This is a genomic window from Chroococcidiopsis sp. CCALA 051, from assembly GCF_003015105.1.
GTDB lineage: Bacteria > Cyanobacteriota > Cyanobacteriia > Cyanobacteriales > Chroococcidiopsidaceae > Chroococcidiopsis > Chroococcidiopsis thermalis.
Map to the genome: position 1 here is coordinate 1 of NZ_PYCI01000004.1, position 57671 is coordinate 57671.

Genomic DNA, 57671 nt, shown 5'->3' on the forward strand with positions numbered 1-57671 from the left:
CTCGGGGACCCCACGACCGAAGGGAGTGGGGATTAGGGGGCGAAGGGGGACAAGGGAGCAATTCTAGCCAATAGTCACTAGCCACCAGCCACTACCAACTACCAATTACCCATTACCATTTACCAACTACCAATTACCAATCCAAAATCAAGAGACTTAATCTATGAAGTCTTGGAATCAACACCTGACTGCTAAAGTCGCCAGTTCCTTCTTAGTTCTATCCCTGGTGGCTGTTGGCGTGGTGGGAAGCGTTGCTTTCTTCAGTGCTAGAGAGGCTCTCAAGCAGGCTGCTTTCAATCGCCTCAGCGTTGCTGCTACCCTGAAAGAAGAAGAAATTGGGCGTTGGTTTGAAGACCAGCAACGAGATTTTCTCCTTGTAACTCAGCATCCAGAACTACAAAGGAATATCAAGATATTACTAAGTGGCAAAATCACCGATCCGAATTATCTTGCCGCTGACAAAATTCTCTCCAATTATCTCATCAGTGTCACCCAAACCAAGCCAGCTTTAAGAGAAATTTTCATCCTCGATCGCAGCAATCAGATCGTTCTCTCAACTGACAAGCAGCGCAAAGGTAACTACGAAATTCTAGCTAACGTTACCTATTTTGAACGAGTTGAGCCAGATACCTTTGACCCGATTTTCTACGTTTCACCCGTCACTGGTAAACCGTCAGTTACCTTAGCAACACCTCTACGCGATGCAGCAGGAGTGCGCCAAGGCATTGTTTTAGCTCACCTCAACTTAGACCGCATCGATCGAATCGTCCGAGAACGCACGGGCTTGGGTAATAGTGGCGAGACATACTTAGTCGGCTCTTTGGTATCAAAAAACGCTTTTATCTCCAAAGCAGAGAAAACTGAAGCACAGGAATTTCCAGAAGGAATTAGCAGTCAAGGCATTGATGCAGCGATGAGTGGTGTCAGCGGCTCTGGACTTTATCGCAACTATGCCAAACTGCCAGTTATTGGTGTCTATCGCTGGCTGAACGAGCAAGATCTGGCTTTGTTAGTGGAGATGCAGCAGGAAGAAGCTTTTGCCCCTGCTCGCCAACTGGCAGGAACAATCGTACTCGTAGGACTAGCATCGGTAGGTTGTCTATCAATTGGAGTGTATTGGCTGACGCGACAATTAAAAATCTCTCGCGAGCAGTTGGAGAATTACAGCCATAAGTTGGAACAAAAAGCACAAGAAGCTGAAGCTGCCAACCTTGCCAAAAGCGAATTTTTGGCTAACATGAGCCACGAACTGCGGACTCCACTCAACGCCATTCTTGGTTTCACCCAACTGATGAGCCGCGATCGCTCGCTCAGTGCGGCACAGCTAGAAAATTTAGACACGATTAATCGCAGCGGCGAGCATTTGTTGACCTTAATTAATGATGTCCTGTCAATGGCTAAAATTGAGGCGGGGCGCACAATTCTCAATGAAAATAGCTTCGATCTCTACGAATTACTAGATTCACTTGAAGAGATGTTACGGCTCAAAGCAGAAGCCAAGGGCTTACAGTTGATCTTTGAACGCACCCCTGAAGTTCCCCAATGCGTACGCGCAGACGAGAGTAAATTGCGCCAAGTCTTGATTAATCTTCTGGGAAATGCAATTAAATTCACTCAAGCAGGCGGAGCAATCTTGCGCGTGAGAACGAAGCAGGACAAGCAGGAGGTATCTCAGTCACCACCTACTACCTGTACCCTACACTTTGAAGTTGAAGATACTGGTCCTGGCATTGCAGCATCAGAGTTGGAGAGATTGTTTAAACCCTTTGTCCAAACGGAAGCAGGGCGAAAATCTCATGAAGGGACTGGTCTAGGCTTAACTATTAGCCAACAGTTTGTGCGCCTAATGGGAGGAGAGATCGCGGTTAGCACGACTTTGGGTCATGGCACGATTTTTAGTTTCGAGATTCCAGTTAGCCCCGCAGCAGTGGTGGAAGTGCCGCCTCGACAGCACTATCGGCGAGTCATTGGACTCGCGCCCGACCAACCGAAGTATCGTATCTTGGTAGTTGAAGATAAATGGGAAAACCGCCAACTTCTAGTCAAGATGCTGGAATCAGTCGGCTTCGAGGTGCGCGAAGCCGAAAATGGTGAAGAAGGAGTGGCAATTTGGGAAAGCTGGCAACCACAATTAATCTGGATGGATATGCGAATGCCAGTGATGGATGGCTATGAAGCGACTAGACAGATTAAAGCCCATCTAAAAGGTCATGCGACGATTATCATTGCTCTAACAGCAAGTGCCTTTGACGAAGAACGCGCTGTAGTTTTATCTGCTGGGTGTAATGATTTTGTCCGCAAGCCCTTGCGGGAAGAAGTTATCTGGGAAAAAATGATGCAGTATTTAGGGGTGCGTTATATCTATGAAGACACCCAGCAGGCAGCTATTCCCAGCCAGCTAGAAGAGAAAGAACCCTATGCGCTGACAGCCCAAAGCTTGAGAGTCATGCCTTCTGAGTGGGTGGCGCAACTACACCAAGCAGCACTGCGGACTGATGAGAAGCTGATTTTCGATCTTCTAGAACAAATTCCACAGGATTATGCTCCTATGGCAACTGCTCTAGCCGATTTAGTAAATAACTTTCGTATTGATAAGATTATCGATCTAACGCAACTAGATTCAGCATGAATGACGATCGCGCTCAGGAGCCTAAAGCGAATATTTTAGTAGTTGACGATAAGCCGGATAACTTACGACTTCTATCTGCGATGCTATCTCAGCTGGGGTATGAAGTCCGTAAAGTGATCGACGGAAAAACAGCCTTGATGACCGCGCAAGCTGCCCCGCCCGATCTAATTTTGCTTGACATTATGATGCCAAACATGAATGGCTATGAGGTCTGCCAACACCTGAAAGCTTCGCCAACAACCCGCGATATTCCGGTAATTTTTATCAGCGCCCTAGATGAGGTCATCGATAAAGTTAAAGCTTTTGCAGTCGGGGGAGTTGATTACATCACGAAACCCTTCAGTGAAGAAGAAGTTTTTGCCCGTGTAGAGAATAATCTGACGCTGCGGCGGTTGCAACAGCAGCTGACAGAGCAAAATGCTCGCCTGCAACAAGAAATTTGCGATCGCCAAAAGGCAGAATCAGCACTATGGCTGAGTCAGTTTTATTTAGACAAATCTAGAGATGCAATCTGTATCATTAATGCCGATGCACGGTTTGTCTATGTCAATGAAGCAGCCTGTCGCATCCTTGGATACTCCCGCACCCAACTGCTAGATATGGCTGTTTGCGATGTCAATCCCAATTTCCCAACCACAATCTGGCAGTCACATTGGCAGGAAATTCGGCAGAAAGGCTCCTTCACCTTTGAATCGACCTCACGGACTAAAGATGGTCGGGACATCAGCGTGGAAATAACTGCTAATTATTTAGAGTTTAACGGTCAAGAGTACAACTGTGCGATCGTTCGCGATATCACTGCTCGCAAACAGGCAGAAGCAGCATTGCTTGGCAGCGAAGCGAAGTTTCGCCATTTGTTCGAGTCTGCGCCCGTAGGGATTTTCTCGATACGCCTGCGAGATAGTTGGCTGCTGGAGGCTAATCAGCAGTTTGGGCAAATACTCGGTTATCGTGCCACAAATGCGATCGCGCAAAAATCTGTAACTGACTTTTTGAGCGATCCGACTGCCCAACAGCAGATCTTGGCAGCAAAACAGGTGGCGGGAAAAGTCTGCCAGTGCCAAATCCAGATCCGCAAACAAGACGGAACGATAATTTGGGTGCTATTAGCACTACGAATTGATGCAGCAGAGGATTGCTTGGTAGGCGCGATTGCCGAGATTGGCGATCGCTTTTAGGGACAAACAAAAGTCAACCTGAGATTATCAGAGATTTTAGCTCCTCAAGGTTTCCTTTAGAATTTCAAGTTCCTCAAAACAGCAACCACTTGCAGCTTTTCAACTGCGATCGCCGAGCCGTAAGTATCGGTCGATATCTCTGTTGTCCTAAGATTAGGACTCAAGCAAGTCCAGAGATTTTCTGTAATGACAAATACAATCTATCAAATTACATTAATGAACGAAAGGTATGCAGCAACAGCTTTTAAAAAGGTAAGTTTGCAGTAGATCATCTGCAAGAGTTCTAGCAATAAATATAACTCTTGTTTGAGAGCTGGCGATCGCGCAGCTTGCATTTGTAACACTGCCTGCCTTGACGCTGCCCGTTCTTGACCGTAGCAATTGGAGCTGGAGTTGAGACGTATTCTTTATTCTAGCGAAATCATCATTACCCTTTCAGCAACGCCAGGAGTCACAAATGCAAGTTGTCACATTATCTTTAGAACCAAAATTCGATCCCAGCCAAGGGATCGCGCTCAAAGATCTAGCTCAGATTTGGCAATGGCAGTTGGCATTTGACTATCCTAATAGCAGTGTGGCTACCAAAGAGAGTATTGTCTGCTGGCTACTGGGAAACCGTTCGGAACATTTAGACTCAGAGCAGTTTAAACTCGTACAGCAAGGGATAGCCTACCGCTACCGGATTTTGCAGAATCGTTACTTAGGACAAGCACCAGAACAGGGCTATCGCCGCCTCTTGACCCGCTTGGGTAGTTTAGTCGTGCTACAAAATAAAATCCGCATGATGGTGGCTCTGGGTCGCGATCGCCGTTGTCAAATTAGCGAAGTATTGCAAGAGTTTTTGCAAGATTTACTGCAACGCGATTGTTACCTACAACAGCAAATAACAGCGATCGCTGAATGTACGGATGACCTTCGCTTGCGAAACGCCTTACTATTTACTGCGATCGAAGAATACTGTTTGCGACCAGTTCGCAATCAACCGCTGATTGTCTATCGCTTCATCAACTATATGCGTCGCTATGCACCAGGAGGAGTGACGCAAGTACCGAACAACAGTGAGATTCGGATTGTTTTTGCTCAAATTCCTACTGAAGATAGCGATCGCAGCTTCAACTTGCTAGATGTACAAGCGATCGGGCAATACAAGGAACAAGAAGAAGCCGCAGCGCAACAGAGCGAGCGAGATGAAGTTAAACAGCAGCTATCTCAATATCTAGAACAAAAGTTGGGACATTCAGCTGTTCAATGGTTAAATTTATACCTCCAAGGACAATCGCAGCAAGCGATCGCTTCTCAGTTAAATTTGACCGCTAAAGATGTTTACCGCTTGCGAGAAAAAGTTTGCTATCACGCTACGAGGCTTTTTCAAAAAGGAAACAGGAAATAGGAGACAGAAGATTGGAGAATTCAGAATTAATGTTCGATTTTTGTAGGGACGTACACTTGTGCGCCCCTACGACTCCTCTAGTTTATTACCTGAGATTACCAGAGATTTTAGCAGCAGATATTTTAAACTAAGCGCGATCGCTTCTCAAACTTTTAGTTAGTCAACCTGTATTTTTCTGAGATTTATTTATGAAATTCCAGAGAATTTCTGTAACGACAAATATAAAATTATAAATTAACTTAGTAAGTAGAAGGGTTGCTAAAAACTATAATAATTAATCGACTTGAAAATAATCAGAGGTAATCAAAATGTCTGGCTTTACTATCAGCTTAACTCATTTCAAATTTAATCTATTGCGATCGCCATGCCAATGGCTTGACTCTATTGAAATTCATAACTCCAATCTAGCTCGATGGCTGTGCATGACGATCCCTGCTCGTTGTCCCTTTGAGCGAGAAATCAAACTTTGCGATCGCACTATTTTCCGAATTCCGCCTCTATGCAAATTGAACCCTTTCTACGAACAAATTATTAGTCTGCGCTTCAAGTGCTTGTCCTATTTGGCAGATAAATGCGGTGAAGATGTAGCCGTCTATTGTTAGTAAGTTCGAGCCTAGATGAAATATGCAGAAAGTTCTCTACATATTAATTGAACCGAAAGGATCGGGAAAAACTTATATCGGATGAAGAAATTCTTCAGGCGATCGAATTGTTACAACCTGCTGCCTCAATTTAAATCATCTCATCAAAGTTGTTATGTCGCTTGCGATCGTGGAAACCCTTGCAGATTCCCCTCTCACCCCAGAATCACCGACTGATACCAATCTTCGAGTCTTGGCTTGCTTGGCAGAACGTAATGTGACGTGGCGTTATTCACTGCTGTCGCGCGATCGCCTGCGAGCAATCTGCACTTTTGATGCCCCCGATATAGAATCTGTCCGAGAATCCTATCGCAGAGGTGGCGGCGTATTTAGTCGGATCTGGGCTGGGGAATTGATTCAGCCACAGGACATTCAACCACGGCGCAATCCATCAATGCTCAAGGTGATTGAAAGCACCTATCCCCCGTTCGAGCAGGAGGAGTGGAACAAAATCAGCAGTAGAACCTTAAGCTGTTACGCCCACCGAGGAATTGAGTGGGTGCGATCTTACCTGTCGCTCGATCGCACCCGCGTTATTTGCGAATTGAACGCACCTGATACCCAGTCCATTCGGGAAGCTCAGCACCAAGCTGGAGTTTCTTTCGATCGCGTTTGGTCGGCAACGATCGTCAAACCGTAAGAGCATGTCCTCTGAGAACACTACTCACCCCCACTGGCACTTGTTAACGATTACTGACGGCGACACACCAACAGATACAGAAAGTATGGCGCGCCCACTGCTGCTGTCACTACGCCACTATTGCACGTTACACCCAAAATGAAAAAGACCGTGCGGCACTACGCCGCCACGCCGACATGATTTTGCACGACAGTTGCGAAGCCGTTTCCCGGGAGTTGAATCGAAAAGATATTGAACGGCGATATCATACAGTGATGAAAGTGCTTTAGATCGCAAGTGGCGATCGCCGCAAAATCCTCTCATTGGCAGAAGCAATATTTTGCCAACCAGCTCAGCCTGAAGAAAGAAATGACTTGCAATGCAGGTGATTTGCGCTCTCAGATCTGAGGAAAATGACTTTAACAACACATGTTTAGAATTTTGTTTGCAGTTGCCGAGCCATCAACATCTAATTTTAATCTTGTTTGGTTATCGGCACTATTTGCCCTGATTTTGGCTCTAGTGCATCTGTTTTCCAGTAAACTCCGCTTTCTCGAAAGAACTCCTCGTAGTATTTGGTTGTCTGTAAGTGGCGGTGTTTCAGTTGCCTATGTCTTCGTCCATATCTTGCCCGAATTGAGTCAGGCACAGGAGACAGTTAAAGGTACGGTAGGCAAGGCACTATTATTTCTAGAACATCACGTATATCTTTTAGCACTATTAGGATTAGCCGTGTTTTATGGCTTAGAACGGGTTGCTAAAGTATCGCGCCAGCGCAACCGCAAAGCAGGTAGGGGAGATGTTGCTTCATCGGGTGTTTTCTGGGTGCATATTGCCTCATTTGCTCTCTACAATGCCTTAATTGGCTATCTGCTCTTGCATCGAGAGGAACCAAGAGTTCAAAGTTTATGGTTTTTCTTTATGGCAATGGCTTTGCATTTCATAGTCAATGACAATGGATTGCGCGAACATCACCAGCGTACCTATGAAAAAACTGGTCGCTGGATACTGGCAGCAGCAATTATTTGTGGTTGGGCGATCGGGCTGGGAACTCAACTGTCTGAGGCGGCGATCGCGTTACTCTTTGCTTTTCTCGCCGGAGGAATTGTACTTAATGTTTTGAAAGAAGAACTCCCAGAAGAACGCCAAAGTCGCTTCTGGGCTTTTGCCCTCGGTGCAAGTATATATTCTGCGCTTTTAGTTGCACTGTAATGTCGATAGCCTGGTGTCGATCGCGAGTACGGACACTGAAACGTGTTAGGCTATTGGTGTTTCGATCGCGACGCGCGCTGTTGAATTTTTAAATTCAACTCACACAGGGATTAGGTGATGCAATTTCACCTTAACGTTACAAAGTTAATCATCGAGCTAGAGCGGGTGCAAGAGATGAAAGGCAGCAGAACTGTTTGCACGGCTGTGTCTCCACCTTAATAAGTGAATTTTCAGAAACGAGCGATTAAAAGTCACAACTGGGTCAAACAATCGCCGACGGTATTTAATCTTTAAGTCATCGAGGACTTTTTGAATCTCTGAGTGGGGCAATAGGTTTTGAAACGGCAGTCCCAGACTCTGCTTAAATTTCTGAAGCGAGAATTTCCACACGATTTGTCACAGTAGTAGTCTTATCAGCTTTCAAGTACTATCGATAAGTATTTTATGGGCTTGAAAGCTTTTTCTACCTTGAGAAAAACATTTTGGACAATCCCGGCACTATGACTGCATCTATGAGCTGCACTTGCTTGCCTGCAATACCTTGACTGGTCTCCCAGAGCCGAACCACTCAAAAGGCTACAACGCTTCTCGAACAAGGATTTCACCTTAACTTAGTGCCATTCGGGGTGACAATGGAGCTTGGTATCTCGACTACTCTGACAACGGTTATGGTAGCTGGGATGCGACATACAACGGATATGGCGATACTAATGACGCTCCCGTTCCTGCCGACTATGATGGCGATGCTAAAGCCGAACTCAGTGTTTAGGGTAACAATGGAGCTTGGTATATTGACTACTTTGCACTTTAATCGGCTCTGCAGATAGCTGAATCTAAGGCTTGAGTAGTAGGCGAACAAAAATGTACGTGCTTGTTCGACTTTACCTAAAAAGAATCAAGCAAGGCAGGTGTTGAGCCAACGCTTAAATGCTTCCTTTGTCTACGTTTTGGGCAAGTGCGTACAAGCATCTTTCCATTGCTACTAAAACCCTAACTCAGCCGTTTCAGCAAGGTTTCAGCAAGATTCTATGGTGCGGTTACATGCTATCCATTCTTTATTGCAAGATAGCTTTCCTAATAGCGGTTTTCAATTGGATGCAATGCACGTCTGGTAGGGGCGCACAGAGAAACATTAGTGTCAACTTAAGCAAAAAATGAGGGTAGGCTATAAACTAGGGTAGTCGCCAAAACGGATGAAAAGAGAATGGCGAACAAACGTCCGCGTCGCGCCAGTAATCCAGACTTACGCAGGCAGACCCAAATGCCTGCACCCCCAAATGAAGAAATCGAACGGCAGCTGTTATTACTACTGCAACCGGAGAATTTTACGCCATTGCATCTGTTGCGAGGAAAAGATGAGCAAAAATTACGTTCTCGCATACTGACGCTACCAGTGATGATGGCAGTAGTAGTCAGTATGGTGTATCGCCAGATCGCCGGGATACGAGAATTGAGCCGCATGTTATCAGAAGAAGGATTATTCTGGCTCAGCCCGATGAATGTCAGCCCACAAGCACTGTCGAAACGGCTACGCACTCTCCCAGTGGAATTGTTTAGCCAGATATTTGAACAAGTAATGATGCGTATCCGTCAGCAACAGGGGAAGCGACCAATTCCCGAACAATGGCTGGCAAGCCATCAACGTTTTGCCGTGATTTGGATTGCGGATGGCTCCACCTTAGAACAACTAAGAAAGAAACTTCAAACCCTCAAAGCCCAACCGACGGTGTTGGCAGGCAAAATGATGATGGTGGTAGAGGCATTCACTCATCGTCCGGTGACGACATGGTACAGCCAGAATGCCAAAGCTAACGATAAAATCTTCTGCGACCAACTATTAGGGCGCTTGCCTGTAGGTGGATTGCTCATTTTTGATTTGGGCTTTTTTAAATTTCCCTGGTTTGACGCTTTTAGCCAAGACAAAAAGTTTTTTGTCACCCGTTTGCGGGAAAAAACTACCTACGAACTCCAGCGTTGTTTGTCGCAGGGGCAATACTACCGTGACGAAATTATTCAAATGGGAGAGTATCGCTCGAATCCATGTCAATATCCCACCCGTTTAGTTTCTGTCCTCTGGGGTCAGAGTTGGTACTACTATTTAACGAATGTCTTAGACCCGAATCTGTGATCTGCACAACAGGTTTGTGAATTGTATCGTCGGCGCTGGCAGGTTGAAGATGCTTTTTTACTCACCAAGCGACTATTGGGTTTAGCTTATTTATGGGTCGGTGATAGCAATGGTGTCCAAATTCAGATTTATGCCACTTGGATCTTCTATGCTGTTTTGAATCAATTGTGTTCCGATGTAGCAGTCGCACTCAATCAACCGAAAGATTCGATCTCGATGGAAATGGTATTCCGTAGTTTATACCACTATGGTCGTGCCTTGCTACGTGGTGACAACAGCGAGCTTGTCAGCTATTTGGCAGCCCGTCACCAGCTTTTCGGTTTGGTTAAAGCCAAGCGCGAACGTCATCGTCAAATTGACGCTCGCACTCAACAAATTTGGGCGCTTGCTCCTTAAGTTGACACCAATGACAGAGAAAGCGCCCCTACAAATGTCATCCACACAACCGAGAATTGCTATAAGACTGCAATAGACACTATTGACAAACTTTAGAGACATATCTGCCTGACTTATATCTAAAGAAGTAGCTGATGAAACTACTGTGTTTATAAGGCTGCTTGAGTAAGAGTGTCTTAACTAAGCTACTGACAAAACTCTAAAGTTAAATTCAGGGTACGCTCGTGCAGATTCAGCAAAAATTAGTTAAAAAATATATAGCAGTTCTAAATGATTTGTAAAGTAGGCTTCTAGCCTGCCGTAGGCTAGAAGCCTGCTCCACGTTCATGAATCAAATAGGATTGCTATATATAGCTATCTAAATTAAAGTATTTGCAAACTTCAGAGACATAACTATTTTCGTTACGTCTAGAAAATTTGTCTTAAAACCTTGATTTAATCAATTTAATCCTTCACTATGAAAGCAAGATTAAGCAATCTCTGGCTGAATCTCACTCAAATTTACTTCGAAGTACTTTCTTGAGGAAAAACAAATGGCTAGAATCAAAATATTGGAACTGAGTTTTGAGGATTCTCAACTATCCCAAAACTCCAACAGCTTTCTTAACGACTTAACGGCTGGAGAAATAGAAGCTGTAGTAGGTGGTTCAGTTGCTGCTTCAGTACTAGCAAACATCGAAGATCTTGTTACAGATTTCGATGCTCAAATGGAGCAGTTGTTTGATAGTTGGGGTCAGCAATTTTCTACAAATACAGGATCGAGCTCTTCTACAAACACAACTCCAACCTCCGATAACGGTTCCAGACGTTCTAGGGTTTATGGAACTTACGGTGCATACTCTTAGGGTTAGTGACTCACGCCTAACACATACAACTAAGCTAGCGCTCAACTAAGACATTTGGCGAACAGGATGAATAATGGTTAATTCAAGAGTTTATAAACTCTTGAATTAACCATTATTTTTATCATAGAAAGATAGAATTAACATTCAATCATACATATTAAATTAACACTTAAATATAAAAATAAGTACTATTGCACTTACAGTTGGGATACTCATACTGACATTAATACTATAGCACTTCTATTTCAACGGAATTTCTAATATCTACTCAATGGAACTGATTAGTAGGTATTAGTACCACCTATGGTTGATTTAGTCTATGCAGATTGATATTCTTGGAGTATGAAAGCGTTTAGGTAGGGAAGATATCATCTACCAAGTTATTTCTTGAGTTGTTCTAAGAGCCTCATTCAGAAAATTGGTAGACGCAATTACCTGATTTATGTCTAACAGAGCAATTTAAAAAATACGTAATTTTGAATGCAAACCGCCAAAAATAGACTGACAGAAAGACTCTTTTTAAGTCGCAGAAACCCGTTAACAACCCTTGATTTTCTGAAGTTATTGCTCGATTATTGAAAGTAACGATTAGGCAAGCAAAAGCTGAATCGCACTACTCTAGAAAATGGTGAGGAACACAACAAATGGCTAACATCACAATCTCTGAACTGCGTCCTGCTGGCTTCGATCTATTCCAGGACTCCGAAAGCTTTCTCAACGATCTAACCGATACAGATTCTATGTCTGTGCTGGGTGGTTCAGAGAAAGGTTATAACGATTCGCAATATGCTTATCATGCAATTGTAGACATCGCTGTCATCCACCATCTATCGTTTATCGCAGAGCTAGTAGGAAGCCTTGCAAGTAACGTTGGCGGTAACGGCGGTGGTGGCAACGGCGGCGGTAAATAGAATGGATTCATGAGTTGAGTCCCAATAGTTACTAGCTAGTCACCGACTAAATTCCTGTTATCGGTTCATTCATCCTTCACGCTGAAATCACTATTCTGCATTCCTGTGGGATGGCTAACCGATAACAGTTTTTTTGTCGCTACTCTTAAGCATCGCGTTGGAGTTCAGAAGCGGTAACTTGAAGACTTGCCGGACATAATTACAGGAATTAGGTCTGAAAAAGCAATTGAAAAAATTTGATTTTATGGTGTTCATCCCGAAAAATTGTAATTGAGAGTTTTGGAAAAAACACTAATGGCTAGGATTAAAATTTCCGATCTGCAACCTGCTGAATCTGAAAGTTTCTTCACTGAGCTAACCGATGCAGACTTGGCTATACGAAGTGGTTCAGCTAATGAATTAAATCAGTTACTTTCGGCTGTGCTGATTGTATATGCTATTAGTCAAATCGTGTCCCTAGTGCAGAGTTTTTCTTCTACCAACCAAAATAGCAGCACTCCATTGAATAATATTCTAAGTAATATTCAAGGAAACAATGAATTATGACATTTTTATTAAGTTCTCAAAATGTTTTCGACTATTTGATTAGGCAGGGACTCTGTACTCAAGAAGATCGATCTTCGAGTAAGATTGAGAGAAAAACTGCCAAAAATTTTAATTTGTTACTCACTCTGCCAAGGGGTCGCCAACTTTTAGTTAAGCAAGAACTGCACGACCGAGAAGGGAAAACTGCTAGAGAGTTTCTAAGAGAATGGCGAGTTCAAGAGTTTTTACAACGATTCCCAGAACATAGCTATCTTCGCACTTGGCTTCCAGAGATACTCCATTTTGATGAGAGACATTCAATCATTGTTTTTAATTACCTCACAGACTATCGAGATCTCATAGATTTCTATACTAAAGAGAATATATTCCCAACTACGATCGCAACTTCAATCGGAACCCTTCTGGCTACTATTCATCGCGTGACTTTAGACCGTCAAGACTATCAAGAATTCTTCTCCCAAAAGTCAGAGGATGAATCTATTAATCAGGCTCCTCATCTCATTCGTGTCTTAGACCGGATCGGTCCTGAAGTTTTTGGTCTAGTTCCCGCAGATGGGTTGAGATTCTTTGCACTCTATCAGCGCTACGATAGCTTAGGGCAGGCGATTAAAGAGCTTAGCGCTGCTTTAGAGCCTTGTTGTCTAATACATAACGATCTCAAGCTAAACAATATCCTACTATCCAACAGTTGGGAGCAAGCTATCTCGACATGCTCCCCCCTTAATTCCCTTGAAGTCCGAGCGGCTAGGGAGGATGGCATTATTCGTTTAATTGATTGGGAGCGCTCCACTTGGGGAGATCCTGCTTTCGACTTAGGAATGCTCATCTCTAGCTATCTACTAATCTGGCTATCTAGCTTAGTTACTAGTAAAGCGATCGCGATCGAAGAGTCTTTACGCCTTGCCATGACTCCCCTTGAGGAACTGCAACATTCGATTGCTGCTCTGACTAGCGCTTATTTGAGTCACTTTCCAGAAATTTTAGAGCGTCGTCCTGATTTTTTGCAGCGCGTCGTGCAATTTGCTGGTATGTGCTTGATTAATGCCATTCAGGCAAGACTCCAGCACCAAAAATTCTTTGGCAATCCAGGTATTTGCATACTCCAGGTTGCCAAGTCTTTGCTGTGTCGTCCAGAACAATCAATGCTGACTGTTTTTGGCTTACCAGCGTCGGAATTTCTTCGCTTTAGCTATTCTTCCGTTTGAGTATTTTAGTTGTAGGCAGACTGTTATGCAATTGCTGGATTCGGCGCAAAATCAACTATCGGACTTTGAGACCGATAAACTACTGGCTGCTCTTCATGACATTGTCCGCAAAATTCAAATTGAGTCTACATTCTGTATTCGTCATCTAGATTACCAAGCTTGGCAACTTCCGGCTGATAGATTACCGCGTTTTCAACAACTACCCTTAGAGCTTCAGACTAAGTACTTAAGCCAGCAGCTGTGCGGTTTTCTCTACAGCATCTATTACAACGGTTCTCTCAAATCTGCCTTGGCTCTAGACGCAGATTCAGTTGGTTTAGAACTGCACCAGAATCTAGAGAATAATACGTTTCTGGGAGTGGACTTGGAATTTTATCAGCGATTGCACTCTAGCAACAGCGGTAAAGGCTACTTTGACCCTGGTTGGCAAGTGTTAAGAGAGGAGAGTGATGGCAGCCTAGCAGTGAAAAAGACCGACTTGACCCTGCATATCGAACGCGATCGCCATTTACAACCAGTGGAGCAATCTGCAACCGTTGGAGACTCGGTGGCAATCCTAATGCCTCGCAACCTGGTGCAAAATGGATTCTACATGGCGGTAGGCGATGCAGGTCCGACCAGACTCGGCAATATAGTACGCATCTACTTCAATCTCAGTTCCGAAGGTGCGGTTGTAGTTATGGGCAACCTGACGCGGCAGCTGAATGACATTAATATTCCTTTCAGCTTCAAGGTGCTATACAATCCCCCAGACTACAAGCGCTATGATTCAGGGGTACTCTACTTTGATAAAAGTAACTATGAAGATGTACAACCACTATTGCAGGCTGTTTATGTAGAACACCAATCGCATTTTCTATCAGAAGTGCCATTGTTTACCAAGCTTTTAGCACCCGGACTCGCTCTTGCAGAAGAACCAAACCGCAAATTTTCTGCCCAAGAAAGCTTTGGTCTGAACCGTTGTAAAATCGTTGCCAATGGCTTACTCGAAGCTTGGCAACAACAGGACAGTTCGACCGAAGGTCGGATGGCATCTATCAGCAAACACTTTTCATTGCAAGAAATTGATTTGCAGCGTCCTTACCTTAATCCTAAATCTGAGGACATTTACACTCCATTAGACTGGCGTTACATAGTCATCAAATAATTTTTCTAGATTGAGTTTAGTTCCAAAAATCAAAAGTTTCTCTTCATAAACTAGCTTCTCTTGCTCAGATATTAGCCTGCCACTAAGGGGGCTTTTTCTAGCTTCAAACACTTTGTAATAATAACGAATACGGGCATTTAGAGTAGATTTAGCAATAACGGTAAATCGAGGATTTTTAGAAAGCACTACATAACTTTACCATATGTCTCCTAAATCTAGGGTTCTCGGCTTTTTACCTAATTCAAATATTGGCAGCTAACTTTCCGATCGGCGGAGGGTAATAATGAATACAAAAGTTTGGTTAATTCAACCTCAACTAGGCTTACCAAACATCAATTTAATCGAATTTTCTAAGCAATCCTTTGGTAACGCTTTTCTCAAGGCTGCTCAAGTTTTATGCCAACAGCTCGAACAGATTGAATTAATTCTAGGAACTACTCAAGACTTTACAAAAAAGCTTTTTAACTTGGCTATTTTAGGTTTATTTTCTAAAATGCACCGCATTTATTATTCTTATATTTTACTCAAAATTCACCAAGACGAAATAGGAAGTCAGTTCTTACTTGAACATTTAGTTGAAACTGCTGTTACGCTCACATACCTACTTGAAGGAGCAGGCGAATATGTTGTTTCTGAGTATATTTCTGCTTCGTTGTACCAGGCTCAGTCTTTATTAGTTGACGTGAAAAAGCAATTACAGAAAGTTCCTAATCATCCAGATTTATTAATTTTAAAAGATGAACTTGAGGCTTTCATTGCTCAACAGCAAGAGCATGATGCTGAACCTGAGTTTCCTACTGATTCAGAAGCATACTTGTGGGGACCCCAAGAAGCAGATACTACCTTTAAGCGTGGAGCAATTGTTGGATTGAATTTTCTCACTAATCCAGCTCGACAAATAGCTTTAAAGATTGTACCAGCAAGCTGGCTAGATCTTCAATTCAATTATTTGAATTCCTTTACCACAAGCTCTCGTACTAAAGTCAATCCCGATCCCAACTTCACATGCGTGCGCGATGCTACCCATTTATGCTTGCACGCTACTCAAAGTTTCCTTGAGGAAGCGATCGAGCACCAGAATATCGATTACCCTGGCATAAAACATCAGCAAGAGATCCTTAATCTGCTGTATGAGTGGTTCCACAATGCTCACCATGTCTATCAACTGCACTAGCGGGCAATAATTCAGGAGAAAAACGACTGCGATCCACGTTTTCAATCTCGATCTTCTGTTTATAACTCAGTGAGGCAGCAGAACCAGCCAAGCTTTCTCAGGGTAGAAACAAGAGACTAAAGCTTTGCCTCAGCTTAGTATTAATGCAAGAGCTTGTGATATTTAGTTTATAGCCGATCGCTAATTAAACCATTGGAAACTTGGGACTCGAAATTAGCGGCTAGGTTTTCTGGGTCAAGATACTTAACAATTTCAACTTGCTCGATTTGTTGCTTTAGCCATGTAGTAAATAAATCTGCAAGGATTTTTAAGCGCAGCGTATCATCCAATTGTGGATGCACGATCTCCTCAACCAAGATTAGATGCGTTCCCTTAGAAGTAACAATTGGTTTGAGCATCTGGGGCGGAGTAGCTGCAAAAACCGCAGCAGAAATTTCTGGTTTGAGTTCGCTGCGGCGTAGCATCCCCCGATATCCCCCAGCACGGCGTAGCTCTTTATCCTGGATATACTGACGAGCTACCTCACAGAAACCGATCTCGCCTTCTTGAAGAGCATAAAATAATTCCAGAGCCAAGTCGCGATCGTCCAAGACAACTTCATACATCACCACTCCGCCATAATTTAACTGTTGCTCAAAAAAAACCGATTCGACTTTATCTGCAAACAGATGTCGAGCTAATTTCTCTGAGATGATAGTAGTGTAAATCAATTGCTCAAACTCATTTAGGGACAAACTCTGTTTGTGCAGCCACGACCAGGTATCGTCAGCGCGTATGAGATTGTTGCTTAACCGAAAATTATCTGCTCCCTGCTGCAGTTCTGCCAGTTCCACTGTAATGCCTGCTTCTTTTGCAGCATTAGCAATAATTTGGCGAGACACTATAGCTTCAATAATGGAGGGAATTTGGCACAAAAGTTTGATCTGCTCGATAATATCGTCACGGGAAACAGCGATCGCTTCTAACATGATAAAACTCACTTGAAAATGGGTGAAGGGATGGCGAGAGGCGAGAGGTTTTCATCATTTGCCGATCTAGAGTTCCAAGCCGCCTGCTTGCAACCTCTTAAACGGATCTAAAATGAAGTCAATGACGCGACGCTGCCGGATAACCACCTCTGCTGTCGCTGTCTGACCTGGTTTTATGGCAATACGCTTGTCGGCAGTTTGGATGTAGGGCTGTTGCGGCGCGATTTCCAGCTCAAAGCTTTCTATCCTACCCTGGTTTGTTTCCTGAGTCTTGGAGTCTGGTGAAATCCAACTCACGCGACCTTCCACCACTCCATAGTCTTGGAAGGGATAGGCATCAAATTTGATCTTGACCGGCAACCCCAAACGTAGAAAACCGCTTTCTGGACTAGCCATTTGTGCCCTAACTACAAGAGAAGTCCCTTTTGGCGCAATCTGAGCGATTGTGTCACCAGGTTGTACTACGGCTCCAGCACGTTGGATGGGCAACTGAAAAATTGTGCCGTCAATTGGTGCGCGTAGCACGCGTTGCTGCAACTGAAATAACAGAGACTCAATCTGTTGTCTGGATTGGGCGATTTCCGCTTGCAGGTCTGTGATTTGGGCTTGGACTTCTTTGATACTTCTCTCACTCTCCATGACTGCCAGTTCACCTTCGCGAAGAGTGCTTTCATAGGTACTTTGCTGTTTTTTGAGTTCGTTTTGAGCTTGTTGGATGTCTGACTTAGCTTTTATAAGACGCTGTTGGTTGTCAATCATCGTGCGTTCTGCTTCGTCTAGCTGTAGCCCCGAAATTACACCGCTCTGCCGCAGCTGTCGGAAGCGTTGCACCGTGCTTCGATCCTTTGCTAACAGCTGCTTTGCCGAATCAATCTCTGTTTTATGAAAGTCTATCTGTTGCTGACTTTGGTGAATTTGTGCCTGTTGCCCTGCTGCTTGGGCTTTGCTCTGCTGTCGCTGCGTCAGGGCAGTCATCTTCAGTTGGTTTTTTATCAGTTCCACTTGTGGGAGGCGATCTAGCTGACCTTCTAACTTTGCTCTAGCTTGTTGGAGTTGGGCAAGCATTTCCTCTGATTCCAATGCCAATAATGTTTGACCAGCCTTGACAAATTGACCTTCCTTTACCTCAATCTCAGCAACTGCTCCAGTCACAGGTGCATCAAGCCTTACGGTTTTGCCCTTGGGTTCAAGCCGCCCTCTGGCGCTACCTGTCTCATCAACCTTGGCAAGCATTGACCAGGGTAAAATGATGCCTGCAAAAAACACTAACAGATACAGCAAGCCCCGCGTCCAAACCCGTGGCAAAGTATCGAGCAGCTCTTGGGTGTCGTAAGACCAGTCTCGATCGCTCTGTGTTGTTACCGTTGGCTGAGAAGGTGGCGTTTTACCGTTGTTGATATAGCCCTGTTCGCCTGCGTTCTGGTTGGATAGAATGTGTGAATTAGGTGTATATGACATAGTTGTGAAGAAATTCTTATCAAATAGTGGTTCCAGCTAGTTGTTGCTGGTTCAGGTAGAAGTAGTGACCGCGCTTTGCCATCAATTCTTCGTGGGTACCACTTTCGACCAATACCCCTCGATCGAGCACCAGAATTAGGTCAGCCCTGCGGATGGTGGAGAGGCGATGAGCGATCGTTAGCGTTGTCCGATTTTTGAGAATTGCGTTCAAGTTAGTCTGAATAATCCGCTCTGATTCAGCATCGAGGTGGCTGGTTGCTTCATCTAAAATCAACAAGCGGGGATTACCTAGTAGGGCGCGAGCGATCGCTAGGCGCTGGCGTTGTCCGCCAGAAAGCAATCCTCCAGCCTCACCAATTTGAGTTTCATAACCCATTGGCAGTTGCTGAATAAACTGATCTGCACCAGCTTGCTGCGCCGCCAACCTAATTTCTTCTAAGGTAGCTTCTGGGTGACCAATGCTAATATTTTCCCGAATGGTACTACCAAAAAGAAAGGTATCCTGATCGACAACGCCAATTTGAGAACGGAGCGATCGCAGGGATAGGCTGGTCACATCATAGCCGTCAATCAGAATCTTTCCTTCTGTGGGGGGATAGAGACCCAAAATCAACTTGGCGATTGTTGTTTTCCCAGATCCACTGCGCCCCACAAGTGCTATCATTTGCCCTGGTTGCGCCTCGAAGCTAACGTTTTCTAAGGTGTTAACATCGCTTTCTGGGTGGTAACGGAAAGTGACTTGGTTAAAGCAAATGTGACCCCGAATCGGTGGCAGGGATTGACGATCTTGTTTCTGTAAGTCTTCTTCTGGTTCAGCTTCAAGCACATCATTAATGCGCTCAACTGAAATGATGACTTCCTGTAACTGATTCCAGAGGACAATTAGCCGCTGAAAGGGTCTAATAACATTGCCCAATAGCATATTAAAAGCAACTAACTGCCCAATAGTCAGTTGATTTTGAATGACCTGCCACGCCCCAAACCACAGTAGTGCCGCACTTGCTGTAGCTTCAATGGTTGCACTGAAAATTTGGAGGCTGTTGGCGATAACTTGTCCGGAAAAGTTAGTTTTAATGAACTTACTCAGGAGTCCTTCCCAATGCCAGCGAACCGTATGCTCCAGCGCCATCGATCTAACAGTACGAACCCCTGTGAGCGCTTGGATCAGATAACTACTTTCAGCGGCAATGGCACTAAAAATCTCTCTTGAGATGCGTTGCAAGAAGGGCGTTGCAATCAGCGCTAGTAAAAAAAATGGTGGCACAACTACCAACACTAGCAGCGCCATTTTCCAGCTATACCAAAACATCAGCCCCACGTAGACAAAGACTGTCAGCAAATCGAGAAAGATTGACAGTGCTTCACCCGTTAGGAAGCGCTGAATTTTATGGTTTTCCTGGATGCGAGCAATAATGTCTCCTACATAGCGCGACTCAAAGAAGCTGAGTGGCAGGCGGAAAGTATGTCTAATAAAACCTACAATCAGCGCTAAATCGACTCTATTAGCCGTATGATCCAGCAGGTATTGCCGCAGTCCGGTCATAGCGACTCGAAACAGACTAAAGATGAGCAAACCTAACCCTACAGCATTTAAAGTCAGAGTACTGCGCTGTACGACCACTCGATCCAATAATAACTGGGTGAACAGCGGCATGAGCAGCCCCAAAAGCTGGATCAGAATGGAGGCAATTAACACCTCCAGTAGTATCAGCCAGTGAGGTTTTACTAACTCAAAGAACTGCCAAAAGGGTTGACGGGTCTCTTCAGCGTCTTTAAGTAGAACGGTGGGCTGTAGTAATAACGCATAGCCAGTCCAACTCGCTTTGAATTGTCTATGGCTGAGGCTTCGTTGACCGATAGCAGGGTCGATAATGACGACGCGATCGCGCGTCACTTCGTAGACCACAACGTAGTGCTTTCCTTCCCAATGAACAATAGCAGGCAAGTTTGCTGAAGCAAGTTTGTCGAGGCTAGCTTTTACAGGTCGGGTAGCAAATCCAATACTTTCTGCGGCAGCTGCAATACCTCGTAGCGTTGCCCCATTACGGTCAACATTGGCTATGTCCCGCAAGCGATTTATACTTAAGTGCTTGCCCCAGTAGCGACCAACCATCACCAGACAGGCTGCACCGCAGTCTGATGCACTTTGCTGTGCAATGAATGGATAGCGTTTAGTGACGCGCTGCCACAAATGACCTATTTTTACGGTTGGGTTTGGGAAATAGGCTTTACTGATTATTCTCTTTTGTCGATTTCTTGGCTCAACAGTAAACTCTGGAAATTTTGGCTCCTCCCTTGTTAAGGGAGACTGGGAGGAGCGGATTTGGGATTTTGAATCAGAAATTGAAATTTCTCCCCCGAATTCCCCAGCTTCCTCAGTTCCCTGCTCCCATGATTCCACTACATCGGCTAGTTGTGGCAAATATTGCAGTGCCATCTCCCAACGAGAACGGCTTAAAGTATACAGTTGGGTTGGTTGAGTTACCTGCCAAGCTTGTTGTTGAGGTAACTGGGAAAGTTGATAAATTTTTCCAATACTTAGCTTTCGGTCTGATGAATGTATAATTTCCCCTCGACGCAGTAGCACCAGCCGCCGATCTTTGAGCAGGGAAGTTGGAAGTTTGCCTACTTCCAGATTATGCCGCTCCATGAGTGACAGCGTTTTCATTAGCTCTTCAACAGGTAGAGCGCGAAAGATTTTACTGTTACGACATATCAGCAGTAGATCCCAAAGTACTGCTTGGTGATAGAGATGCTCCAGTATGATGGGATACTTGTAAGCTAAAGCGTGCAACAACTCACTAGGTAGATAGCAAAGCTTTAAATTGACAGAAGCTCTAGCTGAATAAGGGTGAAAGTACTCTGGAAACAAAGTTTGCTCGCCGAACGACACCCCTGCCCCAAAAGAAGTAATTAAGTTATCAGTGCTATCGAGTAATCTGACTTTTCCCGTCAGAACTATGTAGATGCCAGCGGTTGTGTCTGCTGTCTGCCAAAATAGTTTGCCAGCAGTTGGCTCCACAATTTGAATTTGCTCGAAGCATTTCGAGAGTTCCTGCTCTGTAAGAGCCTGACCTAGAGATTGGGCAAGGTATTGACCTAGCTGTTGCTTGGAAAGTGGGAATGACTGTTGAATCATAGCTTCCTAGAAACTCAATGGTATAACTAGCTACCAAATTTGATGAAATTGGATGACCACAGGAAACTAGACGGTGAGGAAGATGGCAGATCGCCAATGTTAATACCGTAATTCTTGCTGCCATGAGTTACTGTTTCTGTGCCCGAGCGTCTAGGTCGAGTAGAAAGCCCCAGTTTTTTTAGCAAACGGTTAATGTGGCGATCGCTCACTGCGATCCCAAATTCTTTCGTTAAATGCTTACTTAACCATCCAGCTGTCCAACAGCGAAATGAATAGCCATATTCACGAGGGCTACTACTCACCAATTCTTTCAGACGATCGAGATATTGCTCGTTCACTGTGGTGGGTCGCCCAATTACATTCTCATTCCAGTTGTCAGCCTTTCCTGCTTGTGTCATAGCAATCCAGTACCGTGCTGTTTCTTTGGAACACCCCAATGCTGCACAAATTTGTGCCTGAGAGTAACCCATATCTGCCAGTAACATAATTTCGATCCGACGGCGGTATTCTGAGCGCAAATCCATTTGCAGGCTTTCTAGCAGATGTTTTCGCTGCACTGTTGTTAAGAACTTGCTTTCTTCTGTATAGAACCTATCTAAGGTGCTATACGTTCTCAAACGATTAGTAGACATATTAGTTAGACCCGAGCTTAATTTCTAGACAAAATTTAGCTTTAGCATTTGTGAGTGCAAATGACTAAACCTAAACGCTGAGGTGTAATTGTTGTTTAAAAACGTTGCTTCCACGAACTCTCCATTGAAACACGTTGATTAAGACTCATCTTAATCAAAGGAGCAGACTAGAAGAATGAATGTAGGGCGTGCCTGCAAACTACAAAATTATTAATTTTGCTCTTGTGAAATATTTATCATTGCCGACCTTCCTTTTACGTAGGATTTCGGTCTCTGTATAATCACTTGACAAAATTAACTTCGCATACAGCCTCTATGGTTGCAGCCAAACCGTTCTCCTACAAAGTATCAGGATTTTTCATCCGCCTGCTTTTAGAGACATTAACGTTGATAATTACATCGTGATTGATAAAAAAAACAAATGATTGATTGATAGTAGCTCGATACACCCTAACTTATCAAAAAAAATGAAAGATTGATAAAAATCCAAGGTTTATAACACCATAGGTTGCTTTTTATAGGTCTGTATAGCAATCCTATTTAATTTACAAATGTAGAACAGCCTTTTAGCCTGTGGCAGGTATGGCATCTACCTTACACATCATTTAGGACTGTTATATCAATTGAAGTTTGTTCCTTTTCTTAATTATGTAACAAATTGTAATCAATCGTCGTCGCCCTACTGTTCAATTAAATTTACTGAACGATAGAGAAGGAAGTCTGTTAACGCAAGTAGATGAAAAGTTGCATGTGGATTTTATCGCCTTATATTAAATTAGTTTGTAATAGTACAATACTGACTATTATTATTAAACCATATCTATCTAAAGTATGAAACTGATTTGTAGTAGATGTGGGTATAAATATAAGTAATTTTAATCTGCAAATACAAGCATTTAGACATCGATCTTAACTTATTAAAGCATCAGGATAGCGCTCGGATTTTTCAAAGATTTGCAGACAAAAATAACTGAGTTTTGTCAAAAAAATAGATAAAAATTTTGTTAAATTTATAGACATAAATAAGTTTATTGCGGCAAAAAAAGATTAAAAAGACATGATTTTTCTATTTTATTTCTACTCAGATTTGGTAAAATAAGTTGCTAGTAAAAGAGTGAGTATCTCTTAATCACTCATATATAGAGAATTTTTAACTAGCTTCAATTTTAAGAGTTCAAAACTTATATTTCATTGCCGATCGCCTAGTACTTGCAGATTGTGTTCTGCTGTATTCAGCGAAATTGAAGCTAGGCAAGTCCTACAAGCGGTCATTTCCTGCCGATCCCAAAAGGATTAACTAGTCATAAGCCAAGGCATAGTTAACAAAAAAGTTTGTAAATAACTCTAATAAAAACATGAACTTATCATCCATGCCACTCAAAAATCAAATAAAAGCATTTGTAGATAGTAAGGGAATAACCCGCTATCAATTTTGCAAAGCTACTGGTCTAAGCCAGAACACTGTATATCGGCTATATAAAGACCCTAATTATATTCCTGGTTCAGAAGCTTTGCTCAAGATCTGCGAGGCTTACAGCATCCAACCTGGAGTTTTGATTAAATATCTTCCTAAGGAGGACGACAGCAACCAAGAAGCTATATGATGGGGGCAGTTCTTTCAGATCGTAATCGTCTCTCAGTTTTGAGTAAATTGTGCTTTGGTCTAGCTAGCAAGCAGTAGCGAACAAAAGATAATGCTGCTGTTAGTTTTATAACTCCTATAATTGGTGAGTTTTTCTTTAGCAGATACTGCATGACCAAATCTCGCATTTAAATAACGATACTTATCTGTTTACTATCTTTTTTAGAAGACTCATATAGAAAATTTTTACCAAGAAAAATTAATTTTTTTTACAAAAGGTAACTCTCCAGCTTGATAGATATTCAAAATTAGCAATGCTTAAAAAACCGAGCTTTCAAACATTGCTCTAAAATATTTATATGCTGGACAGAAGACTTGATAACAAAGACCTTCTCAGGAGTTACTCAATAATTGAGTTGATAGCGAAAATAAATTCATAACTCCCTAACCTACCTCAAACTACTTTCAATAATTTGAACTCTCATAAACATTCTTAAGCTTCGCTTTTAGGTGCTATTAGCGAACAATATAGCTGAGTCAAAATCTCCTATTTTTTTCTGAACAAGTAGTTGAAGCTAAGTTTTCTTGGCTTCAAAACTTACCCAAAAATTTTAGAGCAGTGAGAGTTTTTAACTCAAAACCTTTCTTTCAGGTAAAAATTTACTGCCTAATTTTAGAGACGATAGTGAAGCATTAACTCAATAGTAAGTTAAGCTACTCGATAAGTTTCCTACCCATTAACTTTAAACCATCTTCTTTTTTACACTGAAATAAATTCACATTTGGTAATAATATACCAATCACCCACTTAAGCTATTGGTATTGTTAATCTAGCAGTATTCTCGCTCTATAGCTTTAAGGATTCTTCCCTGCTCTCAATCCTTGGAATCAATTCGAGGAGTCTTTTTGGTACGGAGCGATTGACTTGCGATCGTTATCGTCGATCCCCTCAATAACTCAAATTTTATTAGTAATGAGCAACAATCCTGCTGCCAATAGATAATTCTGCTATAACTTGTTGCCCAAAATTTGATGCAATTGAGCCAGAAGTTTTAACAATTGCCTTTGTTGCTTGGGAGTGCAGATACCTTGGCAATTGCTAGCGAGCGACTCCCGCACCTGCCGGGAAATAGTTTCTATTTGAGTTAATGTATCTATCTGGATGTCAAGTGCTTCTTGGAAGGGAGGCTCCTCGATATCTTGCTGACCTGATTGAGTAGAAATACTATTAGGTGCAAGACTGACTTGCTCGCCAGTGGATTGTTCTAATTGGGTTGCATGAATCAACGGCACGATTTGAACTATGCTTAACTCTGTTTCTAGCCTTAATGGCTCAGCAGCCCCAGTTTCGCTCGCAGGGCTCCAGGTCTGATTTTCAGTTGTATTAGCTTTTGTGTTGCGATCTTCACAGATTGCGCCATATGCCTCTAAGTCAGCCTCAAAATTGGTTTGAAAGCAACCGCTCTGATGATTGAATAAGTTTCTGCCTATTTGGTTTGCTGATTCGAGCTGCTGCAACTGGCGAATTTGGTTCTGAATTTGGCGCACGGATAAGTTTTGTTCCAACACCTGCCGCAGCAGAAGAGAACGTCGTTCGTCATCTTTAAGCCGAGAGAGAGCGAGCGCTTTGGTGTAATTAAGTGCTTGAGTTTGAATCGCCGCTTGCAAATCCAAAGGCAAATTGAGTAAAGGCAAGCGACATGTAACAAATGACTCCCAGCTCATCTTCCCCAGGGAACTAAACACGTCAATCACAATTGCAGTTGTAGTTGAGTCCAAAACGTTTTGGGCTGTTTGTCCTTTAGCCTCCTTTGCCATGCGCACGAGCAGCGAAACTATTGCCTCGCACCCCAGGTGTAAACGGAGAGCTAGCAGGCGCACGATGCCGCGTGTCTCTTCGATGGCATCAAGGTTTTCACGTTGGAGGTTTTCGACTAAGGTTAGAGTAGCTGCTTCGAGATCGCCCAGTTCCCGTATGACTACAGGTACTGCATCCAACCCTGCTAGCATAGCGGCACGAAATCGCCGTTCCCCTGCAACTAGTTCGTATTTTACAGTTGCATTGGAGATCGGTCTGACGAGTAATGGATGCAGAATACCGTGTTGCAGAATTGATGAAGCGAGGTGATTTAAGGCTTCAAACTCAAAGTGATGCCGTGGTTGCTCCAGGTGGCTGAGCTGAATTTGTGCGATCGGCACTAGCTTGAATCGATTGGCTTCACCCTCTGCCATAACTACTTAAACCAACGAGCGAGACACAGGTTAAGTTAGATGAGTCTCAACTACTAGAAACTTGCTAGCTAGATCGCTCAGAAATGCTTTGTTTCTCGGGCGATTACGCATTTCTAGCAGTTCTCCAAACATGACGATTTTTTAGCAGTTTGTTGATAAAAGAATCTTCCTGGATGTTTTTTTGAAGAATCTATCGATGTTAGAAGTATAACCCTAAATTTAGGTTGTTCAAACAACAATCGAATACTGCTGAAGAAAGATTTATCACATCCCACTTCTAGAGGAGCCAACAAACTTAGTATTACTAACAAACTCAGTATTCAACGCGTTTTCTATTTTTAGTTTCAGAACGTCCGCTATAAAGCTTTAGGTAAAGGTTTAGAAGTCTCAGCCAAGCTGTCTGTCTAGTTATAGAGTTACTAATATACAGCCCTAGTGTGAAGCACTGGCACGGCACGAAGCTCGAATTCTCAACCGCGCAGTAATATCGGGCAACGAGGGCTTTTTGTGTAGAAGCCCTCCTCGCATCGAGCTTCACCAAAAGTTGGCTCGAACCCACTCGTTAAAAAACTTGACACGAGTAGGAAAGTAAAATTAATAATTGTTGAGTGCGATTAAAACTGTGAAAGCATCTGATGACGACCAGTGAAGCTGTTTAGGTTAGGTTCCCCAATTAGTAAAGCTCGCTTGCTTAGTTGTAAAGTTTCTTGCACGTATCCCGCACCAACAGTCATCGGCGGTAACTGATGCTGTTCTAGTATTGCTTGGATACGGTGAAAAGCTTCTGGCAAGCGATTGAATGGAATACTTGGAAAAGCATGATGGATGGAATGATAATTCAACCCCCCCATCAGCCATGCAACCAAGGGAATGGTCTGAAGGTTACGGCAGGCGTAAAGTTGGGTCAATTGGTGTCCGCTGGCTTTACCCCACTGTCCGTAGTGTTCTAAATGATCTCTTGCCTGACTCATCATGCCAACGACACGTTCGAGAACCAGCCAAAACAGCACGTATTCCAAAACTTTATTGTGCCAAATCGCAAATATGATACAGGTACTTTGCACTATAAGAATGCCAATGCCATCTAGCAGTAACATCCAAGGTAGAGAAGGCTTGTGCTGCCTCAATCGAAACGCATTCGCGCTCGTTTTGGCAATTAGCCCCACCCCAGCTAATCCGAATAGATCGATAACTAATTGATGGCGTATATACCACTGCATCCAAGGACTTGTTTGCTGGTACTCACTCAATGTCCATTGCACGCGCTCTGGGTCATCTAGATTAATTCCATTCCAAGCATGATGTAGTCGATGTAATTGAGCATAGGTTCCATGAGGCCACATCATAAAATAAGAGATCGAACGCGGTACTAACTCGTCGAACCACGTCCAACCAGTCAGCGTATGATGCACTGCATCATGGGTGCAAATCAGCCAAAAAGTATAAAATATTCCCATCAGCATCGTATAGCCAAAGAACAAGATGTTGTGGTGGGATGACCAAGCAAAGGTAGCAAGGCTTAAGACCACCAACCCCAAGCTGACAAAACGCCATAATCCTAGCCAAGGATTGACTGTTTCAAGATCGGCAATCGTAGGTCGTAAATTTTGAGGAAGATTGTGAGAAAGCGCGTTATTGTTTTTCATATTCCACCTCTACTAATATAGAGATGAATTCAGGCGTTCTTAAAATTCATGCAGCCTGATATTGTTGATACTTTAACGATAGCGCCACCAGAGGCTAGACAGTTTTCTTTTTCAAGATCGGGCGACATAATTTAAAGAATCTCCGATGAGGTAATAATTTCGCCGCAATTAGAAATAGCCCTTCAGACTGTTATCAATCGAGGCGAGTAGCAGGGAGAGTTAAATAAAGTCACCAAATCCGGACAGGAAATCGTTAGTGCAAGTCGCTGGACTCTAATGCGCCATGCCACGCTGATTGTGAAATAAACATTTCCCCAATCAACAGGATCGGTTTACTTGACGATCGCTTGCCACAAGTAGTGTTGAGATTTACAACTCACTCTTAAAGTCTTGCCTAACGTGGGATAAGCTGAAATTGGTCGCAAACGTGCAGCCAGTTACTGTTTTGTTGACTTTGCTGCAGTTGATTTTGATAAATTTTGCGGTAATCAACCGCTATGAGAATCCTACTAGTTGAGGATGATGAACTGGTTGCCAAAGCTTTAGCTCAATTCCTTACCGATCGGCACTATGCTATCGATATCGCTACAGATGGTGAGGTAGGTTGGGAACTATTAGCAGCATATACGTACGACTTAATTCTACTAGATGTCATGTTGCCCAAGCTAGATGGCATTACCCTTTGTCGGCAGTTGCGACGCATTGGCGATCGCACCCCGATTATCTTAGTGACTGCTAAAGACAATGGCACTAGTAAAGTTATTGGTTTGGACGCAGGGGCAGATGATTATGTGACTAAGCCTGTTGACTTAGCAGAATTATCGGCTCGGATACGCGCTCTACTACGACGAGGGGATTTTGCCGTACCTCCCGTATTGGAGTGGGGCGACCTACGCCTCGATCCGAGTATATGTAAAGTCAGCTACAGCAACCAGCCGATCGATTTGACTCCCAAAGAGTATGTACTACTAGAGCTTTTCCTCCGCAATCGCCATCGCGTTTTTAGTTGTGGAGTCATCCTCGATCGCTTATGGTCTTATGATGAAGAAACTCCAGGTGAGGATACGGTGAGATCTCACATCAAGGGGTTAAGGATGAAACTGCGAGCGGCGGGAGTGCTAGACGATCCAATTGAGACAGTCTACGGCATTGGCTACCGCCTCAAATCGGTAGAACAGACAAAAACCAAGGAAAAAGCCAAAGTTGGGAAGAAAGCAGCTCGTCTTTCACCGCAACAAGAACAGCAGACGCTTACAGGAGTGGCAAGAGTTTGGGAACGAGTTAAAGAAAAGTTTATTGGGCGAGTCGTAACAATCGAGCAAGCGATCGCTTTACTGCCACAGCGATCGCTGGACGAGCAATTGCGTTCCTCAGCAGAGCAGGAGGCGCACAAGCTGGCAGGTTCGCTGGGAATGTACGGCTTTGCCTTGGGTTCTCGCCTCGCTCGGCAAATCGAAAACTTGCTGCAAGCTGGGGACTTGGTAACTCCAGAGCGATCGCGGCAACTGTCCGAACTCGTTGCGGCACTGCATCGAGAATTGCAACGCCCAACCGTTCAGAATCCAGAACTGCTATCGCAAGATGAATCTCCTTGGCTATTGATCGTAGAGCCAGACCGCTCATTGTCTGAAGGCTTAGTCATGGAGGCGGCTAGTCGGGGAATGCGCGGCGAAATCGCGACAGACCCAGTTGCCATTGAGGAGCAGCTCAAAGCGCGATCGCGTCCTGATGCGGTGCTGCTGGACTTCTCGGCTGATACGGCTCAAGCAGGCGTAAAATTGCTAACAGAGTTGAATGCTTATACCCCACCTGTGCCAGCACTAATTCTCACAGACCGAGATAGCTTGCTCGATCGCGTTACAGTTGCTCGTTTGGGTGGACGCGGGTTTTTACACAAGTTTCTACCTCCAGCGCGAGTCCTCGATGCCGTGACGCAAATGTTGCAGCGCTGCCGTACTGCCGCAACGAGAATTATTGCTGTGGACGATGACCCGCAGGTATTGCAAGCCCTACACGTTTTACTAGAACCTTGGGGCATCAAAGTCTCGACCGTCAACAATCCCTTGCAGTTCTGGGACACTTTAGAAGCTGTAGCACCGGATCTACTCATTCTTGATGTAGAAATGCCGCAAATTAGTGGGATTGAGCTTTGCCAAGTTGCACGCAACGATCCGCGTTGGAGTGGACTACCAATTCTATTTCTGACCGCGCACGCGGATGCTGAAACGATGCAGCGCGTATTTGCTGCAGGTGCCGACGATTATGTTAGTAAACCAATAGTCGGACCGGAACTGGTCAGCCGCATCCTCAATCGGCTAGAGCGATCGCGCCTATTGCAGAATCTCGCTCAAACCGATGCTCTGACTAAAGTTGCCAATCGCCGCCAGTCAACCCAAGAGTTATCCCAACTGCTGCGCTTAGCCCAGTTGCACGACCGACCGCTATGCTTCGCTATTCTAGATTTAGATCGTCTCAAGCAGATCAACGACCGATACGGTCATGCAGTCGGAGATGAAGTGTTGTCCCGCTTGGGAGAGCAGCTGCGACGCACCTTTCAAAGTGAAGATGTTGTAGGTCGATGGGGTGGGGCAGAGTTCGTTGTCGGGATGTATGGGATGACGGCAAGCGATGGAGTGCGGCGGCTGCTTGAAGTCCTGCTTAACTTGCGTCGGCAGGATTTTACTCCCGATCGCGGACAATTGACCGCGACTTTTAGTGCTGGTGTCGTCCAGTATCCCCAAGACGGTTCCGATTTGCAAGCGTTATATCGAGCTGCGGATATTGTATTACAGCAAGCTAAAGTCGCGGGAGGCGATCGCGTACTCAGCGGTTAGTTAAATATCTAGTTTACCCGTTGGGGCAAGCTAGGGGAGTAGGGGAAGTAAGGGAAGTAGGGGAAGAAACGTTATGAAAGCTCCATTGCCTAAAGATGAAGCAGCTAGACTAGAAGCCCTGCATCAATACCAAATTTTGGACACCGACCCAGAAGTAGCTTTTGACGACCTAACTCGATTAGCAGCACAGATCTGCAACACTCCTATTGCCCTAGTCAGCCTGATCGACGATTGCCGCCAGTGGTTCAAGTCAAAAGTGGGATTGCAGGCAAGAGAAACACTTCGCGATCTGGCGTTTTGTGGTTATGCCATTCTGCAACCCAGCGATGTTCTGATTGTCCCCGATACACTTGAAGACGAACGATTTGCCACTAATCCGCTAGTGACTGCTGTACCTCACATTCGGTTTTATGCTGGCGCTCCGCTCCTGACTCCTAAGGGATATCCACTGGGGATGCTCTGCGTCATCGATCGGCTACCACGGCAGTTAACTGAAGCACAGGTTGAGGCATTACGCATCCTGAGTCGTCAGGTCATGGCTCAGCTGGAGTTGAGGCGGCATTTAGTAGAATCAGCGCGACTCAATACTCAATTGCAAGCTGAAATCAGCGATCGCCAGCGGATCGAAGCGGAACGACAGCCACTTTTGGCTCGCGAACAAGCAGCACGGACAGAGGCAGAAACAGCCCGCAATCGAGTGACAAGCATTCTAGAAAGTATCACCGATGCGTTTTTTGCTTTGGATGGCGAGTGGCGATTTACCTACTTGAACGATCGCGCAGAGCAACTCTTACAGCGATCGCGCGATCGCTTGCTAGGGCAAAGTATTTGGCAAGAGTTTCCTGAAGCCGTCAATTCTAATTTTTACCAAAAGTATTGCCAAGCAAGAGCGCAGCAGGTTAGTGTCGAATTTGAAGAGTTCTATCCGCCGCTTCAGACATGGTTTGCAGTCCATGCCTATCCTACTAAAGAAGGTTTGTCTATTTATTTCAATGACATTACAGCACGCAAATCGGCAGAGCAGAAGCTAAAACAGATTACATTGCTACAGCAGGCAATTTTAGAGAGCGCCAACTATACGATTATTTCTACCACTGTTGACGGTACGATTTGCACCTTCAACTCCACCGCCGAGCGCTGGTTGGGATATACTGCCTCTGAAGTTGTCAACAAAACTACGCCCGCACTCATTCACGACTGGAACGAAATCGTCCAACGGGCGCAGGAATTATCACAGGAGATGGGAGTACCGATTGAGCCTGGATTTGAGGTTTTTGTTGCCAAGGCACGGCGCGGAGAGCCAGACGAGTGCGAATGGTCTTACATCCGCAAGGACGGCAGCCGCTTTCCAGTGCTACTATCAGTGACGCGCTTGGTAGATGCGGCAGGCAACATTACCGGATTTCTTGGCATTGGCAGCGACATCACAGAACGCAAGCGTTCGGAAAGAGAATTACAACGCCAGAATTTGCGCTTGCAACTGTTTGCTGAAGTCTCGCAGAAGATCCGTCAGTCTCTGCATTTAGAAGAAATTCTCCAAACTGCCGTTACAGAAGTGCAAAGAATTCTCCAAGTAGATCGAGTCCTGTGCTATCAGTTGCGCTCGGATGGCTCTGGCACAGTCGTGCAAGAAGCAGTAGTACCTGGCTGTATGCCAATTCTAGAGCGGAACATTGTTGACCATTGCTTTCGAGAAGAGTATGCCCAATTGTACCGTCAGGGACGAATCAGCGCGATCGCTGACATCGAGCAGGCTGACATCCAACCTTGCCACGTCGAATTTTTGCGGCAGTTTAATGTCAAGGCAAACTTGGTAGTACCGATTTTACTACGGGAAGACCTTTGGGGTTTGTTAATTGCACACCATTGTACTGCCCCCCGACAGTGGACTAGTTTTGAACTAGAACTGTTGCAACATCTAGCCAACCAAATCGGCATTGCGATCGCCCAAGCTCAACTTCTAGAACAAGAAGTTCGGCAACGTCAAGAACTACACGCCCTGAGTCGGGCGCTGGAAAGTGCAGTCGAGGGCATCTCGCGGCTAGACACGCAGGGACGTTATATCATGGTCAACCCAGCATACGCCAGCATGGTAGGCTACCAACCAGAAGAATTGATTGGTATGCAGTGGCAGCTCACCGTTCACCCCGAAGACCGAGAAAAAATGCAGGCTGCTTACCAAAAGATGCTACTACAAGGCAAGGTAGAAGTTGAAGCTAGGGCAGTGCGTAAAGATGGCTCAGTCTTCGACAAGCAACTCGTCATGGTCAATGAATACGATCGCCAGCAGCAATTCATCGGTCATTACTGCTTTATGAAAGACATTAGCGATCGCCGAGAAATCGAACGGATCAAAGATGAGTTCGTCTCGGTGGTGAGCCACGAGCTGCGGACACCCCTGACTTCGATTCGCGGCGCTTTAGGTCTTTTAGCCAGTGGCGTACTGCACGTTAACCCTGAAAAGGCGCAACGTATGTTAGATATTGCCGTAAATAATACCGATCGATTAATCCGCCTGATCAATGATATTTTGGATATCGAGCGCATCGAGTCAGGCAAAGTCGCCATGAACAAACAAGCTTGCGATGCTGCTTCCCTGATGAGCCAGGCGATCGAAGTCGTGCGACCCCTGGCAGAGAAGGCAGAAATCAGTTTATCCGTAACTCCAATCTCCGCTCAACTGTGGGGTGACCCCGATCGGATCGTTCAGGTCTTTACCAACTTACTCAGCAATGCGATTAAATTCTCACCCCCAGGATCTACTGTGTGGCTCAGCGCCGAATTAGGGAGTCGGGAATCAGAAGCAGAGGAGCAGAGGAGCAGGGAAGCAGGACAAGGAGACAAGGGGGACAAGGGGGACAAGGGGGACAAGGAGGACAAGGGGACAAGGGGACAAGGAGGACAAGGAAGTAGAGGAGCAGAGGAGCGATCCAAAATCCAAAATTTCCCGACTCCCGACTCCCGAACGCCAGTTTGCTCAACGGGGGACACCCCCGCACGCAACTGGCTCCTCCCGACTCCCTATATCACGTTCCAAGTAAAAGATATAGGACGAGGCATTCCAGAAGATAAGCTCGAAACTATCTTTGGACGCTTTCAGCAGGTGGATGCCTCTGACTCGCGAAAAAAAGGAGGGACTGGCTTGGGTTTAGCCATTTGTCGCAATATTGTGCAGCGTCATGGAGGGCGAATTTGGGTGACTAGCACTCTTGGCACAGGCAGCACTTTTTACTTCATCCTGCCCATCCTCCAGCCTACGCCACCCGCTGAATCAGAAATATCAACCGCTACCTCACTCCTCACCCCTTACTCCTCACCCCTCATTTTAGTCTGCGATGACGATCCCTCTGTCCGCACTGTAGTGCAAGCCATGCTCGAACAGGGAGGATACCGAGCGATAACAGTAGCTTCTGGGCAGGAAGCAGTCGTGGAGGCAGCCCAACAGCATCCTGACGCGATCCTCCTCAACTTAATGATGCCAGGGATGAACGGTTGGGAAACTCTAGCAGCGCTAAAAGCACAAGCGAAGACAAAAGACATTCCAGTTACGATCCTCAGCGGCTTACTGCCAGACGCATCACCTCATCCAGGGGTAAGCGATTGGATTGTTAAACCTCCAGATGAGCGATCGCTGTTCCAGGCTTTAAGTCGAGCCTTATGCGATCGCAACATCAAAGTTTTGATCGTAGAAGATGACACCGATCTCGCGCGAGTGCTGATTGCTATGTTTGAACGCTATGGCATTGAAACTTTTCATGCCCAAACAGGCACAGAAGCGATCCAACTGGGTCAAAAGATTATCCCTGACTTGCTGGTACTCGATCTGATCGTGCCAGAAGGCGATGGGTTTGCCGTAGTAGACTGGCTGCGACAGCATAACCGTCTGTGCCAAGTGTCGCTCGTCGTCTACACTGCAAAAGATATCAGCGTTACCGACCGCGAGCGATTGAAGCTAGGACAAACTTTATTTCTTACTAAAGGACGAGTTAAACCAGAGGAATTTGAGCAACAGGTCATTAGCTTGCTTAACCGCATTATTCATCATCGGGAGAGAAATAGCAATGGTGGCAGCTAAGCGTATCCTGATTATTGATGACGAAGACGATATTCGAGAAGTAGCCCAACTTAGTTTAGAAGCAGTAGGTGGCTGGGAAGTTGCAACCGCCGCTTCGGGTATAGAAGGATTGGAGAAAGCAGCAGCCGAACAGCCTGATGCTATTCTCTTGGATGTGATGATGCCCGACATGGATGGCATTGCTACCTTTAAACAACTGCAAGCCAACCCAACAACTGGGCATATCCCAGTCATTTTACTTACGGCGAAAGTGCAATCTGCCGATCGGCAGCGCTTCGCTCAACTCGGCATGGCAGCAGCAATCGACAAACCTTTCGATCCAATGGAATTAGCCGATCGAGTGACAGAAATCTTAGGCTGGAATTGCTGAAAAAATCTTTTCCCTCTCCACGAGTTCTCCATTTTTTCACTCTAACTTCAAGATAGAGCTAACCGATCCTGACTTTCACTTAAGTTGAGTAGCTCAACCAGGTACAAAGATCGTTTCGCAGCTCTGAGTGACTGAAAATTTCAAACTCTAGTACAGTGCTTGTAGCTAGCTGGAGAGATAGATAACTCAGATGGAGGGATATTTATCGTGTATAACATCGATCGCACAGAAGAATTTGATTCAAGCGTCGCTTTATTAGTTGATATTTTCAAGCTAAAAAACAAGGCACTTGTAGAATCTTGCCGCAAGACTTTTATTGCTCTGTTTGGTTCTGATTGTACAACAGATATGATGACTGCCGCAGTCTTTCAGTTAGCTGCAACTGATTCCGATACTTGTCACTGGGCTTTACACACTTTTTACGAGCTGGATGCTTGTCTTCAATTAATCGAAGGAGCTCTTAAGTTTGCTATCCAAAAATTAATTGGGTTAGGTTTTGTTCTGGGCAAAGACTTTAGTGCCAATGCCAACGGAGAAATTTTACTTAATCGAGCAGCTAAAATATCTTTGCTAAAAAATATTTCAGATGCAGATTGGAACTTTCTTAAAGAGATTTTACAAGTTGTTGAATAGTCGTACAAAATTACTAAAAAGTAGAACTTAAAAATCAAAGCCAGGTAATTAAAACATGAACGCACTGAGTTCAAATCGCTCTCAAATTAGTTTATTTTCACCGCTGCGTCAGTGGATTGAATCGATAAAAATTGTTGATTCTGGAATAGCTCGCTTGGTATGCCGAGTTATTCCTGCTCGTTGTCCATTCGAGCGCAAGATTCAACTTTTCAACCGCACGTTACTTTACATCCCACCCTTGTGCAAGCTTAATCCTCTCTACGAGCAATTAGTTGAACTGCGCTACAAATCCTTATGTTATTTAGTAGATGAATGCGGTGAAGATGTAACTATTTACTACCAAACAATGGGAGACTAATATGTCTCGCGATCGCAATGGTTCGCCATTTGTAAAAATTGTCTATGCCAAGACTATATTGAATGGAAAACTAGAGATAGTTCCTCTAGAATTATATGCCGATGGTTCGTTGAAAAGAGGGGAGGATTAAATGACCGACACTCAAGTAAAAACTCTAGACGAGGCGAGCAAAAAACAGGCGTTCGCGCCTCAGCCGCAGGTAAAGCAAAGTGTTAGTAACTGCTACATGAAGCGCGTAGAAAAGAAAGTTGCTCTCACTCGCGGTGTAGAAGGTTCATTGAACCTATCAACCTCGCTCTCTTTACCAATACCTAGATTTCGCAAGCGCCAGATGGTTCGCTTCATTGGTGGTATAGGCACGATCGAGAATTGTAGAGCCAGTGCTGGCGCATGGCTTTATATGGTAGAAATGGCTCAAGGTCCGGAGCCAGAAATGGGTAGGATTGGTCCCGAAACAACGATCGTGCTGTATGAAGCAGATCTTCAGGCGGTGATAAACTAAGAGCCACAACGGACTTACTATGAATCAGTTGTGCTTTTTGGCTTCCGGCTCGAATCAAGCTGACTCCGGTATTGTAGGACAATCTACTCACCCGACTAATACCACCTAGGCTTGTTGCCTTGCAGTCTGCCTGTAAGATGATTCGTACTTGTTCTTCTCTGACTTGCCGTCGATAGTAAATCGTGTCAAAGGTATAGCGTGAATGTTTGCTGACAATTTGGGCAATAATATCGTTGACAACATGAGCTTGTTAAACCCTTGTTTATGGGTCTTGTCATGGCTACATAGTGGGCAAGGCATGGCTTTGTAGAACCGGAGTAGTTTTTTTACCTATAACATAAGATCGGTTCCACGCTTTCCTGCCACACAACAGGATTTTTGACATCTAATAATTTGAAATCTAACAATGTCACCCCTTATTTCGCTAAGCCTCCTCATCGTTGGCTAGATTGAACTTTAAATCGTCCAAAACGTACTTGGATGAAATTCGGCGATCCTGTTGACGGACAAAAATTTTGTACAGAGCCATTAACGTAGGTAGAAAGTAAGAGCAAGTGGTGATGAGGAATACAACTAAAATCGAGATCGAACTGAAGGTGAAGAAAATCTCTAAGTGTGACATAAGTTTATCCAAATTCTCTCTTTAATGTCTGACTAAATTTCAGAGTAGTTATGCCTCTGCCTACTGCTGGGTTTGTACTTTGATGTCCATAGCGTCTCTGCTGGCGGAAAAAAGAGGAATAACACGAACGACCACAATGAGAACGAACGTGAGAACGAACGACGGGGAAAAGCAGGTTGAGTCAATCGCGATCGCTCTTTGCTACTCCAAACAGTAACTATGCCAGCTAGCAAGGCAATGAATGTCAGTAAAGGGAGCAACATAAAACCTCCTGATAGTAGAAATACTCGATCTCGTCCTGTCATGCATACGTTAGCAACTACAGCAAGTAACGGCAATATTTCTTAACTGTTGCAGAAAATTGTTACAACTCTAAACAAAACTCTTAGTTTGCTTTGGCGATCGCCCGGTGCTAGAAATGTGGCTCGAAGCTAGACAGGAAATAAGCTTGAGCTGTACTACGGTTTCACTAGGAAGTGTCAGAACTATGAGACAGATGTAGAACGCGCGCTCAATTATGATTCTCAAAAATCAACTTGGGGGAAGCTTGGCAAACTCAAGTTGGAGTTTCTATAAAGTCTCAGAAGACACTAGTTTTTAAATTTCAGTTCAATGACTGCGAACATTAGCTGCGTTGCTAGGTAAATATTCTAGTTATTTTTATCACAATGAAACTTGAGATCTATCTCTTTCCTTAGTTAGAGGATTGAGCTTTGAAGAGTAGTTATCTTGTTGATTACCCATAGGAAGAAGCAAGAATAATACGCTCGAACAGCACAAAGTGTTTTGTGTCAGTAACAGCAAAACCTCAATTTTTTGAATTGCTATTTACTTAGCAATTCAAACTTTTTATGCTTGAATAAGCAAATATAGCAAAGATAAATAGAAATATTAAAAATAATTTTTATTGTTTTCTTTTTTAACCAATTTATCTCTAAAATGTTGTTATCTATCTGGTGTAAAACACCATGACGCTATTTCATGTTGCCCTTGAGTTGAATAATAAAAAAGCGTAGATTTACAGTAAAGTATTGCGATCGCGCTTCAACTCAAATCGGCAGTTAGAGAAAATGTGAGTAAAATTCATGGCAACAAAATTTCCTAAGTTTAGCCAGGATCTCGCCCAAGACCCGACAACTCGTCGGCTTTGGTACGGGATTGCTCAAGCTCACGACTTTGAAAGCCACGATGGGATGACCGAAGAGAACCTTTATCAAAAGATCTTCGGGACTCATTTTGCTCAAGTGGCAATCATCTTTTTGTGGACATCTAGCTTGTTATTCCACGTTGCTTGGCAGGGCAATTTCGAGCAATGGATTAAAGATCCGCTGCACGTCCGTCCCATTGCTCACGCAATTTGGGACCCACAATTTGGTAAAGCCGCAGTCGATGCTTTTACCCAAGGTGGGGTAAACTATCCCGTTAACATTGCCTACTCTGGGGTTTATCACTGGTGGTACACCATCGGGATGCGGACAAATGGCGACCTCTATATGGGCGCTGTATTCCTGCTACTGCTAGCGTCTCTATTCCTATACGCTGGCTGGCTGCACTTACAACCTAAATTTCGTCCCAGTCTTTCGTGGTTCAAGAGTGCCGAGCCTCGCCTCAACCACCACCTAGCAGGGCTATTTGGCGTTAGCTCTCTGGCTTGGGCTGGACACCTAATTCACGTTGCGATTCCCGAATCTCGCGGTCAGCACGTCGGTTGGAGTAATTTCCTCACCACTCCGCCACACCCAGAGGGATTGAGACCATTCTTTACTGGGGACTGGGGTGCTTATGCTGTTAGTCCCGATACGGCGAACCACGTATTCGGCACGTCTCAAGGTGCAGGAACTGCAATTCTGACTTTCTTAGGTGGTTTCCATCCCCAAACCCAGTCCTTGTGGCTGACGGATATGGCACATCACCACTTGGCGATCGCAGTCATATTTATCATTGCCGGACACCAATACCGCACCAACTTTGGGATCGGTCACAGCATCAAAGAGATGCTCAATGCTAAGAACTTCTTTGGGATTGAAACAGAAGGTCAGTTCAACTTGCCTCACCAAGGGCTGTACGACACCTATAACAACTCGCTGCACTTCCAACTGTCTATTCACTTAGCAGCGTTAGGAACGGCGCTTTCTTTGGTGGCACAGCACATGTACGCCATGCCTCCCTACGCCTTCATCGGGCAAGATTTTACGACTCAAGCAGCGCTGTACACGCACCACCAGTACATTGCGATCGCCTTTATGATAGGAGCGTTCGCCCATGCAGGGATCTTCTGGGTACGCGACTACGACCCAGAACAAAATAAGGGTAACGTTCTCGATCGCGTCTTGAAGCACAAAGAAGCGATTATCTCCCACTTATCTTGGGTGTCTCTCTTCTTAGGCTTCCACACTCTAGGGATTTACGTCCACAACGACGTAGTGGTTGCCTTCGGAACTCCTGAAAAGCAAATTCTGATTGAACCAGTGTTCGCACAGTTCATTCAGGCTTCCCACGGTAAAGTTCTATATGGCTTTAACACTCTGTTATCAAATCCCGATAGCATTGCTTCCACAGCTGGCGCGACCTATTTACCAGGTTGGTATGAGGCGATCAACAACACCACGAACTCTCTGTTCTTGACCATTGGTCCTGGTGACTTTTTAGTACACCATGCCTTTGCTTTGGCGATCCATACTACTGTTTTGGTTTTGGTCAAAGGTGCGTTGGATGCCCGTGGTTCCAAACTGATGCCCGATAAGAAAGACTTCGGTTATGCCTTCCCTTGCGATGGTCCCGGTCGGGGTGGCACTTGCGATATCTCCGCTTGGGACTCCTTCTACTTAGCTGCTTTCTGGGGACTCAATACTGCTGGTTGGGTGACGTTTTACTGGCACTGGAAGCACTTAGGTATTTGGCAAGGTAACGTGGCTCAGTTCAACGAGTCTTCGACATACCTGATGGGTTGGTTGCGCGATTACCTGTGGCTATACTCGGCTCAGTTGATTAACGGCTATAACCCATATGGCATGAATAACTTATCTGTCTGGGCTTGGATGTTCTTGTTCGGACACCTGGTATGGGCAACTGGTTTCATGTTCCTGATCTCTTGGCGCGGGTACTGGCAAGAGTTGATTGAAACTTTGGTCTGGGCGCACGAGCGGACACCTCTAGCAAACTTGATTCGTTGGAAAGACAAGCCTGTAGCTATGTCTATTGTTCAAGGTCGCCTGGTTGGTTTAGTTCACTTTGCGGTTGGCTACATCCTTACCTATGGCGCTTTTCTCATTGCTTCAACCGCTGGTAAATTTGGTTGAGGTTGTAGAGGAGAAATACATGTTTAATTGAGACTTTACGAACGTTAGATGTAGCGTCTCTATATAAAGCCCTACCTATTTCTATCTTATAGGTAGGGCTTTTTATTATGAGTATTTCTTGCTTCGATCGATTAGGTAAAATACTATTTTTTAGAGAACTAAGTTAATATATCTCTACTACCTACGCCTGCAAAGAGCGGTCTTGAAATTAGTAAAAGTTCGTGTTGTTTTCTAACAACAATTTGTATCCATATAAACATAGCTTTTACATAACTATCTCTTTCTTTAGTTAGTGTTGAGCTTCTCATACATCTAGTTAATCTATAAATAAGTGAATTCTCTGCCTCATGCAGACTTACTGTCCTAGATAGCTTTCCTAAAAGAGACAGAACTGGTATAGTTTTTCTTCTCTGATTGGGCACTGGTTAGCTTTCTAGGATTTTTACTTTATTGGTGCAAGAAAAACCGCCAGGGTTATCGCTGGCGGGTAGGAAAGGAGGAGAAAATTAACTTAAATATTGGATTGACACTACTTTTGAGTCGAACTCAGTTAAGGGTTAATGATGCCGAAGTAGAGAGCAGCAATAAAAACGAGAATTGCTAGAGTCACTATGCTGAGAGTGATACGAAACTTGGTATTAGGCAGTTGCTCGCGGGTTAGTACGCTATCTGCTTGTACCTGAGTTATCGGTTCAGATTTCGAGTCAGGATTAATGTGAGAGGTTGTGTCGTTTGCTAAAGCAGGAGGGGTTTTCGATGCCGGATCTGGGCGCGCAGTTTCGCGGTTGTCTATTTCAGGAGATGTATCCTTGGGGGAGTCGGGGGTTTCAGTGTTTGGTGTTTGGTTGTCTGGCGATCGCATGATTGTTTAGTGGTTTTTTAGTAACACATGTATTGCCATAGTTTCAAATATTGATTAGTGACTGCATCTTTCTATAGAACCAACTGCTTGAAAAAGGTTTCTATCAAAGGAGTTAGCTCGATCTAAAGTTTAGTTGTAACGCTAAATACAATACCAATCACTCGCTGTTTATACGTCTTCGCTGCTGCACGAAACAAGGGATCGATTCGTAAGCTTGAATATCAGCAATTTTCTCACTACGTCTGTAACTTGGCTGAAGCCTTAGCAAAGTGAGATGGTCGCTTCGCGAACCGCCAAAGACATCGCTATCTTTTGTATTCAAAAATACAATTTTTTTCTCAATCTAAAATATATCTTCAGTCTAGGTAAAACAGACTGAAAGGATGACGCTGTAATACTTAGAGATTTTCATCATAAGAGATGAAAAGGTGCTTCACTAACTTCACCAAAAGAATAGAAATTTATGTTCGGCATTGGAGAGTATGTGCTTCATCAAAAGACAGGGCACATCGGTAAAGTCATGGGTTACGGACACGAAATACTTAATGGTGTTTATACAACGACACTGAAAGTACTGGTAGATTACGCTGAAACTTCTGGAAAGCGAGGAGTTGTAGAAGAGGACTTGTATTCAGCCTGGGTAAAGTGGATAAGATCTTAACGCTTCTACATAAGAGGTAAGCACAAGAGTTGGCTAAGCATTTATGGCGGAAATTTTCGATCTAGGCATGAGTGATGAGGAATACTTGCAACTGACTGCTCAAGGTAGAGATCCAGTGCAGGAACAGATTCTTGTCAGGAACCTTATCCGCGCTGGAGTACCACCAGCAGAAGCCAATCGAGTTGCACCATTACTGCAAAAATTAGTTCGTTCGCCTCAAGAGGAAACTTTGATTAAAAAGGTTTGGCAGCAAGTCAGAAGCCAATAAGTCGAGTCGCTTCGCGCCAATTTACGCATTATGAATTCACGCATTAGTTTTTTGTAAATCTGGTCGTTCTTCTGAAAGAATTGCTCCTTCTACAGGGCATACTTGCAGACAAATACCGCAGTCAATGCAGCCAGTAAAGTCAATCCAGTTCCAATCAGTATCTTTGGCATTTTTGCCTGAACCTGGATAAATACAGGCAACGGGGCAGGCATCAATGCAATCGCCAATACCTTCACAAGTGTTAGCAATAATTGTATATCCCATAACATCTCCATTCAAAATACTTTTACCCAAGAGCTTTGGGTAAAAAATTATTAATTGCTTTTTAGGTTTCTATAATTCTTATTTTTCTTCTTCTATCCAGGGTCAGAGCGTCATATTAAGCTGCTTTGTACTCGTTAATACAAGACATCTCTTAGTTACTGCTGCGTATAAACTTTAGCAATCGAGAATGACGCACTAAATTTAGCTCGAAGTAGCGTATTCAACATTTAGTATTAGGCAAGATATTCATATTAACAGTGTAAAAAGATAAGTATAGATTTACACTCAGAAGCTAGAACCGAGCAATGCAATAGGTATGTGCGATATGTATGTTGCGCAACAAATTTTTATTCTAAAAGCTATCTCTCTAGGGATATATAAATTACTCTTTGGTATTTAACAATTGATGTAGTGGTAAGAATAATCAAGGTGGAAGCTCGACCCTATTTATAGTTTTATAAATAGAGTTTGAATGAAGTAGTAAACGAGGCTAGCGTTTCAAGAGTAATTTAGGCAGCAACTAAATTTCGCAAAAAATGAAATAAACTCCTCTAGTTCTAGCTGTAGATACTTAAGCAGGTAATAAAATAATACTTTTTCCACGTTTAGTACTAGACAATTATCCTTTTGTATTTCATAAAAGATAAATTTTCAAAATCATTTTTGAGTAAAAAGGTGGTACGAGATCGTGTCTGATTTCTCTCAAGATGAGTATTCCCAGAAGAAAGACGATTTGTCTAATCTACGTTTTGAAGCTAAGATTATGCGGCTTCGAGCTTGCAAAATGCGGATTGACGCTTTAACGATGCGTATTAGAGCAAGGGCTATACTCGAAAAAAATCGGAATTTAGTTGCTATCTATCAGGAATGGTTTGTCAAGTAATACTTGTAGTTTAGCGATCGCCTAGATCCACCCTAAATTCCAGCAATTCATCTAACTGCCGATATTTGGAGCGGTCTGTTACCCGTGCCACAACTATATAAAACTTGACGCTAAATAGCGGCAGCCAAAAGCTAGAATCGTTGTTACTTGCTAATTTCAACGATCGATTTCTAGTGTTGGATCGAGCTGTCTTCGTCAATTCATGACAATGAAAGATGAGCAAAAGACAAAAGAGCAACTGATTCGAGAGCTGGTCGCACTGCGTCAGCACTTGGTTGAGCTAGAAAGCGCTGCACGGGAACAGCAGGTAACGGAGATATTACAACAGCAAACTCAGCGAGAGCTATTGGTAGCAAGAATAGCGCAGCGCATTCGGCAAAGCTTGCAACTAGAGGCAGTGCTAAACACAACTGTAGTAGAAGTGCGGCAGTTGCTTCAAGCAGATCGAGTGTTTATTTACCGTTTTGAACCAGACTGGGGTGGAGTCGTAATAGTTGAATCTGTAGCGCCTGAATGGACATCAATTTTAGGTAGCAGACCTAAAGATCCGAGTTTTGCTCCAACTTACGTTGAATTATACAAAAAAGGTCGAGTGCAGGCGACAGCAGATATTTATGCTGGAGAGCTAACCGAGTGCTATGTGGAGTTTTTGGCGAATTTTCAAGTTCAGGCAGACTTAGTAGTACCAATATTACAAACAGAAGAGTTATGGGGACTGCTTGTCGTGAATCAATGTGCAGCACCACGACAATGGCAGCAATGGGAAATTGACTTGCTGCGTCAATTAGCAACACAGTTAGCGATCGCACTTCAGCAAGCGGAACTTTATCAACAGTTGCAAAGCGAACTGGAGGAACGGCAAAAGACGGAGAAGGAATTAAAACGCCAGCAACAACTTTTAGCACAGTCCAACAGCGACCTGCAACAATTTGCTTCTGTTGCTTCCCACGATTTACAGGAACCACTACGCAAGATTCAAGTTTTTGGCAATCAGCTCAAAGAGAAATTTAGCGAAGTACTGGGAGCGCAGGGACGAGATTATATCGAGCGAATGCAAAGCGCTGTCGGTCGGATGCAAAGCTTGATTGATGACTTGCTCGTTTTTGCACGGATTGCCACCAGATCGCAGCCATTCGTAGCAACGAATTTAGAACAAGTGGTGCAAGAGGTATTGTCTGACTTGGAAGTGCGGTTGCAACAGACAGGAGGAAAAGTAGAAGTTGACAAGCTACCCACCATTGATGCTGACCCAGTACAAATGCGACAACTGTTTCAGAATCTCATCGGGAATGCGCTGAAATTTCATCGTCCTCACACACCACCAGTAGTCAAAATTTATAGCCAACTGGTCGCTCCACTCCCGAGCGAAGCAGAGGACTTAGAAGATATCGCGGCGTGTCAAGTGATAGTGGCAGACAATGGAATTGGGTTTGAGCCAAAGTATCAGGAGCGGATTTTTCAAACATTTCAACGCCTACACGGTCGCAGTCAGTACGAAGGTACAGGCATGGGGTTAGCAATTTGCCGCAAGATTGCCGAACGGCATGGAGGTAGTATTACAGCTACAAGTACGGCGGGACAAGGAGCAACATTTATCATTACACTGCCAATGCAGCATCAACAGGTGCTACCAGATGAAGAGTTGCTGTAAAGTTTCCCAGCCTCTACGAAGGACGTGGGAAACTTTCTACCATAATTGCCGATCGCTTATCGCTTCATGACGAATTTAGGCAGGCGAAACGACTTGTTATTTTCATTGTTGCTGCCAGCAAAGTAAGCCCAAGAACCAATAGCGGCAGCTAAGAGCCAACCGAGGATTAACACTGCTACTGGGAGCGCGATTGAATCTACCATGACACAACCTCCTTGAATTTGGGATTTACCGAGTTAGTTGTGTGCGCACACCATACCTTCTTAACAACGGGATCGAAGGACAGCAACATTTCTGAACAGAAAATTCTAAATTGTTACATATCTACGTTTGTCTCTCAGAGAGTAACAGCCTCAACCGCAGTTTGGGGATCGCTACACAGTCGTTGCTGTTTTACTCAATCGTTGTGTTTTGAGTTTAAGTCAGCGATCGCAATTCTGAGAAATTGTCACTTGTCTGAATTTAGGTTATGCGCTTTTTGCATAGCTTACTTGCAAGAACTGTTTCGCTCTTACAGCAATTTTTTGAACGCGATCGTATCGTTAAGCGAACGTTCATCGCTATCTCAGAAAAGTGTAAAGAAGAGAAAACTTTTTGCAATTTGCGATTGCGATCGCAAAAATTTCGATAACATGTGTAGCAAACATGCAGCGCGATCGATTTCTTCTCAAAACTTAGATTGTTTATCTGTTGTCTCAGTACATAAAGAGGTGCTGTAGACTGGGTGGAATTAGCCTAATAATGTAGTTACGTCTATAGGAAATGCTCGAAAATGAGAGACATCAAAATAGACTTCTTGAGATTTTTAGGTTTATCTCTGATTATTCTCGCTCACGTCGATCCACCAATTTGGCTGGCTCAGCTCAGAAACTTTGATGTAGTTTTAATGGTCGTAGTTTCTGGACTAGCATTTACACAATCCCGAAAAGTAGAATCTTATCAAAGTTATCTCTGGAAAAGAATTAAACGATTACTCTTTCCCGTTTGGCTTTTCTTATCTTTCTACTTTTTAGCGAATACTGGATTGTCACTCTTAGGAAAGACCGCGTTAATTCCTCCAGAAGTTATATTAGATAGCTACACCCTGACAGAGGGAATTGGCTATGTTTGGATAATTCGAGTATTTCTTTTAGTCGCTCTCACAGCTCCTTTTATTTCAAGAGTGAATCAAAGAGTCAAAAACCATAGAGTTTATTTCTCCCTTTTAATCTTTTCGTATTTACTCTATGAATTGCTTCTAGCTCTAACTTTGCCATACACAACTACCAATTTAGGAGAAAATGTATCGTTGTTTGTCTATTATGGAATAGCATTTTCTTTGGTGTTTGCTGTCGGAATTCGGATACCGCAATTGAGAAAAGAGCGATGTTTGATTTTAGCGGGATTTTTTCTCTTAACCTTTGCTGCTTTGGGAATAGTTTACTTTATCCAACGGGGCGAATTAGTTACTACACAGACTCATAAGTATCCACCTTCGGCGTATTATCTTTCCTATGCTATGGGTATGACTGTTTTAGCTTACCTAGTAGCAGACAAATTTATTCCAATTATCGGGAAGTTCAAAAAATTAGAGTTTTGGATTTTATTTATTGCCCAGAATAGTATGTGGATATATCTCTGGCATATCCCAATAGTTGAGTTTTTTGAGCAAAATAACACTTTTAACTTTTTAATCGAATATTTTGTCACCTACTCAGGGGCAACGCTCATTACATTCTTACAAGTTTTCGCCGTCAAAAAGAGGCTGTTACCGACTATCAATAAAGAATCTTTGAAAAAAGACTTAACAATTCTTTTGACGGGCTAAATCACAAATACTGTCAGGATTGAATGAAAGATACAGGCTGTAGGGGCGCACAGATGTGCGCCCCTATCCATGCCCCAATACTTCTTGGTTAGAGTGCATAGTCCTTGGAGATCCCCCCAACCCCCTTTTTAAAGGGGGCTATGATTCTCCCTTTAAAAAGGGGGGCTATGGGGGATCGAATCAAAACCTGCGATGTATTGATTCATGCCCGCAATTGAAAAGTGCTATAAGTAACACAAACAAGTCATACAAACTAGAACTGAAGTCATACATTTTCTTAAACGTAACTGTAGACAAGTCGTTTGTAAGCTTAATAAATATAAGCCTTTTGCCTGCTTGCCATGAGGACAAGTATTTTTTGTAAAACGTGCTGTTTTTAACACCACACAATACTTTGTAAACCAATTTAGTTAAGTAAGATTAAGATGATAAAATTTCAAATCGAACACAGAAGCTTTTCTCGAAAATATCAGCGTTGCTATTTCTGTCAGCGAGATTTCGAGAGAAAAGAAGCAACAATAATTTTATGCAATGAATGTGGAGAAACCTGTGGCGAAGCTTGTCCGAATTGCATTGATAAGGGGTATACGTGGATGCAAAAACAATTTCATACAGCTAAGCTAGTCGGCAATCGATTTATCTAAACTGAAAATTAGGAGTGCTTGTTGGGCTAGACTGCTAGCACCTTTTGAGACTATGCAGACCGCGACGAACAGAGGTAAAGATGCGATCGCTGCTAATATGACTGAGTGGTATGTATAGAATGATTAAGGGCTATAGCTATCTATTGGAATCATTTTGAACACATTTAGACATAACTGGGGCAGTAATGACCAAATCTCTCAACAACTCTCCGATTTACTGGAAAAGATCGGCATTGTCACAGGTACGAAAAGCCATAGCGCCACAACTTCTAAGTCTAGATTCGATGGTTGGTCTTTATCAGAACGCAACCCTGAAGCGATAAAAGCTTGGATGCCGATCTGGAAATGGTTTTACCATAACTATTTCCAAGTTCAAACCGATGGCTGGCATCATATCCCATCAACAGGTAAGGTGTTGCTGGTTGGTTCTCATAATGGGGGTTTGGCTTCCCCAGATACATCAATGTTTTTGTATGACTGGTTTAGTCGGTTTGGCTACGAACGATTAGCCTACGCCTTAATGCATCCCTCTGCTTGGCAAACGCCGATTTTCGCTCGACCAGGTTCGCAGGTTGGAGCAATTATAGCTCATCCAAAAATGGCTCGTGCGGCACTCTCAAAGGATGCAGCACTACTCGTTTACCCAGGCGGGGCAGAAGATTTGTTTCGTCCCTATGCAATGCGGAACCAAATTCATCTAGCAAATAATAAGGCGTTTATTAAGTTAGCTCTGATCGAATCAGCACCAATTGTACCGCTTGTCTCCCACGGCGCGCATGACACTCTCATTATCTTGACCGATCTTTACTCGCAGGTGAAGCAGCTACAGGAGTGGGGTTTTCCCTGGTCGCTTGATGGGAATACAGGTGTGTTTCCAATTTTTCTGGGGCTACCTTGGGGTGTGGGAATCGGTCCAATTCCCAATTTTCCCTTCCCCGTTCAGATTCATACTCGCGTCTGCGCGCCAGTTGTATTCGAGCGTTACGGTCGTAGCGCCGCACGCGATCGCGACTATGTAGATGCTTGCTACCAAAGGGTTTGCAGCCACATGCAGGCAGAACTAGACGATCTGATCGAGCAAAGTCACGGATGATTTGTGATTGAAATTGTCTGGCTCAATTATTCGATCGCTTGGCAAATGTTTCAAACTCAACAGCGTCGTGACTGCAAAAGAGGCGCACGTCTTTGCTGCGATCGAGCGACAGTGCGTGTAACCGTTGTTGGTTGTAGATGCGGGCTTGGCGATCGACTTCCATCATCCACTGGTAGGCGCGCAGACCAGGCGTACAGCGGCGCTGGGGTGAACCCATCTCATGTCGATAAAAGTAGGCATCGCCTGCATGAAGCAGCCAGCCTTCGGGCGTGTCGATCGCAATCCCAGCATGACCCCGGGTGTGACCGACGAGCGGAATCATCAGGATTTCTGGTGGTAGTCCCTCAAGGTTACGCACTGCCTCAAAGCCAAACCAAGGTTCACCTCCAGCAGAATAATACTTCCAGCTTTTGACCTCATCCCACTGATTGGGACGATAGCGTCGGCTGGCAATGAAACCGCGCCTTGACTGGGTAGCCTCAATCTCAGCCTGCATCACATGTACGGTTGCTTCAGGAAAATCTTCTAAACCGCCAGCATGGTCGAAATCGAGATGGGTTACTACAATATGGCGCACGTCATTTGCACTAAAACCGAGTTGTTCGAGCTGGTGGAGCGCTGTATATTTGCGATCGAATTGAATGTTATTAACTTGAATGAAGAATGGGCTAAGTCGCGAGTAAGGCACTTCAAGATCGCGCTGACCAAAGCCTGTGTCAATCAAGACAAGTCCCTGTTCTGTCTCGACTAGCAGGCAATGGCAGACGAGACAAGCACTCAGACCCCGACTGAAGCCGTCAAATAGCGCTCCGCCCAACGGACACATACAACCGCAATTAAGATGATGAATATGCATAAATGCTCCCTCTCAGTACTTCAGAATTGGACTGACTACTGTTCAAATGCTGCTAATGTCGCAATAAAATCAGTCGTTGACTCGTAGGGCAAGACATTGCGACCGGAAATCTTGACCCCTTTAGCTTGAGGCAAACACTTAAGATAATCGGCTAATCGTCGATCTGGCGTATCCTGCTTGTCTTTACTGAGACTCGATGCTCGATCGCCTACAACAACCAATGTTGGTTGAGCGATCGCCGCGATCGCATCTCGATAATTCTGTCGCCAGAAACCCGCTAAGAAGGAAAAGACTGCATAACGGCTGGCGGGATTTGCCGCACCTTTGACCAACAGATCCAACCATTCACTATCGACGCGATCTCTACTAGCAAATAGCTGGCGCGTCGAGAAAGAACTCAAAAACTGCGGTCTGCGAGCATAAAAATAAAAAGCAGTGCCAAGGGGCGAATCTAGCAAATTCCATGTCAGTTTTTGCTGCCTCATTCCTGTTGGTTGAGTCATGAGTGCGATCGCTGGGGGGCTAGCCAGTACCAATTTTTGAATGAGATTTGGTTGAGTTTGCAACCGGACGATTTCAAGCGCTACGGGTAGCAGCGCCCCTTGCACGACTAGGGTAACGGGTTTTTGGATGACTGTTTGCAGAAAATGTTGCAACTGCGCAGCCCAATCAGCCGGAGTGTAGGCGATATGTGGCATCTCGCTCTCACCGCAGCCGAGGAGGTCGGGATTGTAAATCGGATTATTGCGTCCGCTTTGATACCAAGCTTGACAGAAGCGATGCCAAAATCGACGCGATAAGCCAACTCCAATCGGGTGAATCAGTAGCAAAGGAGTGCTATCTTGAGCTTCTGTGGGGTAGTGTTCGTAAGCGCAGCGGTAGTTTTTCCAAGTGTAAAACTCTGTATTTGGGATTATTATCTGGCTCATGACTCACACCTTTGCTTGCTGTAGATGCCAGTATTTGGCTAGCCGTTCATCCCTACCATATCGTTGCTCGTAGTCATTGGTTTTCACCAAAAGTACAAAGCAGTTCTACTATGCCTATAACTTTACTCCCACTACCTCCACCAGAAGTCAGGGTTCTGTGTAGCAATTCTCGCGATCGCGTGCGTGACATTTGTAGCGCACGGCTGTGCGCCCCTACAGAAGGCGCGGGAAGGATTTTAACAACTCAGACTAGATTTTCTGGAATCGAGCTTGCGAGTTTTGAAGATATAAGTAACAACGGTTCAATTCTAAATTTAAATCTCTATGTTAAACCTGGGGTGCGTTTCTATAACTGCACCCCTTATTATTTGCGAATTATAGCCCCCATTTTATCGGGGGGTTGGGGGGAGCGAGCCTTATCTAAATATTGAATGCGATCGCCCCCCAGATCTTCCCCAACACACCGACTAATAAAAGTAACCCTAGAGTTAGTGGTCGTCAGCCTATTGAAGAAGTTACCGTTTTTAGAGAGGCAATCTAGCTCCCCAAGCCTCGTCTAGCAAAATGAAGACACTCACAACACTTTTTAACGAAAGCCGCAGCGATCTACACTCAGAAATCGAGAGAGCGACTAGCTTAGAGCAAGTAGTTAAGGTGGTGCAGAACCGACTTGATGAACTTGAAAGAAGTTATGTTGGCGAACTCAGTATCGCTCAGGTGCGTTTGGCTTCCTTTTTTTTAGAAGTGCTGCGGCAGTCTCTAAATACTCTGAGTGCGATCGACTATACGCAAGCCTCTAGTACAGAACAGGGACAAATTGTTAGTCGAACTTCTAAGCTTTCTCCAAAAAACTTGATTTTAAAACTGCTACAAGGACTCAGTTGTATCGGCATTTTAGGAGCGTTATTCTCATCGTATTCAAATTCTTCGCAAGTCTGGATTGCAATTTTGTTGCTCTTTCTGCTAGTCGGACTAGAAGTGGTATTTCAACTCAATGCCAGCCAAGAAAATCGCTTAGATTCTGCTGTGCTGAAGGAATTCCTTCCATCAAAAGTGCAGGTCGATAAATCTGCCATTTTAAATAGTTTAGGCGATGCCCTAAATACTATCGATCTTGCCGTTGCAGCTTCGGAAAATAATAAGACAATTGATGCTAGTGGCATAGAAGAATTACCAGAACTTTTAAATTTTTTGCAAAGACTCAGTGGCGCGTCATTTCTAGATCGACCGCAAATGACACTCGAACTCGTGAAACTTCTGCCACAAATTTTAATAGAGCAGGGAATTAGAATTCAGATGTATCGATCGCAAGACGAATCTAGCCGCCGTGAGTATTTTGACTTTGAGCCAAATATAGACCGCTCGGCTCAAGAATACATTACTATAACTCCTGCCTTATGGAAGGGCGATCGCCTGCTGCTACGCGGTCGAGTTATTGAGCCAGCTCGTTCTATGACCGAAAATGAAAATATTGTGTCATCATGAGTTGGTCTAAAGTTGCATTCAAATTCGAGCGAGATTGAGATTAAATATTGAATATAAATAATAGTATGAACGTGAAAGTTTCCGAAATCATTGGTTTCGATTTGGGACATGGTGAAACAGCTGTAGCTAAAGCACCAGCTCAAAGTATTGAGTCTCCTCAAATGCTAGAAATAAATCATAAAAAGAACCAAATTACCGCACTTGGATGGCATCCCGATCTCGGCTATCTTGTAGGAGAACAAGCATTAATTCAAGCTGGCGTGACTCAACTGACAATTGCTTTTAAGCAAAAACCAGATGACGATCTTAATTCTAGAGAGACAATTCGTCGATTTTTAGAAACTTACTATCGCCTGCTGAAAGAAAGCAAACAGATTGAAGGTGGAATTAACAGTCACTTCTATGTTGGATGTCCTTCAGGATGGTCGTTGGAAGAGCGAGATAAATATCAACATCTATTAGAGTCAACTGGCATTCCATTATTAAGTGTCGTCCCCGAATCGCGAGCTGCTTTCATGCAAGCCAAAGAAGTCGGTAAGTTTGGCTACGACCAGCTCAAATCATCAGTGCTAATTGTCGATATTGGTTCTTCAACTACAGATTTTACCTTAGTTAAAAGCTTTCACGAAATTCCACTAGATTTTGGCAGTAATGCTTTAGGAGCTAGTTTGATCGACCGAGCGATTTTTGCTCGTACTCTTGCTAACCACGAACAGAAAGTTCTACTAGAAAAAGTATTTGCAGAATACCCCCATCATCGATCGCGGTGCGAACTTGCCTGTCGTAAAGCGAAAGAAGATTACTTTTCTAACGAACAGATATACAGCGATTCTCAATCCTTCGCACGCGGTTTTGAGTCGATTAACGAACAGATTTTTTTTATTCCTAAAGTCAACCAGCAAATTATTGCAGAAATTCTAAACCAGCCTCTACCCGAACTAGGAAATAAAAGTTGGCAAGAGTCGTATCGTCAGGCAATTATTGAGGCAAAGGAAAAGCTAGAAAAACTTGGCGTTACGCCCAAAGTTTTATTGATGACTGGTGGTGCATCTCGCATGAGTTTTACGCGCCAAATTTGCGAAGAAATTTTTCCCGAACCCGAAACTCAAGTTCGTCCCGATCCAGAACCAGAACGATGCATTGCATTGGGTTTAGCACGAGTAGGAAGATGGGAACTACGCGCTAGTGCATTTAAAGCAGAAGTTGACAAACTATACGACTCGCACCAGTTGAAAGAGGCGATCGCCAGAAATATTCCAGAGCTAATTGAGCTAATAACTCAGCCATTATCGGAAGCTTTGATTGAAAATGCCGTCAAACCTGGCTTAAAAGATTGGAAAAACGGTCAAATTCGCACTCTGGCAGAGCTAGAAAGTTGGATGAAAAGCCAAGCAGAACAGTGGTTGAAAAGCGATCGCGGTCGGCAACTGATCGATAATAAATGCGTGACTTGGTTCAACAGCAGCATTCAACCTGAAATAGCCGAGCGAACCGATCCGATTTGTCGTCAGTTTCAAATTCCTAGAAGCAGTTTAAGGTTAGAAAGTGGCATTGACCCAACTTTAGTCAATCCTGACTTACCGATAGGGGATGCTATCCTTGCTGATGCAGTGGCATTTACGATTAATTTGGTCATTGGCAGTGGTACTATCGGTAGCATTATCGCTCTACTCTTAACTGGGCATTTAATTGTGCCGATCGCACTAGTTTATGGTGCAGCTCTCGTTGGTGGAGGAGTAGGGTTAAATCGGGAGAAGATTGAAGAGGCGATTAAGGAAAAGTTGGATATTCCTAGTTGGATTCGTTTTGTGGCATTAGGAGATAAAACAATAGATAGTATCTGTAACACAATGAAGCCCGAACTAGAGTCAAGTCTGAGGGAAAAAATGACCCAAGAGCCGCAGGCTTTTGACGAGCTGATTGAAAAGATCGGGCATCAGGTGAAGAAAGCTTTGCATACCAAAGCAGAAGAGGTGACAATTCTCATTCAGTAGCAGGCATTTTTTGTTGACTACGCCGCAGAAGATCCCCCCAACCCCCCTTAAAAAGGGGGGCTTTGTTTCCCCTTTTTCGAGGGAAGTGACAAGCGCGAGCGCCTCTTTAGTTGAATCGCCTTCAAAAGGGGGGCTTTGTTTCCCCTTTTTCAAGGGGGGCTAGGGGGGATCGGATCTGTAGCAACGATCGACGAGATTGGTAGTGGAGGAAGTGTAGGCTGTCCATGTTTTTTCTCAGGACTTACCTGTCAAAACTCCTCTAAAAGGCACAGTAGTACTACTTCATTGGAAAGACGCGATCGCACTGTTGTGTTTCTAAGATTGTAATGGTTAGAAATATGCAGTTTTTCACCACTTATGGATAATTCATTCACCCGTCCCCTAGCTGTCGTTACAGGTGCTTCCAGTGGTATCGGCTACGAACTTGCCAAACAGTTCGCCCAAAACGGCTTCGATCTCCTCATCACAGCCAATCATTCAAACCTGAACGAAGTTGCTCAGACATTGGCAGGAATGGATGCCAAAGTCGAGACGGTGCAGGCAGATCTTGCTACTTATGACGGTGTTGAGGCGCTATATCAGAAGATTCAAGACACCAATCGAGCGGTGGATGCGATCGCCATCAACGCGGGTGTTAGTGTTGGCGGCGAGTTTGCCCGCGAAACCGATCTACAAGATGAACTCAATCTAATTAACCTCAATGTTGTCTCGTCCGTCCATCTTGCCAAGCGAGTTGTCAAGGATATGGTAGAGCGCGGTAAGGGGCGAATTCTCTTCACGTCATCGATCGCCGCCCTGATGCCTGGTTCGTTTGAGGCAGTCTATGCAGCTTCTAAAGCTTTTATCAAATCCTTCTCGGAAGGGTTGCGCAACGAATTAAAGGATACGGGCGTAACTGTAACTGCGCTCATGCCTGGACCAACTGAGACTAACTTTTTCCACCGTGCCGGAATGGACGATACTAACGTAGGTACAAGTGAAAAGGACGATCCGGCTGAGGTTGCCAAGCAAGGATTTGAAGCCCTGATGAAAGGTAAGGATAGTATAGTCGCCGGATCGCTCAAGACGAAGATTCAAGGTGCGGTGAGCAAAATCTTGCCCGATACCGTCAACGCCGAACTGCACCGCAAGCTGACTAAGCCAGGATCGGCAAATAGTTAATATCGTGATGGGGCGATCGAGAGTATGAAAGACTTACTGCAAAAATTCTCATCGTTGAGAAATGCGATCGTTAGCTTGAGCGATCGCTCTGGGGAAAATCGCGTTCTCTTATTCGATTCACGCGATGCAGCCTATAATGTTGCTTTCATGCTCGACGGTCAATGGGATGAGTGCAACAGTATTGTCATACCTACCTCGGATGAAATAGCAATTAAAACTGCTGCTAGTTTGGTGGAAGCTAGATGGTGTAACAGGGGGGATTTTTGTCTTTTATTACCCAAATTAAGTGTTGAGACATTAAAACGGCGCTACGCAGTTGGAGACAGGCACTTTATCAATGCCAATCTCATGTGTGCCGATCTCAGCCATCTCAATCTCAGTCAGATTAATTTCGGCTGGGCAAAGTTGAGAGGGGCTAACCTCAGTGGCGCAAATCTCAGCGGAGCTGACTTGACTGCGGCAGATTTGAGTGATGCTAATTTGAGTGGAGCCGATCTGAGCGGTGCAAAATTATTGAGGGCAGACTTAACAGGCGCAAACACGAGCGATACCAATCTCAGTGGTGCTTGCTTGAGGGGGGCGATCGCCTCTAATCTAAGTTAATTTATCCCTTGCAAGCTCCAAAGTTTGATAGTTTTATCTTCACTGCCACTAACAATTAGCTTGCCATTGGGAGTAAAGCTGAGGCTATTTACGTTACCCTGATGTCCAGAAAAAGTTGTCAATAGCTCTCCAGTATTGAGCTGCCAAAGTTTGATTTGGCGATCGTCACTTCCACTAGCAATCATCTGACTATCTGGGCTAATTGCAACTGAATTAATATAGTCTGAATGTCCCGTCAAAATGCGTAATCGCTGTCCGGTTTGTAGTTGCCAAATTCCGATCGTTTTGTCCCAACTACTCGATACCAAAGTCTGTCCATCAGGACTAATCGCCACAGATCTGACTCGATCTGTATGCCCCAAGAGAGTACGGCGTAATGCTCCGGTACGAAGATCCCAAATTTTGATCGTTCGATCTTTACTACCACTAACTAAAGTTTTGCCATCAGGACTAATGGCAACAGACCAAACTGTGTCCGCATGTCCGATAAGAGTGCGGCGTAACATTCGTGTAGGAAGATCCCAAATTTTGATACTTGCGTCTGCGTTGCTACTTACAAGAGTCTGGCGATCGGGACTTATGGCAACAGACCAGACTTTACTAACATTTCCAATTGTCTGTTGTAATTCTTGAGTAGGTAGATCCCAAACTTTGACTGCTGGTTGAGCTGAGTAGCTAGCACTTGTCAGCATTTGTCCGTCTTGACTTAAGGCAAGCGATAAGACTTCAGCTGAATTGCCAGTTAAGGTACGTAGCAATTCTCCAGAACTAAGATCCCAGAATTTAATTGTCTTGTCCCCGCTACCACTAACTAGGGTACGTCCGTCACGCGCGATCGCCACCGCCCACACTGCGTTAGTATGCCCAGTTAAGGTGCGCGTCACAGAGGTTTGAGCAGAGGTGCTATGCTCGGTTATATGAGCTGCTTCCATGATTTGCGATCGCGCCGTTGTGGGTGAAATATTTGTTGTCGGTCGCAAAGCGTAGTAACTACCAAGTAACAGCGCAAATGCCGAAGCCACACCCAATGCTGTTCCTAAGCGTGAAGTGATTCGCTTGCGTTCGAGCTTCACCGCTTCTATTATCTTATCCGCTGGTTTTGCCACTAAAGGCATGGCTGTAGCGGTTGCTGGCGCTGGAGCAGGATTTATTTCCGGCACATCCGCCACCAGAGGCGCTAGGTCACTTAATGCGTCTGTGGTAGACTGGTATCGCTCTAAGAAATGGTAGCGTACCATTTTATTTAAAATGGCGGTTAACTCCGGCGCGATCGTTACCAGATGTTGCCAAATCATTTCCCCAGTTTCGGCATCTTCTAATAATTGCGTTGGTTGCATTCCAGTTAAGGCTTGAATACCAATCATCCCCAAAGCATAGATATCGCTGTTAGGTCGCGGTCGCCCGTGACTTTGCTCGGAGGGCATATAACCAGATGTACCCACAGCTATGGTGGCAGGAAGACCGATGGCATAATTAGCTTGGGTTTGTCCTAATGATGTCACTACCTGCGTCCAAGCTTGTTTAACGCTACCAAAGTCAATTAGGACTAATTTTCCATCCGATGCTCGGCGAATTAAGTTATTGGGTTTGAGATCGCGGTGAATGAGTCCCTGTGAGTGGACGATTTCCAGAATGCTGAGGATTTCATACAACAACTCGATGACTTGCTGCTGACTCCACTTGACTCTTACTGGTGGCATGAGTTGACTTAGCGGTTGTCCGACAATATACTCTTGTACCAAGTAGAATTGTCGGTCTTCCTCAAAATAGTCTAATAACTGCGGTACTTGCGAATAGGACTGGAGTTTTTCTAAAGCCGCAATTTCTCGGCTGAACAAGCGTTGCCAGCGATAACTGAGATCGGTGATTTTGTCTGTAGATAATAAATGCTTAATCACACACTGAGCAGGCTGGTTGCGATCGAGAGTGCGTGCTAGGTAGGTCTGACAGTAGCTACTACTACCGAGGATTTGTACGACTTGATATCGCCGACCAATGATTTTCCCTAGCATGGCGCGAAACCGATGACAATTAAGTGCTTGATTATTAGGTAAAACACACGATCTGTAGTAGGGACGCACAGAGAAAGCACCCCTACAAATGTCACGCACGCAATCGAGAATTGCTATAAGTGTCGTC

Annotated in this window: 45 protein-coding genes and 1 pseudogene; 31 read left to right on the forward strand and 15 right to left on the reverse strand. The window is 44.3% G+C overall.

The window, feature by feature from the left end; translation table 11 throughout:
- Positions 1 to 163: 163 nt before the first annotated feature.
- From C7Y66_RS01405 to C7Y66_RS01475, 13 genes and pseudogenes are all read left to right on the forward strand, one after another.
- Positions 164 to 2629 (forward strand): ATP-binding protein, encoded by a 2466-nt coding sequence (locus C7Y66_RS01405; protein ID WP_106544203.1) that lies wholly within the window; start codon positions 164 to 166, stop codon positions 2627 to 2629.
- Positions 2626 to 3807, forward strand: a complete 1182-nt coding sequence (locus tag C7Y66_RS01410) for a PAS domain S-box protein (RefSeq protein ID WP_158265847.1) — start codon at positions 2626 to 2628, stop codon at positions 3805 to 3807. The genes C7Y66_RS01405 and C7Y66_RS01410 overlap by 4 nt, the downstream gene beginning before the upstream one ends.
- A 457-nt stretch (positions 3808 to 4264) precedes the next feature.
- Positions 4265 to 5197 carry a hypothetical protein gene (locus C7Y66_RS01415; RefSeq protein WP_106544204.1) on the forward strand — a complete coding sequence of 311 codons (933 nt, stop codon included), beginning with the start codon at positions 4265 to 4267 and terminating at the stop codon, positions 5195 to 5197.
- A gap of 308 nt (positions 5198 to 5505) precedes the next feature.
- Positions 5506 to 5799 carry a Mo-dependent nitrogenase C-terminal domain-containing protein gene (locus C7Y66_RS01420; RefSeq protein ID WP_106544205.1) on the forward strand — a complete coding sequence of 98 codons (294 nt, stop codon included), beginning with the start codon at positions 5506 to 5508 and terminating at the stop codon, positions 5797 to 5799.
- Positions 5800 to 5953: 154 nt separating this feature from the next.
- Entirely contained in the window at positions 5954 to 6478 is a 525-nt protein-coding gene (locus C7Y66_RS01425) for a DUF4242 domain-containing protein (RefSeq protein WP_106544206.1), read from the forward strand.
- 408 nt (positions 6479 to 6886) lie between these two features.
- Complete coding sequence (locus tag C7Y66_RS01435; protein ID WP_015155269.1) at positions 6887 to 7669, forward strand: hypothetical protein; 783 nt, start codon at positions 6887 to 6889, stop codon at positions 7667 to 7669.
- A 1204-nt stretch (positions 7670 to 8873) separates the two neighbouring features.
- A pseudogene (locus tag C7Y66_RS01445) lies at positions 8874 to 10193 on the forward strand (IS4 family transposase).
- Between the two features lie 533 nt (positions 10194 to 10726).
- Positions 10727 to 11038 (forward strand): hypothetical protein, encoded by a 312-nt coding sequence (locus C7Y66_RS01450; RefSeq protein WP_106544208.1) that lies wholly within the window; start codon positions 10727 to 10729, stop codon positions 11036 to 11038.
- A gap of 644 nt (positions 11039 to 11682) precedes the next feature.
- Positions 11683 to 11949 carry a hypothetical protein gene (locus C7Y66_RS01455; RefSeq protein ID WP_106544209.1) on the forward strand — a complete coding sequence of 89 codons (267 nt, stop codon included), beginning with the start codon at positions 11683 to 11685 and terminating at the stop codon, positions 11947 to 11949.
- A 294-nt stretch (positions 11950 to 12243) separates the two neighbouring features.
- The gene (locus C7Y66_RS01460; protein WP_106544210.1) at positions 12244 to 12495 is read left to right on the forward strand and encodes a hypothetical protein; all 252 of its coding nucleotides are present in this window, start codon (positions 12244 to 12246) and stop codon (positions 12493 to 12495) included.
- Positions 12492 to 13700 carry a phosphotransferase family protein gene (locus C7Y66_RS01465; protein ID WP_106544211.1) on the forward strand — a complete coding sequence of 403 codons (1209 nt, stop codon included), beginning with the start codon at positions 12492 to 12494 and terminating at the stop codon, positions 13698 to 13700. Before C7Y66_RS01460 ends, C7Y66_RS01465 begins: the two co-directional genes overlap by 4 nt.
- A gap of 25 nt (positions 13701 to 13725) precedes the next feature.
- Entirely contained in the window at positions 13726 to 14847 is a 1122-nt protein-coding gene (locus C7Y66_RS01470; protein ID WP_106544212.1) for a T3SS effector HopA1 family protein, read from the forward strand.
- 283 nt (positions 14848 to 15130) lie between these two features.
- Entirely contained in the window at positions 15131 to 16021 is an 891-nt protein-coding gene (locus C7Y66_RS01475; protein ID WP_106544213.1) for a hypothetical protein, read from the forward strand.
- A 167-nt stretch (positions 16022 to 16188) separates the two neighbouring features.
- Here the strand turns inward: C7Y66_RS01475 and C7Y66_RS01480 are convergent, their stop codons facing one another.
- The 4 genes from C7Y66_RS01480 to C7Y66_RS01495 all read right to left on the reverse strand — a co-directional run bounded on the left by C7Y66_RS01480 (position 16189) and on the right by C7Y66_RS01495 (position 22218).
- Positions 16189 to 16989: a peptidylprolyl isomerase gene (locus C7Y66_RS01480; protein ID WP_106167093.1), complete on the reverse strand. Its 801-nt coding sequence runs from the start codon at positions 16987 to 16989 to the stop codon at positions 16189 to 16191.
- A gap of 66 nt (positions 16990 to 17055) precedes the next feature.
- Positions 17056 to 18447, reverse strand: a complete 1392-nt coding sequence (locus C7Y66_RS01485; protein ID WP_106544214.1) for an HlyD family secretion protein — start codon at positions 18445 to 18447, stop codon at positions 17056 to 17058.
- 19 nt (positions 18448 to 18466) lie between these two features.
- Entirely contained in the window at positions 18467 to 21586 is a 3120-nt protein-coding gene (locus C7Y66_RS01490) for a peptidase domain-containing ABC transporter (RefSeq protein ID WP_106544215.1), read from the reverse strand.
- A 26-nt stretch (positions 21587 to 21612) separates the two neighbouring features.
- Positions 21613 to 22218 (reverse strand): helix-turn-helix domain-containing protein, encoded by a 606-nt coding sequence (locus C7Y66_RS01495; protein WP_106167098.1) that lies wholly within the window; start codon positions 22216 to 22218, stop codon positions 21613 to 21615.
- A 1355-nt stretch (positions 22219 to 23573) separates the two neighbouring features.
- Here C7Y66_RS01495 and C7Y66_RS01500 point away from each other — a divergent pair.
- Positions 23574 to 23822: a helix-turn-helix transcriptional regulator gene (locus C7Y66_RS01500; protein ID WP_015155257.1), complete on the forward strand. Its 249-nt coding sequence runs from the start codon at positions 23574 to 23576 to the stop codon at positions 23820 to 23822.
- Positions 23823 to 24808: 986 nt separating this feature from the next.
- On the opposite strand, the gene C7Y66_RS01505 is transcribed toward C7Y66_RS01500, so the two are convergent.
- Positions 24809 to 26032 carry a ParB/RepB/Spo0J family partition protein gene (locus tag C7Y66_RS01505; RefSeq protein WP_106544216.1) on the reverse strand — a complete coding sequence of 408 codons (1224 nt, stop codon included), beginning with the start codon at positions 26030 to 26032 and terminating at the stop codon, positions 24809 to 24811.
- Between the two features lie 614 nt (positions 26033 to 26646).
- Positions 26647 to 27678, reverse strand: a complete 1032-nt coding sequence (locus C7Y66_RS01510; protein ID WP_106544217.1) for a fatty acid desaturase — start codon at positions 27676 to 27678, stop codon at positions 26647 to 26649.
- A gap of 497 nt (positions 27679 to 28175) precedes the next feature.
- Between C7Y66_RS01510 and C7Y66_RS01515 the strand changes: the two genes are divergently transcribed.
- From C7Y66_RS01515 to C7Y66_RS01540, 7 genes are all read left to right on the forward strand, one after another.
- Positions 28176 to 30512 carry a response regulator gene (locus C7Y66_RS01515; protein WP_106544218.1) on the forward strand — a complete coding sequence of 779 codons (2337 nt, stop codon included), beginning with the start codon at positions 28176 to 28178 and terminating at the stop codon, positions 30510 to 30512.
- 73 nt (positions 30513 to 30585) lie between these two features.
- Entirely contained in the window at positions 30586 to 34587 is a 4002-nt protein-coding gene (locus C7Y66_RS01520) for a PAS domain S-box protein (RefSeq protein WP_106544219.1), read from the forward strand.
- The gene (locus C7Y66_RS01525) at positions 34574 to 34957 is read left to right on the forward strand and encodes a response regulator (RefSeq protein ID WP_015155252.1); all 384 of its coding nucleotides are present in this window, start codon (positions 34574 to 34576) and stop codon (positions 34955 to 34957) included. Before C7Y66_RS01520 ends, C7Y66_RS01525 begins: the two co-directional genes overlap by 14 nt.
- A 207-nt stretch (positions 34958 to 35164) precedes the next feature.
- Positions 35165 to 35590 carry a hypothetical protein gene (locus C7Y66_RS01530; RefSeq protein WP_106544220.1) on the forward strand — a complete coding sequence of 142 codons (426 nt, stop codon included), beginning with the start codon at positions 35165 to 35167 and terminating at the stop codon, positions 35588 to 35590.
- Positions 35591 to 35645: 55 nt separating this feature from the next.
- Complete coding sequence (locus C7Y66_RS01535; RefSeq protein WP_106218857.1) at positions 35646 to 35948, forward strand: Mo-dependent nitrogenase C-terminal domain-containing protein; 303 nt, start codon at positions 35646 to 35648, stop codon at positions 35946 to 35948.
- Between the two features lies 1 nt (position 35949).
- A complete protein-coding gene (locus tag C7Y66_RS32780; protein WP_255409917.1) occupies positions 35950 to 36078 on the forward strand; it encodes a hypothetical protein in 129 nt (42 codons plus the stop codon).
- On the forward strand, positions 36079 to 36450 hold the full coding sequence (locus C7Y66_RS01540) for a hypothetical protein (RefSeq protein WP_106171438.1): 372 nt from the start codon (positions 36079 to 36081) through the stop codon (positions 36448 to 36450).
- Between the two features lie 424 nt (positions 36451 to 36874).
- Here the strand turns inward: C7Y66_RS01540 and C7Y66_RS30410 are convergent, their stop codons facing one another.
- Both C7Y66_RS30410 and C7Y66_RS30415 read right to left on the reverse strand, forming a co-directional pair.
- Entirely contained in the window at positions 36875 to 37072 is a 198-nt protein-coding gene (locus tag C7Y66_RS30410) for a hypothetical protein (protein WP_015155248.1), read from the reverse strand.
- A 32-nt stretch (positions 37073 to 37104) separates the two neighbouring features.
- Positions 37105 to 37410, reverse strand: coding sequence for a hypothetical protein (locus tag C7Y66_RS30415; protein ID WP_233222480.1), 306 nt, complete (start codon positions 37408 to 37410; stop codon positions 37105 to 37107).
- Between the two features lie 747 nt (positions 37411 to 38157).
- On the opposite strand from C7Y66_RS30415, the gene psaB reads away from it, so the two are divergent.
- The gene (gene psaB / locus C7Y66_RS01545) at positions 38158 to 40371 is read left to right on the forward strand and encodes a photosystem I core protein PsaB (RefSeq protein ID WP_106544221.1); all 2214 of its coding nucleotides are present in this window, start codon (positions 38158 to 38160) and stop codon (positions 40369 to 40371) included.
- 550 nt (positions 40372 to 40921) lie between these two features.
- Here the strand turns inward: psaB and C7Y66_RS01550 are convergent.
- Positions 40922 to 41233, reverse strand: coding sequence for a hypothetical protein (locus C7Y66_RS01550; protein WP_015155245.1), 312 nt, complete (start codon positions 41231 to 41233; stop codon positions 40922 to 40924).
- A gap of 704 nt (positions 41234 to 41937) precedes the next feature.
- On the opposite strand from C7Y66_RS01550, the gene C7Y66_RS01560 reads away from it, so the two are divergent.
- The gene (locus C7Y66_RS01560) at positions 41938 to 42162 is read left to right on the forward strand and encodes a hypothetical protein (protein ID WP_106544223.1); all 225 of its coding nucleotides are present in this window, start codon (positions 41938 to 41940) and stop codon (positions 42160 to 42162) included.
- A gap of 36 nt (positions 42163 to 42198) precedes the next feature.
- Here C7Y66_RS01560 and C7Y66_RS01565 read toward each other — a convergent pair whose 3' ends face one another.
- Positions 42199 to 42426 carry a 4Fe-4S dicluster domain-containing protein gene (locus C7Y66_RS01565; RefSeq protein WP_106544224.1) on the reverse strand — a complete coding sequence of 76 codons (228 nt, stop codon included), beginning with the start codon at positions 42424 to 42426 and terminating at the stop codon, positions 42199 to 42201.
- A gap of 893 nt (positions 42427 to 43319) precedes the next feature.
- Positions 43320 to 43469, reverse strand: coding sequence for a hypothetical protein (locus C7Y66_RS30835; protein ID WP_158265848.1), 150 nt, complete (start codon positions 43467 to 43469; stop codon positions 43320 to 43322).
- Between the two features lie 42 nt (positions 43470 to 43511).
- Here C7Y66_RS30835 and C7Y66_RS01575 point away from each other — a divergent pair, with 42 nt between their 5' ends.
- Positions 43512 to 44960, forward strand: a complete 1449-nt coding sequence (locus C7Y66_RS01575; protein WP_106544226.1) for an ATP-binding protein — start codon at positions 43512 to 43514, stop codon at positions 44958 to 44960.
- A gap of 56 nt (positions 44961 to 45016) precedes the next feature.
- Here the strand turns inward: C7Y66_RS01575 and C7Y66_RS31550 are convergent, their stop codons facing one another.
- On the reverse strand, positions 45017 to 45163 hold the full coding sequence (locus C7Y66_RS31550; RefSeq protein WP_192159836.1) for a hypothetical protein: 147 nt from the start codon (positions 45161 to 45163) through the stop codon (positions 45017 to 45019).
- 569 nt (positions 45164 to 45732) lie between these two features.
- Here C7Y66_RS31550 and C7Y66_RS01580 point away from each other — a divergent pair.
- Both C7Y66_RS01580 and C7Y66_RS01585 read left to right on the forward strand, forming a co-directional pair.
- Positions 45733 to 46767: an acyltransferase gene (locus C7Y66_RS01580; RefSeq protein WP_106544227.1), complete on the forward strand. Its 1035-nt coding sequence runs from the start codon at positions 45733 to 45735 to the stop codon at positions 46765 to 46767.
- Positions 46768 to 47565: 798 nt separating this feature from the next.
- Complete coding sequence (locus C7Y66_RS01585; RefSeq protein WP_106544228.1) at positions 47566 to 48504, forward strand: glycerol acyltransferase; 939 nt, start codon at positions 47566 to 47568, stop codon at positions 48502 to 48504.
- Positions 48505 to 48526: 22 nt separating this feature from the next.
- Here the strand turns inward: C7Y66_RS01585 and C7Y66_RS01590 are convergent, their stop codons facing one another.
- Positions 48527 to 49360 carry an MBL fold metallo-hydrolase gene (locus C7Y66_RS01590; RefSeq protein ID WP_106544229.1) on the reverse strand — a complete coding sequence of 278 codons (834 nt, stop codon included), beginning with the start codon at positions 49358 to 49360 and terminating at the stop codon, positions 48527 to 48529.
- A gap of 35 nt (positions 49361 to 49395) precedes the next feature.
- A complete protein-coding gene (locus C7Y66_RS01595; protein WP_106544230.1) occupies positions 49396 to 50289 on the reverse strand; it encodes an alpha/beta fold hydrolase in 894 nt (297 codons plus the stop codon).
- A gap of 11 nt (positions 50290 to 50300) precedes the next feature.
- Here C7Y66_RS01595 and C7Y66_RS01600 point away from each other — a divergent pair, with 11 nt between their 5' ends.
- From C7Y66_RS01600 to C7Y66_RS33210, 5 genes are all read left to right on the forward strand, one after another.
- A complete protein-coding gene (locus tag C7Y66_RS01600) occupies positions 50301 to 50720 on the forward strand; it encodes a hypothetical protein (RefSeq protein WP_106544231.1) in 420 nt (139 codons plus the stop codon).
- Between the two features lie 133 nt (positions 50721 to 50853).
- Positions 50854 to 51774: a hypothetical protein gene (locus C7Y66_RS01605; RefSeq protein ID WP_106544232.1), complete on the forward strand. Its 921-nt coding sequence runs from the start codon at positions 50854 to 50856 to the stop codon at positions 51772 to 51774.
- Between the two features lie 71 nt (positions 51775 to 51845).
- Positions 51846 to 53768, forward strand: coding sequence for an Hsp70 family protein (locus C7Y66_RS01610; protein ID WP_106544252.1), 1923 nt, complete (start codon positions 51846 to 51848; stop codon positions 53766 to 53768).
- Between the two features lie 357 nt (positions 53769 to 54125).
- Positions 54126 to 54929, forward strand: coding sequence for an SDR family oxidoreductase (locus C7Y66_RS01615; RefSeq protein ID WP_106544233.1), 804 nt, complete (start codon positions 54126 to 54128; stop codon positions 54927 to 54929).
- Between the two features lie 24 nt (positions 54930 to 54953).
- The gene (locus C7Y66_RS33210; protein ID WP_304529353.1) at positions 54954 to 55532 is read left to right on the forward strand and encodes a pentapeptide repeat-containing protein; all 579 of its coding nucleotides are present in this window, start codon (positions 54954 to 54956) and stop codon (positions 55530 to 55532) included.
- Here the strand turns inward: C7Y66_RS33210 and C7Y66_RS01625 are convergent.
- Positions 55529 to 57544: a serine/threonine-protein kinase gene (locus C7Y66_RS01625; RefSeq protein ID WP_106544235.1), complete on the reverse strand. Its 2016-nt coding sequence runs from the start codon at positions 57542 to 57544 to the stop codon at positions 55529 to 55531. The two genes, C7Y66_RS33210 and C7Y66_RS01625, sit on opposite strands and share 4 nt — an antisense overlap.
- Between the last annotated feature and the right edge of the window lie 127 nt (positions 57545 to 57671).

Bases quoted from the DNA above. Each gene is read 5' to 3' on its own strand.
- C7Y66_RS01405 (WP_106544203.1), top strand. From the start codon at position 164: ATGAAGTCTTGGAATCAACACCTGACTGCTAAAGTCGCCAGTTCCTTC.
- C7Y66_RS01410 (WP_158265847.1), top strand. From the start codon at position 2,626: ATGAATGACGATCGCGCTCAGGAGCCTAAAGCGAATATTTTAGTAGTT.
- C7Y66_RS01415 (WP_106544204.1), top strand. From the start codon at position 4,265: ATGCAAGTTGTCACATTATCTTTAGAACCAAAATTCGATCCCAGCCAA.
- C7Y66_RS01420 (WP_106544205.1), top strand. From the start codon at position 5,506: ATGTCTGGCTTTACTATCAGCTTAACTCATTTCAAATTTAATCTATTG.
- C7Y66_RS01425 (WP_106544206.1), top strand. From the start codon at position 5,954: ATGTCGCTTGCGATCGTGGAAACCCTTGCAGATTCCCCTCTCACCCCA.
- C7Y66_RS01435 (WP_015155269.1), top strand. From the start codon at position 6,887: ATGTTTAGAATTTTGTTTGCAGTTGCCGAGCCATCAACATCTAATTTT.
- C7Y66_RS01450 (WP_106544208.1), top strand. From the start codon at position 10,727: ATGGCTAGAATCAAAATATTGGAACTGAGTTTTGAGGATTCTCAACTA.
- C7Y66_RS01455 (WP_106544209.1), top strand. From the start codon at position 11,683: ATGGCTAACATCACAATCTCTGAACTGCGTCCTGCTGGCTTCGATCTA.
- C7Y66_RS01460 (WP_106544210.1), top strand. From the start codon at position 12,244: ATGGCTAGGATTAAAATTTCCGATCTGCAACCTGCTGAATCTGAAAGT.
- C7Y66_RS01465 (WP_106544211.1), top strand. From the start codon at position 12,492: ATGACATTTTTATTAAGTTCTCAAAATGTTTTCGACTATTTGATTAGG.
- C7Y66_RS01470 (WP_106544212.1), top strand. From the start codon at position 13,726: ATGCAATTGCTGGATTCGGCGCAAAATCAACTATCGGACTTTGAGACC.
- C7Y66_RS01475 (WP_106544213.1), top strand. From the start codon at position 15,131: ATGAATACAAAAGTTTGGTTAATTCAACCTCAACTAGGCTTACCAAAC.
- C7Y66_RS01480 (WP_106167093.1), bottom strand. From the start codon at position 16,989: ATGTTAGAAGCGATCGCTGTTTCCCGTGACGATATTATCGAGCAGATC.
- C7Y66_RS01485 (WP_106544214.1), bottom strand. From the start codon at position 18,447: ATGTCATATACACCTAATTCACACATTCTATCCAACCAGAACGCAGGC.
- C7Y66_RS01490 (WP_106544215.1), bottom strand. From the start codon at position 21,586: ATGATTCAACAGTCATTCCCACTTTCCAAGCAACAGCTAGGTCAATAC.
- C7Y66_RS01495 (WP_106167098.1), bottom strand. From the start codon at position 22,218: ATGTCTACTAATCGTTTGAGAACGTATAGCACCTTAGATAGGTTCTAT.
- C7Y66_RS01500 (WP_015155257.1), top strand. From the start codon at position 23,574: ATGAACTTATCATCCATGCCACTCAAAAATCAAATAAAAGCATTTGTA.
- C7Y66_RS01505 (WP_106544216.1), bottom strand. From the start codon at position 26,032: ATGGCAGAGGGTGAAGCCAATCGATTCAAGCTAGTGCCGATCGCACAA.
- C7Y66_RS01510 (WP_106544217.1), bottom strand. From the start codon at position 27,678: ATGAAAAACAATAACGCGCTTTCTCACAATCTTCCTCAAAATTTACGA.
- C7Y66_RS01515 (WP_106544218.1), top strand. From the start codon at position 28,176: ATGAGAATCCTACTAGTTGAGGATGATGAACTGGTTGCCAAAGCTTTA.
- C7Y66_RS01520 (WP_106544219.1), top strand. From the start codon at position 30,586: ATGAAAGCTCCATTGCCTAAAGATGAAGCAGCTAGACTAGAAGCCCTG.
- C7Y66_RS01525 (WP_015155252.1), top strand. From the start codon at position 34,574: ATGGTGGCAGCTAAGCGTATCCTGATTATTGATGACGAAGACGATATT.
- C7Y66_RS01535 (WP_106218857.1), top strand. From the start codon at position 35,646: ATGAACGCACTGAGTTCAAATCGCTCTCAAATTAGTTTATTTTCACCG.
- C7Y66_RS32780 (WP_255409917.1), top strand. From the start codon at position 35,950: ATGTCTCGCGATCGCAATGGTTCGCCATTTGTAAAAATTGTCTATGCC.
- C7Y66_RS01540 (WP_106171438.1), top strand. From the start codon at position 36,079: ATGACCGACACTCAAGTAAAAACTCTAGACGAGGCGAGCAAAAAACAG.
- C7Y66_RS30410 (WP_015155248.1), bottom strand. From the start codon at position 37,072: ATGTCACACTTAGAGATTTTCTTCACCTTCAGTTCGATCTCGATTTTA.
- psaB (WP_106544221.1), top strand. From the start codon at position 38,158: ATGGCAACAAAATTTCCTAAGTTTAGCCAGGATCTCGCCCAAGACCCG.
- C7Y66_RS01550 (WP_015155245.1), bottom strand. From the start codon at position 41,233: ATGCGATCGCCAGACAACCAAACACCAAACACTGAAACCCCCGACTCC.
- C7Y66_RS01560 (WP_106544223.1), top strand. From the start codon at position 41,938: ATGGCGGAAATTTTCGATCTAGGCATGAGTGATGAGGAATACTTGCAA.
- C7Y66_RS01565 (WP_106544224.1), bottom strand. From the start codon at position 42,426: ATGGGATATACAATTATTGCTAACACTTGTGAAGGTATTGGCGATTGC.
- C7Y66_RS01575 (WP_106544226.1), top strand. From the start codon at position 43,512: ATGACAATGAAAGATGAGCAAAAGACAAAAGAGCAACTGATTCGAGAG.
- C7Y66_RS31550 (WP_192159836.1), bottom strand. From the start codon at position 45,163: ATGGTAGATTCAATCGCGCTCCCAGTAGCAGTGTTAATCCTCGGTTGG.
- C7Y66_RS01580 (WP_106544227.1), top strand. From the start codon at position 45,733: ATGAGAGACATCAAAATAGACTTCTTGAGATTTTTAGGTTTATCTCTG.
- C7Y66_RS01590 (WP_106544229.1), bottom strand. From the start codon at position 49,360: ATGCATATTCATCATCTTAATTGCGGTTGTATGTGTCCGTTGGGCGGA.
- C7Y66_RS01595 (WP_106544230.1), bottom strand. From the start codon at position 50,289: ATGAGCCAGATAATAATCCCAAATACAGAGTTTTACACTTGGAAAAAC.
- C7Y66_RS01605 (WP_106544232.1), top strand. From the start codon at position 50,854: ATGAAGACACTCACAACACTTTTTAACGAAAGCCGCAGCGATCTACAC.
- C7Y66_RS01615 (WP_106544233.1), top strand. From the start codon at position 54,126: ATGGATAATTCATTCACCCGTCCCCTAGCTGTCGTTACAGGTGCTTCC.
- C7Y66_RS33210 (WP_304529353.1), top strand. From the start codon at position 54,954: ATGAAAGACTTACTGCAAAAATTCTCATCGTTGAGAAATGCGATCGTT.
- C7Y66_RS01625 (WP_106544235.1), bottom strand. From the start codon at position 57,544: ATGCTAGGGAAAATCATTGGTCGGCGATATCAAGTCGTACAAATCCTC.